This is a genomic window from Psychrobacter sp. Arc29, from assembly GCF_041431175.1.
GTDB lineage: Bacteria > Pseudomonadota > Gammaproteobacteria > Pseudomonadales > Moraxellaceae > Psychrobacter.
In genome coordinates, this window is the sequence record NZ_JASMRR010000005.1 from 1 (window position 1) to 57,671 (window position 57,671).

Below are 57,671 nucleotides of genomic sequence, written 5' to 3' on the forward strand. Positions count from 1 at the left end.
TCTAGTCACCACCAAAGACCATCAGCAAGTTGCCGTTTGGCGAATAATAGATGATGAAGTCTTTGATAAGAATCTGGGAGACCTTCCTAAATTTTGTGTAAGTATTTAATCTAAACGTCAGTTACACAGAATCTGGGATGGTCTCTTCAAGTCCTCACTAGCGCACCGATCATAGATAGAATATCTATGGTAAGTACACCAAGAAGTACACTGTGACTATTTAAGAAAGTCAAAATATTGATATCATTAGCTTATAGCCCAAGATTCAAGTCCTCACTAGGGTGCCGTCATTATTATCTTAATATCTTGTTAACTCATCGATTTTTATAGTTCATAAAATCCAAGCATCGTAGTATGAAGATAGTTAATATTTGGCCATCAATAACTCTACAGTAACCTCAAAATGATACTCATCTTTGATCGCAATATTTACTTTGCCTTTATGGGCATTGGCGATAGCCCGAACGATAGACAATCCTAGTCCTGTCCCTGAATGTTGACTGCTTGTCTTATCATGACGATAGAATCGCTCAAATAATTTATCGGCCGCGCTTTGATTTAGCGGTTTGTCTAAGCGGTTAGTCAAGGCGATTTTTAATAATGATTGTTTTGAGGATAGAGGATATTCTTTTGAGTTCTCAAGAGTCATATCTGAGGTAATGATGGTAGCTGATATTGTGATAGTACTGGCACTAGCGGCGTAATAGATGGCATTTGACAGCAGATTAGCAAATAACCGCTGCAGCAAACCTTCATCACCTAGTACTGTCGCAAATACACCCGATTTTACAAAAGTTATCTCACGATCCTCGGCAAGCATTTCATAGTAGTCGATCAGCTTTGTGATTAGACCCTCGGTATCTACGTTACTAACTTGCGAGTCGCTTAATCCTTTTTGAGTTTTTGCCAGTAACAACATATTATTAATCATAGCCGATAGCTGCTCTAACGTGTCATGTTGATGGTGTAGCTGCTCAATGTATTCATTACCATCTCTTGGCTTACTCAACATGACTTGCGTTTGCGTACTCAGCGTTGCAATTGGGGTACGGAGCTCATGGGCGATATTATCTGAAAACCGAGACAAGGATTCAAAATTACTATCAAGTTTGACCATCATTGAATTATAAGATTTTGCTAGTGGTCGTAGCTCTAAAGGCATATCACTGACGGTTATTCTTTCATCCAGTCTTTCAGGGTTAATCCTTTTCATTTTTTGTACGATAGTGGCCAAAGGCGCAAACCCCCAATACACACTTAATGCGGCTACTGATACCAGTAGTAAGGTGATCGCGAACAAAATCATACTGAGCTGACGATTGAAATGCATGAGATAGTGGTGATGGACATCAATGGGCAGTGCAATCAGCGCCAAAAACTCTTGGTTTTCGATGATGATTGCTCGGTAATTCCTACCCTTTATCTCAATCGTGAATTGCTGATCACGATAGACTTGCCACAATTGTGGCAGGCTAAAATCTGAAGGTAGGTCGTTGATGAAGCTGGTTGGATCGCTAGATAATAGTGCACCGCTCTTATTTGCAATGACAGTTTTTAAGTCATAGTCAAGCCGAGAAGGATGTAGATGGTTGGCGCTAGTTAATGACTGAGATTTTGAAGCTGCTGATGACTTTGTCTGAGCATCAACATCATTGATGCTTCTGCGCAGGTTAAAAGCTGCATGCGTGATAATCTCAGAGTCCATTTGTTCAAAATGTCCACTGACAGAACGCTGCACCCACGCGTAAATAATCACTTGAGAGATAATTACGAATACAGTTAGCAGAAAAACGGTGCGCCACAGTAATGGCAGGCGTCGACTATCTAACCGATATTTCATATTAGATATCGTCAGCTTCGTAAGATGGCTGGCTATCAGCGATTGTATTGACAGCATCTAATCGGTAGCCCATACCACGCACAGTATGAATCAGCTTTGCCTCATGTTCATCGTCTATTTTTATGCGAAGACGCCTGATTGCCACATCAATCACGTTCGTATCATTTTCAAAATTCATATCCCATACTTGAGAGGCGATGACTGAGCGTGGTAGAACTTCACCTCGGCGCTCTAATAAAAACTGTAATAACGAGAACTCTTTTGCGGTCAATTTAATAGGTTGGTCTCTTCTATGTACGGTACGCTTTGCAATATCCATTTTGAGATCTGCTATTTGCATGATCGTACTTTGATAATCGACTTGATTAGCACGTCGCAATAGACTTTTTATCCTGACTACCAATTCTGCAAACGCAAACGGCTTGGTTAAATAATCATCGCCACCAATCTCAATCCCTTTTATCTTGTCACTTAAGTCATCTTTTGCTGTTAAAAATAGCACGGGAGTATGTTTACCTGCAGCTCGGTAGTTACGCACCAGCTCAAAGCCACTAATATCCGGTAGCATGACATCCATCAGTATCACGCTAAATTCTTCAGTCATCAATGCGTGATAGCCATCTAGGCCTGTTAGATAATGATCCACAATAAACCCAGCTTCGGTTAAGCCCTTTTTTATATATTCGCCAAGTTTCAACTCATCTTCTACCAGCAGTACTTTCATAATAGCTTCCCATATACCTTTCACGCCTACCTAGCATAGTAAAGCATAACCCCGCTTTGAACATCAAAAATTCTCAAGATGACAATATTGTAATCTTGCGGTCATGTCTCTGTCAGAATCAATAAAGTATGCTTTAGAGTAACTTAATACTTTGAAGTCTTGTCGATTTCATACCAATCAAATAAGGATCTATCATGTCACTATTTAAATCAATCGTAGCAACCGCTATCGCCTTAGTTGTTTCAACGTCTGCTATGGCACATGACCCTAAGATGCATGCTGAAAAGGATCAGATGAACTGTGAAAAAATGGAAAAGCATATGCAGATGATGCAAAAGATGGATCACAGCAAGATGGACATGAATGATCCTGCCATGAAAGCCATGATGGCTAATATGGGTAAAATGAAACAGATGTACCAAAAACACTGTGTGAGCAGTGATAGCGACTCTTAAAAAATAATATTGTTAAATACCTATCATGATTTTATCTGTTTTATTAAATGATGATGCGGGCACACAAATTATTTGTTTTGGATGAGCTTATGAAGTTTTTACTAGGAATACTCTTTGCTGTTGTAACCGTTGTGATTGGCATTTTTGTTGTCGTCACGAGTGGTATTGTCAATGTGGGTGCAGACCAAGAGCATAGCCCAATGATGTACAGCTTTTTAGAAACTGCTCGTAATCGTTCAATTGAGCATGCTAGTAAAGACATTTCAGTTCCAAACTTAGAAAAGGCAGAAATGATCAGTTCAGGTGGGGCCGATTACAAAGACATGTGCGCAGGCTGTCATTTATCACCTGGTGTCACAAGTACAGATTTGAGTAATGGTCTATATCCAAAACCGCCGAATTTTACTAAAGCAAATATCGTTAAACATTACCAGAGTGAGGCTGGTGCCAGACAAAGCTTTTGGGCAATCAAACATGGCATCATGGCATCAGGAATGCCCGCATGGGGTGCCTCTCATGATGCTGATAGGATGTGGGCAATGGTCGCTTTTATTAGGTCGTTACCTGAATTAAATGAAGCTCAGTACACGATGCTGACCACGAGGATAGATACTGACATTATGGACATGAGCTTTGATGGAGATATGGATATGTCGGATGATGGCTCCGAAATGCAGCACTAACTATTTAATAAAAAGCGTAGCACTAAAATAGTGCTACCTTTTGCAATTTAAGTTTGGCCTGTTTTACTTTATTTAGTGATAGGTTGTAGAAATTTTAAAATGTCCAATAGACAAATACATGCTTAGGAGTGTTTTATGAGACGCTATACCAATATGTTTTCTAGTAAGCACAACCAGTTATCTGGTCGTACGCTTTTAGTGATGATGACATCTTCACTGTTACTAGCGGCTTGTAGCCAATCAAATACGGGCACTTCTGATTCAAAACCCGTACAACCTGAGCCAACTGTTGCCACATCAACCAATCAGGTGACAGAAACACAAGCTGAATCTACAGCGGTTACGACGCCTGTAGTCAACCAATCAGACCTACTTAAGAATGTTTCAGCGACGGTTTATAAAGATGCCAACTGTGGGTGTTGCAAAGAATGGGTAAGCTATGCAGAAGATAATGGATTAAGCGCAACCGCACACGATGTTGAAGATTTGTCTTTATTCAAAGAACGCTATAGCGTACCGCAGCAGATGCGTTCTTGTCATACCACCGTTACCACCGATGGCTTTGTTTTTGAAGGACATGTTCCTGCAAAATACATGGCACAGTTCTTAGCAAATACTCCTGCACAAGCCATTGGACTTGCTGTACCAAGTATGCCTGTTGGTAGCCCCGGTATGGAGTATGAAGGTAAGTTTATGCCTTACAAGGTAATGCAACTTAATAAAGATGGCACCACAGAAGTTTATGCCGATATTGAGTCTCCTCAGCAGCAACTGTGATTAAATTATTCGTTAAATATAAAAAATATAACAGCCAAAAGCTTAACCACCATCTCGCAAATTAAATTAGGTCATCATTATGAATAAACAGAACATATTGAACCGCCGACGTTTTTTGACTGGATCTTCTGCTGTCCTTGGTGCTTCCTTGATACCGACCATTGCCAGTAGCGCATTGGGACATTCGAATCGCTCGAGCAGTCAGGCGGCCACCATTAATAGTGATCAAAACACTCATAAAGTACCTGTATTGACAGGCAAAGAGTTTGATTTATACGTCAGTAAACAGTCTGCTATTGTGAACGGTAAAAAGAGCATGGCAACGCTCATCAATGATTCACTGCCAGCACCAACGCTAAAGATGCGTGAAGGTGATACGGTGGTGATACGTGTTCATAATCAGATGGATGAATCAACATCTATTCATTGGCATGGGTTGCTGGTGCCGTTTGAAATGGATGGTGTACCTGGAATTAGCTTTGAGGGCATTCCTGCGCATAGCACCTTTACTTATAAGTTTAAGCTTATGCAGTCAGGCACCTATTGGTATCACTCACACAGTGGGTTCCAAGAACAAACTGGCATGCTGGGTGCTATGGTGATTGAACCCAAAGGTCGCGAGCGTCATCCTATCGAAGAAGACCACGTGATCGTGCTCAGTGATTGGACCAGCCGTAATCCGCATAATCTACTGAAGCTGCTCAAACAGCGCGCAGACTTTGACAACTATCATCTGCCAGACTTCAAGAAGCTGTTGTCTGATATTGCCGAAACAGATATGAAAACCGCGTTTGATAAGCGCAAAATGTGGAATCAGATGCGCATGATGCCAACCGATTTTACTGACTTGTCGGGTGAGACTACCTTTACCTACCTTATTAATGGCAAAACAACGGCAGCTAATTGGGCACAAATCGTTAAAGCAGGACAGCGCGTTAAATTACGCTTCATCAATGCCTCAGCCCAAACCATTTTTGATGTGCGTATACCCGGTCTCAAAATGACTGTAGTGGCAACCGATGGTATCGATGTCGCACCAGTTGCGATTGATGATTTTCGTATTGGTGTGGCTGAGACTTATGATGTCATCGTTACCCCGACCAAAGATGCCCATACCATATTTGCCCAAAACATAGACCGTTCAGGCTATGTTGCAGCAACACTTGCAACTAAAGAAGGCGCTCGTGCTGCGATACCTGCTATGGACAAAGTTGAATGGCTCACAATGGCAGATATGATGGGCGCTATGGGTGCTGATGGTTATAAAGCCCGTCATGCCAAAACAGAATACGATTTTAAGAGTGATATGCGCGTGGACAGTCCACGTATGAATCTTGATGATCCTGGTATCAACCTGCGCAATATTAATAGAGAGGTATTGAATTATAGTCAGCTGCGCTCTGTCGATGAGGCCATATTTGCGGAGCAGCGCAAGCCTATCCGAGAGATCGAGCTACATTTAACCGGTAATATGGAGCGCTATATCTGGGCGTTTGATGGGGTCAAATTTAGTGACGCGACACCAGTGAATATTAAGCCGGGTGAGCGCGTACGTATTACCTTGGTTAATGACACAATGATGAATCATCCGATGCATCTACATGGGATGTGGAGTGATTTACGTATGCCTAACGGTGAGTTTCAGGTGCGCAAGCATACTATTATGGTGCAACCGGCACAAAAAATTAGCTTTGATGTGACAGGAGAAGCTGGACGATGGGCGTGGCATTGTCATCTGCTGTATCACATGGAAGCCGGTATGTTCAGAGAAGTGGCCGTCGTTTAATAAACCTTCGAATATGAGCCTTATTATGAAAATTTATAAAGTAAGTCTACCGTTTATTGGCATGTCATCTTTGATGTTATTAACGTTACCTTTAGCAAATGCTGCTGAGATGCCCATCATGGATCATAGCAGTATGGACATGTCAGGTATGGACCACAGCAGCATGGATATGTCTGGCATGGATCATAGCAGCATGGATATGTCTGACATGGATCATAGCAGTATGGATATGTCAGGTATGGACCACAGTGGCATGGACATGTCGGGTATGGATCACAGCAGTATGGACATGTCGGGTATGGATCATAGCAGTATGGACATGTCTGGCATGGATCACAGCAGTATGGACATGTCTGGCATGGATCATAGCAGCATGGATATGTCTGGCATGGATCACAGCAGTATGGACATGTCAGGTATGCAAGGTGGTAAGGCTCCAGCTGATGCTCGAAGTCCTGACTACTCAAACGGCGTTCCCTATGGACGTTATGGCAAGCCTATGATGATGGGTGATATGCCATTATGGGGCGTTTCTGTAGATGATTTAGGTTATCAGTTTGATGACGATCAGATTAATTATGAGGTTGGTGCTTGGTATGGCCTAGATGAGCGCCGCCTCTCTTTACGCAGCGAAGGTAGTGTTCAGACCAAGGGTGATAAAGAAATTGATAGTCTGACCTCGTTGTCTTATTGGAAGCCACTAAGTATCTTCTGGAATGGTTTGGCAGGGGTAGCCTACGATACCGAGAATGATAAGCCTGCCGTTATGGCGGGTATTGAGGGCACAGCACCTTATTTTATTGAAACCGATGCAATGGCTTATCTGTACTCTGATGGACAGGTCCGATTGGACCTTGGCGCAGAATACGAGTGGCGTTTGAATCAGCATTGGGTTGTGATACCAGAAGTAGAACTAACGGCATTTAGCAAAGAGGATAGCGACAACCATATTACTAAAGGCTTTAATGAATTTGAGGCTGAAGTGAGGCTGACTTATGAGACGCTAAGCCGTCAATTAGCGCCTTACGTTGGTGTGAGTTATGAGACGGCGCTTGGTAGTGCTCGTGGTCAACGACGTCAACATAATGAATCAGTTGATAGCAGTAGTTTGACAACGGGGGTCAAATTCTGGTTCTAATATCATTAAAATAATAGGAGATATACTATGAATGCTTCAGATCAGAAAAACATGAATCATCAACAGGGCATGAACCCGTATGTAAAGTTCACCCTGATGATTCTAACGTCTACGATTGTGATGTACATCATGATGTATTTCAATACTTATGAGTGGGATCATATTTATTTTAGTGAGACCAGAGCCTATATGGCACTGTATATGGGTGCAGGTATGGCAGTGGTCATGTTGGCCTTTATGACCAACATGTATAAGAAGACCAAAATTAACTTGATGATCTATGGTCTGAGCGTATTGATGTTTGCTGTTGGTATTTGGGGTGTTAGATCACAAGCAACAGTCGATCAAGTCGATTGGATGCAGGCCATGATACCGCATCACTCGATTGCTATTCTCACTAGTAGTCGTGCTGATATCGAAGACCCGCGTGTGCAGCAGCTTGCCGACGATATCATAGAAGCACAAAAGCGTGAAATTGATGAAATGCAGCAGCTGATTGAAGAGCTTGAATGAAGCGTAAAAGGTTTAGAAGATAGAATCTATAGGTTAGATAGGAGTGTGTATTATGAAAACAGCCGTGGTTTATCGTATGGTCAAACCTGATCATGTTTGTCCATTTGGTTTAAAAGCACTCGATCTTTTAGAGCGTAATGGTTATCAGGTCGAAGACAAACATTTGACGAATGATGCTGAAACTCAAGCACTTAAAGACAAGTTCAATGTTAAAACTACGCCGCAGATTTTTATCGATGGCGAGCGCATAGGCGGGTATGACGATCTGCAAGCGTTTTTTGGCAAAGAGGTTTCTGAAAGTACTGAGATGAGCTACACGCCAGTGATCGCAATATTCGCAACCACAGCACTCGCTAGTATTGCACTGACTTGGAGGTTTAGCAGCACATTGTTTTCGGTACAAACTATCATCTGGTTTGTTGCCTTATCCATGATCGTGCTTGCTATTCAAAAGTTGCAAGATTTAGAGAGTTTTACCAATCAATTTTTGGGATATGATTTGTTGGCACGTAAGGTAGTCCGTTACGCCTACGTTTATCCTTTCGCCGAGGCGTTTGTAGGTATTTCCATGTTAGCAGGTGTCGCATGGCTAAGTGTAGTAGCGGCTATGGTGGCTATATTTATAGGCGGTATCAATGGCCTCTCAGTATTTAAGGCCGTCTATATAGACAAGCGTGAGCTAAAATGTGCCTGCGTTGGTGGTAACTCAAATGTACCGCTTGGTTTTGTATCTTTGACTGAAAACATTATGATGGTTGGTATGGGCATATATATGCTCATGAAATTTTCAAGCACATTCTAGTTCTTATGATGATTGGCCTTAGGCTTGAATCTAAATAAATCCGTGAATAATTTAGAAAAATCAACTCACAATAGATAGTTTCTCATCTGTGATTAGCATCATATGCACAAAAAACCGTAGTAGTGGTGAGTACTGCCATTTATTCGTTTGTTCTCTATGGTCTTGACTAGCAATACCAATATGGAAAGCATTTTTCGACTCATTAGATTGTTGTTTAATATCTTGATAATCGGTAGGTGACATAGTTTTCGTCAACAAGGACTCGTTGCTACTTATTAGCCAATGCTTCAAAGGCAGCAGTTTCCCAGCAATATCAATGAACCGCTGTAACTCTTTTTTATCTTCTTTTCTAAATGGTAAGTATGCTCTGCTACTAGACAGCTTTTGACGACATATCTCAATAAACCAAGTCCAATCAGTCCCCGACTTTTCTCGTAGACGGTAGGCATTACCTAACAAAAGCGATAGCAGTCTTAAATCACTTTGGTATTGAATGTTCAGTGGGCTTAAGACAGTAGTTTCTGAGTCTATGAGCTTTACAAAGCGAGGTTTACCACGTTTGGTAGTGATAGCGACAACTTCGTTGGCACGTTTTATTAAAATGTTCGCATCGTGAATAGAAATATTTGCTAACTGGGCTGCTTTACTTAAAGGTATCTCTTTATCATAGGTCTGTAGTAGCAGCTGTACTCGGTTTAAAGCATAACGACCAAACAGCTCATTATTAGCTGGCGTATTAGTACTCAAGAGAACTTGCTTATCACGGCTTTCGATCGTAAATTTCGGTGACTTGCGTTTGCCCTCTATGATATTTTTAAATAGAAGTGTACGTATACTAGGTATGATGACGCTACTATTACTAACAGTTGCATTATTCTCCTTAAGCTTTTTGTTCGTAAAACCTGTTACGTTATACAGCGTACGCTCTGGCAATGTTATATCTGCTTTACTAAGTGCATAGGTCGCCATCAGCGTGGCAAAATGGTTGTAATATTCAAAGCTCCGCTCAGGCGATAAGTGGCCCATAATACCTGAGAGAGCATACCAGCGATCCTGTGCATTGATATGCTCTCCGAGTAGGCCTTGTTTAATACGAAATATGTCTTTTTCATCATAATCTGTGAGGGCTTCTACGAGATCTGAATGGCCTACTAGTGCTAAAGATAGGTTACTCACTGCCGTATGCCTAAACCCATGAAAGGTATGCTCTACCACGTTATCATCTATCGATATATCTTTTAAGACTCGTTTGAGTAACTGCAACGGAACATGGTCATCAATAGGGCGCTGATCCGATGATAAGGTAAAGATAAATTTGTTTGAATTGTCGCCAATATTGGTTTGCACAAAGTTAATAAAAAAATTCAGCTCATTAGGTTTGAGGAGAGCAAATAAGGGAACGCGGCGAATACTACTTTGAGTCTTAGTTGGACGGTAGCTATTGGGCCTGATCACCACTGAGGGTGTGGCTGTTTTTAAGCCTTCGATGTCATTATACTTAAGTCCCAACAGCTCTTTTTTGCGCATCCCAGTACGATAGACTAAGATAAATAAAAGCGCGAACATCTCCCGCTCCAATATATCTATAGAACCCAGTATCTGTATGATAATGGCTTGATACGCTTGCGGTGATATCAGCTCCGCACGTACACGTCGACCATTTTTGGATTGTTGGAAGTTCACGGAGGGTAGGTTGTATTTACTCTTGGCAAAGTTGTGCATATTCTTTAATAAATTGGCAGAATATACAATGTCAGTATTATTACGTACGACAGCTTTATACTCTAAAATATCTTCATAGAGCTCTTCAAACTCTTCCTCTGACCAAATGTCAAGCGGCTGCGCTGTTGTGAAATATAACCATTCATAGCCTATGGTTCTGATATATTTCAAAATAGTTACGTTGTTCGGTGGTCCTTCTCGGCTTAGCAAACTGAGTACCCAATCTAATAAAATTTTTTCACTTAAATCATCGTATTGCTTATAACGTTTTCGTACTCTTTCGATAAGGGTAGGCGGCTTTTTATTGGTTTTTTGCTTTTTCTGTTTTTCATCTATTTTGAAGTCTTTAGTCAGATTTACAATCAAATCAGACTTTCTAACCTCTATCTTTTTGGTAGAACTGCTAGGCGTCTCTTTTTGCATAATAGAGTTTTTGCTGATAGACAGCGTCAAGATATGTTCTAGATCATACGGCTCCTCTTTATACTGATATTTTTGGTTCAAAAACCAATCAAAGTCTTGCGTGCTCAGTCCAGTAGTGTTATGCATACCTCGCAGCACCCCAACTGAAGCGTGGTCAATGTCAGCGCCATCGAGCATCTCCCAGTGATAACTGGCGTAATATAAAAACCTTGAAAAGGGAAGTGGCTTAATACCTAAAGGCTTGATCACGTCAGACAAAGCTAAGGTCACATACTGTTTAATCTTAGCTGCTGATAGCTTAGCAAGTGTACGTTCGGTCTCTGCTGGGCTGCTGTTTTTATGGTAACGAAGCAGCCAACACTGACTGACCACATCTACAATGATTTGCTTAGTGTTATAAAGCTTGTCACTTCCTTCTTCGCGCTCGTTACCAAAGCGCTTTTGGACAAAACGCGGTGAGACTATTATCCTTTCTTTGATGAATGGCTGATACTCTTTGGCGAGCAATGAGGTAAGCCACCCTTGAAGCATTTGTACTTCATTGATACCGCCATATACAATCCCTGAGAATATCAGCCAGCCTATGATTTCCTCTTGGCTGTAATCGGCTGTTTGCTCCCAATCATGCTCTACTGCGCGAATAATTTTGACCAGTGATTTGCCGTTTTTGACCCAGTCGTCATTAATAGTCAACGGATTAAACTTTATGGGCTGCGGCGCGATTATCTTAGGATAATAGTGTTCTGCAAGCATGTAACGTTGATTTTGATAATCAATAAACTGACTGACAGTTTGCCATGCTTGTTTTAAGGTTTTGGTTGTTTTATAGGCTTGAGAGATTTTGTCCTGAACAATAGCTTGAAAATTATCGAACCCTTCGCCAGATAAAGGCTTTAGCTTATTAGTAAAATCACGCTGAAACTGACCTAGCATTTGACTTTCTGGCAACCATAACTCATCAGCAAAACTTACAGGGTTCGATATAGCCAAAAAGGTGCGATTATCTGGCCAAAGTACTTGTTCGTAGTGTCCGTAATATTTATTAATAGATTGGGTGAGCCTAATGTTGCCAGGATAGGATTTTTGCAAAGAGTCCCACTCCGTTTGTAAGTCAGCCAGTAGCTGCAAGTCATATTTTTTAGGGATATCATCTTTGAGTTCAGAAGGATAAGGCACGTAACGTTTTTTTCTGCCATCAAACTTTGCTAAGCCATCAATAATTTTTGGCAGATGGATATTATCTATGAGCATGGTCTACCTCTACATGTCTTCTCTCAATATGGCTGAGCTTAGAATAGTTGTTTATTTCTATAAGGTTTAACCCTAACTGCTCAGCGATCTGCTCAAATACAGGTGCAACACGTTTAATATCTGCTTTACTGCACGATGAAAAACGACCTAATACTTCTTGTCGAGATTTTTCATGACCAATAACGGTGTTGATTAGCGGAAGCTGAACGCCATGTTTCTCAAGCTGAGTACGTACGAAATGACGTGTCCAATAAGGGTTGGCATCAATGATGTCTTTAGTCATATGATAGGCATCGCCTCGCTTGATGTCTTTTAGATTATTTACACTTGCAGATAAGAGCTTCAATAGTGCTTCATCGTTACCTAAGCGGATACTATCGATAGTCTCCCTGATTTCTGGCTTTGATTGATGTTTAGTCTCATAGTCACTTAGATAGTCTCTATATTGTGTTAAAAGGCGTACAACAGTAGGGCATAATGGAATTAGCCGATCAGTTCGCACTTTTTTAACAGGCTTATCATTGATAACAAGCCAGCCCATAACAAGATCGATATTGCACATTTTTCCTAGGCCATTATTTGGCCTTACTCCGGTTAAGAGGCAGAATACAAACCATACTAAAATACTGGTTCTATTAAAGTGATCTTCATCATTTAAACTTTGATCGGTCCAGTACTTCATCTCATTTATAATTTTATGAACGGTTTCGATCGTGAGCGCAAACCTTGAACCCACCGTATATTTATGCCAAGGGGTAATATAAGTTAAATCGAAATTACCATTACTATTAAATACACTCAGTGCTGATTTATAGTGTGCAAGGAGTGTTTCACTGGTATGGCTGCTATAGTACATTGCTGGAGCATGAGGCGCTGATGTACGGCATATAATGTCGGCGATATGCATATGACAGTCTGGCGTATAACGAGAGAGCACAACGTGCAATGCTGTTTCTACTCGATTGACCGAAAGGTAAGGTAGGCCAAGGCTACTACGTAAGTCGGCGAGATAAGCAATAAAGTCCTCTTTTACAGGCAACTCGCAAGCAAGTAGGTTGTCAATTAACCATAGGGGCAGCGGTATTTTGATAGTATCAGAGTGGTTTTCGTAATTTTGCTTTGTTAATGTCTGACTGACAGAGGGTTTAGTAATGCCAAGGCTGTGTTGGATATAAGCTCTTTTATCATGAATACCAAAAATGCCAGGATGGCCGATATAGCCTGATATGAGTAATGATTTAACTGGAAGACCAGTGAGCATTGATAACAATAAAATACCCGCGCAGACTTTATTTGTTTCTGACTCTGATAAAGATTTGGCATCCTGATGTAAAGCAGCAAATAGTGATTGGTAACCAGCAAGGGATAGCAGTCGTGTATTAGAATTGAGCGCAAGATTACGCTGGGACATATATTTTTGCTGCAGCGACAAATCAATAGTTTGTAGCGGTATAGATTGCTGTATGAGAGGGTCTGGGTAGTTGTCGTAGCTGATATATGGCGCTTCATTGTGATCGAGATACTCTTCAAAACTTGTCGTTAACCCTTCATAAGTTTCGGTATGGGCATCCAAAAACCCCAAGTCTATAGCAGTAGTATTATGTTCGATATCATTAGGTGTGCTGCTCCAATTATTATCGCTGTGTGTACTACCCCAGTTATGAGTCGGCATATTAGAGTCAGCTTGATATATCGGATTGTTATCAGATAATTTTATAGGCTTGATACTATTATTTTTTGGTGGTTTTTTACGTTTAGGTTTTGCTGCCTGTAAGTTATATGCGTGCTGGTAGGCGATCGTTATTTTATCTATTTGGCCAAGCTTGGCCTTCAATATAGATTTTTCACTTTTTGCTTTGACTGAGTCACTAATAGGGTTGTTAGTTAATGCCTCAAACTCACTTTTTTTCTGCTCTAATAGATTATTGAGAAGGGTAGATATGTACTCCACACTTATGGTCATCTGAGGCAAGTCGGGTAGTTCACGCCAAATCCACGTTCGTCTTATAGAGCTTGAAAACTGAGCTTGTTTAAACTGCATTAATATATTATCAGTGTGCTTTTTTATACCATGCCGCATCAGCAGTACGCTGGTGTGCATTGCTATAGCCAGCCAAATCAACCGTTTTTTTAGAGGGTCATAGGCAACTTTATTCACAAGATTCTGCATAAGGATAAGTAGCTGCATCATCAGCGGCTTTTGTGCCAATGCTGATTTGCTAGTCTCCATATAGCGGCGAGCGACGGGTTCTGTTTGTAATATCTGTACGATACACTCGAACAAATTTTGAACAGAGTCATCCGGATATACATAGCTATCATTTACCGAAATCACTATGGTAGATATGGCAGCCAAAACTTCTTCTGGGTATGCAAATATCTCATCATCGCTAGGTGTATTAACAATGTCTATCAATGCTTGCGCACTAAGCCATTCTCGCTGTTCATGAATGCCTTCAGTATTTTTCGTCATAAAACACTCTCAGAAGATCGCTTATGGTAGGTTTGCTCATTGATATTTATGAGTTGACAAAATGTAGTAATAGGAAAGGTGTTTTTGTTAAATAACGCTTGGTTCATACTTATAGTTAAAATCTCATTTAAGCAGGTATAGATAAGCTTTATATCTAAGAGCTTTTTATACCGAGCGATGATGTCAACCAATTCATAAAAAGGTATGCCAGACACTAACTGCTCTTCACTTATGCTACTTATACTCACATCTTTTCTGACTAATTTTTGATCTATGCTGAACAGTTTTAAGGAGTAGTAGAGTTCGAAATTATTGACCATCGACCATACTGTCTTTTCTTTAATAAATAATGTAGGTCTGAAGAAGACTCGGTTCTGCTCCATTTCTATATCATGACTACCCATTGAAGGTCGAATATGATTAACGTAAATATCGAACAAACTAATGATATCTGGATGTATCGTCACTGTGTTTTTTTGAAGCTTAGCTATTGATATCCTATCCATTTCTTCCTCACTTAGTCCATACTCTCTAAATATTTAAGTCGGCATTTATCACTTGTTTACCTCCACTCTATAATAAATAAAACCGAAAATCAGATAATAGTTTGAAGACTAGAAACAAGACGTCAACTGTTGACGTGTGTGGATAGAATACAATTATTAATAGGTAATTAAACTTTTTATATCTCTCTATATCAGCTTAGTCTTTCTTATAGTAACGGGATGATAGTTAAAGTTAATGATTTTGAATAAAGAAGAAGGGAAACGACAAGAGAGTTCATGTCGATTGAAGCTTAGCTACTAATATAAATAGATAAGAATATTATCTAGTCGCTTATTTTATATCTAACTATAACCATCCTACCGCCACTCAAGTATCTGAGCCGCCAACGCATCATCAGCAAAAAAATAAGCTGGCGGTACATTTAGCGTCTTGGCTATTAATGTCAGTATTTGAAAATCCGGTTGATGAATGCCGCGCTCATAACGATTGATACGCGTACTGGCGACAAACTCATCTAATCCAATAGCAAGACCTAATTGCTCCTGCGTAAGTCCTTTTGCCTTTCGTGCCTCTTTAAACCTTTTAGTAAATATAGTCTGTAAATTCATAGGTCATCTCAAAATAAATAAACTACGAATTTCGTCTATTTCTTCTTGATTTTTACTACGAATAACGTAGTATTACCATTTATCTATGTAGGCCGGATTTTTGTCGTGTAGATGATATGGGAAATAAAACTGACTTTTAATTGACTAGAGAGTGATAAGAATGACTATCCAAACAGTATTGGCTCCTGACAACCGTGCACCTAAATTTAATTTAGGTAAGCCTAGCTGGTCGACACAGCTTCTTACTAATAAGAAATTTTGGATAGTGGTGGGTGGTTTATCAGTGCTCTTTTTAATTATGGGCGTACCTTTTGATACCGTATTTCTCATATACCTTATCGCTGCCATACTTGGATTTATAGCTTCAATGATAGGTTCGCAATTTAAGGCTTTTGCTAGATTCATCAGGAACGACAAGGTTCCCGCTTATTTCCAGCAGAATCATGATTACTTTAAGCAGCACCTCGTACAAAATTATAACTTTCAGGTGGATTATGAATCGGTGGGAATTTTGGTTGATGCACAAGCTGGACGCATTGCTTTTACGCTTGATCCTAAAGTCAGACCTCAGGTCATTGTCTGTGACTTTGTGGATGTGCAGCGTTGGCAGGCCTATTCGCAAGGAGTAGAAACGCAAAATCAGTATGGCGCCACACGAAGTTTAATCAGTAAGCACTATGTGAGTGTGTACATCAGAAACCCTGAGCAGCCGAGATACGATTTTTTTGCAGCCGATAGTGTTGATGCTGATCAATGGGTGGCTAGATTGAATGCCCTGTTAAATTAATAATGGCTATAATACAAAAGTAGACTAAAATTGATTAATTATTAACTTATAAAAGGACATGTACCATGAATAAACAATCTCTTTGCCTGAGCCTTATACTTGGCTTAACGTTGAGTACCACTGCCATGGCAGCTGACTACAATAGCTTTTTATCACCCAGCTCTTTAGGCAAAGACGTCAAGACAGTCAACAGTCAGTATAAGCTTGGCCTCAAAAAGCAGGAAGGTGGTGGTTATAGTAATAGCGACGCATACGATTGTAGTGTTAACGTTGAAGCAAACAACCGGAACCTCATAACCCGCATTCAAGTCTCACCCAATACTGAGAAGTGTAATTATCAAGCAACGTCGAGCGGAGCAAGTTTCAATGCTAAAAGTACTAGAACAGTAGACATTCTTAATCAAGTAAAACTTGAGGACATTAAGTTCATACCAGGCTGTTTTAATTGTCCTTCGCGTATTGAGTTACCTGATAGCTTAGTAGTTAATAGATATCAGGACAAATACTATACCGAGTTTGAGGTATCAGGCTATAACGGTAATTATCACGATTTTATGGCCAAAAAGCTGTTTGGTAGTTTTAGCCAAGATGACTACTATCCAACCATGGATAAGTTAGAAGAAAAATTGAGTAATAGCCCTGATAGTTATGATCGTAAAGATTTCAAACTCAAAGCCATTCAGACCTATGATCTTCAGCAGCAACCATGGAGCTATGCGATTGGTCTCAAGTAGCTCGTCAAAATGAGTGGGCTTAGCAACGGTAATGTTTTAGTGGAATACATGATAAAAAGACGGATAGGGACGATTATGAAAACTATTTTAAAGGTATCTATGAAGTCAGTGACACTGTTAGTAGTGCTGACCACGGGAGCTGCTTTGGCGGGCTGTAGTGAGATGAATGGCGTTATGAATGACTCACAAGCCAAGGCTACCTCAAATCTACCTAAACAAGGCATTGCGCAACCAACCAATAAAGCCGCTGCCTTATCTCAGACAGTTGCTTCATCAAAAACAGATTTGGTTGGGTTGGTCAGCTGGTTTGAGAACAGTTGTGGTTTTGATCCAGTCTCTTATACTGAGGGAACTAAAGAAAATCAAGTTCAGAAAAGATTTGACGCTTTTCAAGAGTCTTTTATGGCAAAGCAGTATAAAGCTGATGGCAGTTACACCGCTTATGTCAAACCTGATTACCGATCGAAACTTCCGGCTAACTATAGAGACGCTATTAAAAATATCTCTGTGGTAGAAGACAGCAAAGGTGTGCATTATTATGTGGACTTTAACAATGCCACCTACCGTGGGTATGACTTGTCGCGCCTGGAGCTGTTTTATCAGCCAGAAAGTGATTATGTATACAATACGCTGTATTTTAAAAATGCAAACTTCGTAGATCTGAAACCAGTTTTTAAGACGACAAGGGATGATTTGGATGAGCTTCGAGGTGGTGAGTTTGATGCTAAGAGTCGTTCGGTGATGTGTTATTTGGGATTGTAGATTAAAAATGTTCAGTAAGATTGTTAGAAGGAAAAGCACAAAGAGTTTTACTCTTTGTGCTTTTTTAATATGGCTCATAAGTCACCTATGCAGTGATGAATATTGCTGAGCAAGAGCATTTAGACAGAATGTGTTTCTAAGTCACCTATGCGGTGATGAAGGTAGATAGACAAGTTGTCTAATGGAGTAATCATTTCTAAGTCACCTATGCGGTGATGAAGAAAAGCCAGTACCCACAATACAATATTACTTATTTCTAAGTCACCTATGCGGTGATGAAGTCTCTGACCACACGCGCACGATTACACACAAATTTCTAAGTCACCTATGCGGTGATGAAGAGCTGGTGGAAGTGTTTGTGGGCTGGGCAGACTTTCTAAGTCACCTATGCGGTGATGAAGTCTAACGCTCTCAGTACCCGCTGGTACTGGATTTTCTAAGTCACCTATGCGGTGATGAAGGCCGTCGGGTAACTGACCTCGCACATGACAGCTTTCTAAGTCACCTATGCGGTGATGAAGTGATTTGCTGATGCTGTTTGTAATGAGTTATTTTTCTAAGTCACCTATGCGGTGATGAAGCTACCACGATTATTGATCGTGACTTCCTCGCGTTTCTAAGTCACCTATGCGGTGATGAAGTAAACATACGCCCTCATTTGAGGGCTTTTTTTTTCTAAGTCACCTATGCGGTGATGAAGCAGATTATCGCTTGCTGCTTGACTTTAACCTTTTTCTAAGTCACCTATGCGGTGATGAAGCATAACTTGCATAACGCTCTGTACTGCTCGTATTTCTAAGTCACCTATGCGGTGATGAAGAAATAACTTCTTATCCAATGAGGCTCTGAAATTTTCTAAGTCACCTATGCGGTGATGAAGAATATTGCTCAAGCCATGAATTTCTTAGCTGATTTCTAAGTCACCTATGCGGTGATGAAGATATTTAGCGGCAGTGACCGCTACTCACAAATTTTCTAAGTCACCTATGCGGTGATGAAGCACGAACAAATTATCGCCTGAACAAGCCGCATTTTCTAAGTCACCTATGCGGTGATGAAGTGCGAGTCCAGCAAAGGTATTTTCCTACCGTTTTTCTAAGTCACCTATGCGGTGATGAAGCCAACGCTGTGTCCATGGACTTATTGCCTGTGTTTCTAAGTCACCTATGCGGTGATGAAGGACAGAAGTAGATAAAGAGAATGCAGATTATTTTTCTAAGTCACCTATGCGGTGATGAAGAGTGTTCGGATCGGGTTCGGGTTCGGGTTCGGTTTCTAAGTCACCTATGCGGTGATGAAGACTGGCTAAATTTGCGCCATAGGGACGTACAATTTCTAAGTCACCTATGCGGTGATGAAGTTGGTGACACCTATACCGTCACTCCAAACAAATTTCTAAGTCACCTATGCGGTGATGAAGTATGCGTTCAGTCTCCGAAGCCGAGGGTCGTGTTTCTAAGTCACCTATGCGGTGATGAAGCATGGCTTTCGTGCGTCTGCTCGAACGCTGATTTTCTAAGTCACCTATGCGGTGATGAAGGATACAACCGCCGCCACTACTATTGAGACAAATTTCTAAGTCACCTATGCGGTGATGAAGTTGTTTATAACGATGATGATGTGGATTTAAACTTTCTAAGTCACCTATGCGGTGATGAAGATTGAATAGTATATTTATCACCACCTTCAATCTTTCTAAGTCACCTATGCGGTGATGAAGACAGTGAGACAGGCGAGACAGGGCGATTGATTTTTCTAAGTCACCTATGCGGTGATGAAGACGCAGAGCTTCAAGGTCAGATCAACGCCAATTTTCTAAGTCACCTATGCGGTGATGAAGACTAGCTGATACCAGTTACCTAAACGATTGATTTTCTAAGTCACCTATGCGGTGATGAAGAGGGCAATCGTTCAGGGCTTGCGCGTGGTACTTTTCTAAGTCACCTATGCGGTGATGAAGGCTGTGCGTCTGTACGCGGTGTTTTGCGCTTATTTCTAAGTCACCTATGCGGTGATGAAGGAAATAATGCTTCTGGATCACTGGGTTTCTCGTTTTCTAAGTCACCTATGCGGTGATGAAGTTACCAATCCCTTTGCTATGGCAGCACAACCATTTCTAAGTCACCTATGCGGTGATGAAGGCAAGCATGTCGCCTTTTAGCTCTTCAAGCTTTTTCTAAGTCACCTATGCGGTGATGAAGGTGAGAACGACACGCTAAAATCAATAGGTGGTTTTCTAAGTCACCTATGCGGTGATGAAGTTCTTTGCAAACTTCCATCGGTTGTATATCTCTTTCTAAGTCACCTATGCGGTGATGAAGGTAGCACTTCATGTCTGCCGGCACTATCTTTATTTCTAAGTCACCTATGCGGTGATGAAGTTTATGGTTAAACGTGCTAAGCGTGGCGGTAATTTCTAAGTCACCTATGCGGTGATGAAGAGTGAGGCTCTTACTACTTACTTATCTACTATTTTCTAAGTCACCTATGCGGTGATGAAGCAATCTTGACCGACCTAATGCGCTTTTGTAGCTTTCTAAGTCACCTATGCGGTGATGAAGACTCAAATTTTAGCGAACACGGCAAGGGTCGTTTTCTAAGTCACCTATGCGGTGATGAAGATTAACGAATATCGGTTTAAGGGGTAGGTTATTTTCTAAGTCACCTATGCGGTGATGAAGGGCAAACGTTTTGATGAATGGTGCTTTGATCATTTCTAAGTCACCTATGCGGTGATGAAGGCACCAGTGTGTTATTTGCTGTTGCAGACTGCTTTCTAAGTCACCTATGCGGTGATGAAGGCCTAACCGCATTTTTGCCCAAAGAGCCAAAATTTCTAAGTCACCTATGCGGTGATGAAGAAGTTTCAAGTAACGCTGCATATCGTGGACACTTTCTAAGTCACCTATGCGGTGATGAAGATGCTACGTGGTCGTTTAATCCACTCAAGACATTTCTAAGTCACCTATGCGGTGATGAAGCAAGCAAACACCGCATGATGTCGCATCTGATCTTTCTAAGTCACCTATGCGGTGATGAAGCGAATATCATGTCAGTCTCACCGTTGAATATTTTTCTAAGTCACCTATGCGGTGATGAAGTAACTGGTGGCGTTGCTTCATGGGTGGGCGAATTTCTAAGTCACCTATGCGGTGATGAAGTGATAAGATAGCCGCTCCGACACCTTCTTTGATTTCTAAGTCACCTATGCGGTGATGAAGTCATCTTGTATTGCCATGCTTAGCGTCTCCGTTTTCTAAGTCACCTATGCGGTGATGAAGGTACAAGCGTGTTGTTTGCTGTTGCTGTTTGTTTTCTAAGTCACCTATGCGGTGATGAAGACTAGGGTAGTGCCTAAAAAGGGCACTGGAGTATTTCTAAGTCACCTATGCGGTGATGAAGGTCATGGCTTGCAACACTATACAAAATACATTTTTCTAAGTCACCTATGCGGTGATGAAGTTAGTTAGTACGCGATAGCCGTCGATTAAAACTTTCTAAGTCACCTATGCGGTGATGAAGCGACAGATATTTCAGATTCTTTTTGTACTGATTTTCTAAGTCACCTATGCGGTGATGAAGAAAGCCTTGCGCCATGTAATCATTGAGCTGTTTTTCTAAGTCACCTATGCGGTGATGAAGTAAACTCGATTGAATATATGTGCTTCACGGATTTTCTAAGTCACCTATGCGGTGATGAAGTAATTTATTGTAACTGATAATTGCGCTCGGTATTTCTAAGTCACCTATGCGGTGATGAAGAAGTTATCAACGATATACTTTATCTGAGCAGTTTTCTAAGTCACCTATGCGGTGATGAAGACATAAACAGACGCATAAGGCTCACTAATAGATTTCTAAGTCACCTATGCGGTGATGAAGTCGGCTTTGGCAGCAGCATCGGCAGCAGCTTTTTTCTAAGTCACCTATGCGGTGATGAAGTCCAGCATCTAGGCGACTGGAAGCGTCCCACTTTTCTAAGTCACCTATGCGGTGATGAAGAAACAGATATCCAGTAATAAGGCAAAGAGGGGTTTCTAAGTCACCTATGCGGTGATGAAGATCAGAGTACGTGGTGATGACTATCGCGGCATTTTCTAAGTCACCTATGCGGTGATGAAGGCTCAGCAGAGCAGCGATGAGGTGCTAGAGGTTTTCTAAGTCACCTATGCGGTGATGAAGTGGCTGCTCACAGTCCTCATCAGTATCATCAATTTCTAAGTCACCTATGCGGTGATGAAGATGATGGATAAATGGTTGAGCCAACTTGCCACTTTCTAAGTCACCTATGCGGTGATGAAGGCGCTATCACGTCATAGCGATGATGGTGGTGATTTCTAAGTCACCTATGCGGTGATGAAGTCGCGGTTGCTTGGCTCACTGCGTCATCAATTTTTCTAAGTCACCTATGCGGTGATGAAGATTGTTCCGAGCTTTGCATCATTGCTTCCAATTTTCTAAGTCACCTATGCGGTGATGAAGAGCAGCTTGTGCAGTGTCAGCTTTGGTCTGAGTTTCTAAGTCACCTATGCGGTGATGAAGTATCTATGTTCTTACAACCACCTCTAGCAACTTTTCTAAGTCACCTATGCGGTGATGAAGGGTCAACCCGACAAGACAGGCGGTCATAGTGATTTCTAAGTCACCTATGCGGTGATGAAGGGAGTAGCTGACGATGCAGCTTCTGCGATGTCTTTCTAAGTCACCTATGCGGTGATGAAGTGCCAAAGTTGCTATGCGCTGCCTGACTCCGTTTTCTAAGTCACCTATGCGGTGATGAAGGTCAGTTTTATGTTAGCGTCAACAGTGTCAGTTTTCTAAGTCACCTATGCGGTGATGAAGATCAAAAGAGACGATTTTACAGTTGAGTCTATTTTCTAAGTCACCTATGCGGTGATGAAGTGGATAACTTATTTGCACCACGCAACGAAGATTTTCTAAGTCACCTATGCGGTGATGAAGCTACTGCATGACAGACAGCTAGGTTTTCGCTTTTTCTAAGTCACCTATGCGGTGATGAAGGATGACGCAATCAAGGCTATTAGTCTGCTAAATTTCTAAGTCACCTATGCGGTGATGAAGATGGTTGGCGCTATACCAGTGTTCAAGGACAATTTCTAAGTCACCTATGCGGTGATGAAGTTAGTTTCTCAAGTTTATCTACGTCGCACTCATTTCTAAGTCACCTATGCGGTGATGAAGTTACCAGTAGGCAGTGCATAACGCTCGCTGTCTTTCTAAGTCACCTATGCGGTGATGAAGTGTCGAACGAGTGGCAGCCAGTCAGCGAGAGTTTTCTAAGTCACCTATGCGGTGATGAAGATACCATCAGCAGCATGGGGCATTGGTTGGTCTTTCTAAGTCACCTATGCGGTGATGAAGCATGAAGCAAGCGTTTGAGGCTGCCTATACTATTTCTAAGTCACCTATGCGGTGATGAAGTTTGGGTGGTTATCGACGGCAATAGCATGATATTTCTAAGTCACCTATGCGGTGATGAAGGACAAGAGCGTAGAACGGCTATGGCGTTTGCATTTCTAAGTCACCTATGCGGTGATGAAGCCGTCAAAGTGCCTTGCGAACGGAATATCATCTTTCTAAGTCACCTATGCGGTGATGAAGCAGCAGCAGTATTTAGCTCGATGCTGCTCGCTTTTCTAAGTCACCTATGCGGTGATGAAGCTGAATTGGTATATCGACCTTCTGCGGCTCAATTTCTAAGTCACCTATGCGGTGATGAAGAATTAAGGCTAGAAACGTCATTCTTGATCAGATTTCTAAGTCACCTATGCGGTGATGAAGCGTGGCAAGTCTTACGACAAATCAGGCGGTGATTTCTAAGTCACCTATGCGGTGATGAAGGTGGTTATTGCTGATCTGGTCGCTGGCAAGATTTTCTAAGTCACCTATGCGGTGATGAAGGCTGCTTGCGCCACAAATTGCTTGCGGTTGTGTTTCTAAGTCACCTATGCGGTGATGAAGAGAGAGTTTATTGTTAATAACTGCTCTTTTAATTTCTAAGTCACCTATGCGGTGATGAAGTTGACTAAACTCGTATCGCTCATGGTCACTAATTTCTAAGTCACCTATGCGGTGATGAAGCCACTCATCGAGTATAACGCTGGTATCTATAATTTCTAAGTCACCTATGCGGTGATGAAGTCCTCGGAATATAGTATTGTCTTTAACAACAATTTCTAAGTCACCTATGCGGTGATGAAGCACTAAATAGACCTGCTAATAGTGCAAACAATTTTCTAAGTCACCTATGCGGTGATGAAGAATATCCACATTACGAGCTACAGACTGCCTACTTTCTAAGTCACCTATGCGGTGATGAAGTTAGAGCTGATGGTTTAAGTGGTTCACCCAGATTTCTAAGTCACCTATGCGGTGATGAAGTAAGATAATCATGCAGCCTCCTTCTCAAGTGATTTCTAAGTCACCTATGCGGTGATGAAGTAGGTAGAAGTTACGGCATCAGCTTGGGTACATTTCTAAGTCACCTATGCGGTGATGAAGTTTAACCGACGGCTATTGCGTACTAACTAAGATTTCTAAGTCACCTATGCGGTGATGAAGAAAGGCTATGGTGTATGGAAGGATAACTTTGATTTCTAAGTCACCTATGCGGTGATGAAGGTTACCTAGTGCTTTGTATCTCACACCGTTAGTTTCTAAGTCACCTATGCGGTGATGAAGCCCTCAGAGTAACTATTTTGATTACCTTGAATTTTCTAAGTCACCTATGCGGTGATGAAGTGGGCGCGTCTCAAGTCGCTGGTGTTGTCCACTTTCTAAGTCACCTATGCGGTGATGAAGCAGCTAACAATGGTTTTTATAAGAGAGTAAGTTTTCTAAGTCACCTATGCGGTGATGAAGATTCACAGGATTTCGTGCAGATGGATTATCTGTTTCTAAGTCACCTATGCGGTGATGAAGATTTCAGATAATAAAAAACCGCCCAAAAGGACTTTCTAAGTCACCTATGCGGTGATGAAGAGGAATTATACCTCAAAAAAGTAAGCTATATGAAAGCGTAGAGGGCAAAAACCCTTGTTTTACCCTCCGTTTTTCGCTTTGATATAACTGTTTGATTTTTATGTGTATTTTTAAATAGCGCAAAAAAAAGGGTTTTTATTCCCAATTTTTGGGTAATTCGTCATTACCATCAATTCAGATCACCAATGCGGAACGGTGACGCTATTTCTCATACCATTCATGCCATATACATTAAACAATCCTGATTTTGGCTCGCTACAAGATCGTTGTAAGACCTGTAAGCGGTAATCGCTATCATTGGTTTGACTGTGCATTTGAATAAAAGGCAATGGCATCTCAGGTTTGCGTTTTGCGACAGTGTCCATCGCTTCCTCATAGCCAATCGATAGCTTTTTCGCTAATGCTTGCGCCTGCACTTCTACAGGTTTAAAGCGATAACGATGTACGCTGACGTGGCTTTTTACATTTTTGTCGACCTCTTCTATAAATCCAATTTCCACGTAATCGGTTAATTTACTAAGCCACTTATTAATCTGTAACTTAACTAACTCATCGCTACTGGGAGCAAAAACTCGAAGCTTTAGTCCCAGCTTAGAGGATTTGCCTTTTTTATCATAATGATAATCAGGAAAGCTGACACCGATGGACTCGATGCCATGCTTGTTCTTCATCTCAGCTAATGCAATGTGTACCTGATTGAACAGCTTACGCCAAATAAAGTAAGGCGCGATATCAGGATCAGGTAAGATGGTCAGCACTTGGTAATGGGTCATCTGACTCATAACTTACTCCTTACCACTGGCACCGAACACACCACCACGGATCAGCACACCCATGACGTAGTGCTGCTGCTCAACATCAGGTGCATCACCTTTGAGTACCCAGTTATCGAACAAGGTATAAAAATCCATTTTAGCTTTGGGTTGGCGGAATGCTGTACCTAGTGTGGTCACCGCGCCATAAGGTTCGATAGCGATAGGAAACTGGGCATCTGGATACCAAGTATCGATAGTACGAATAGCATTACTGATCTTTTGAGAATGCATACCTGCATTGTCTTCCGCACCTTTTTTATCACTAACACGGTAGAGTACCTTGCTTTTTTTGCTACCTGTATCGAGGATCAGCTCTTGTGATGGGTATACCTCTTGACCATAGCCAATGATGGCATATGCTTCTACATATAGGATAGTAAATGCATTACCGTTTAATCCTGATTTGATCCACTCTGCTACTTGCTTAATAGTAGCATCATCATTCTCAAAACTTTTCAGATTATAAGTTTTTGCATCATCAATAGTCAGTGTTTGTTCATTGCATTTTACAGTCACTTTTATACTTTCAGTGCCCACGCGGTTGCGCCATAACCAACGGGCATTTAGCACATTAATCGCATAGCGACGCGCCAATTCATCCAGTCCTTGGTTATCAATATAGTCAGTAACGACTTGCTCTAGTGCTTGTTGATAGTCTTGGTTATTACAAACATTTGGCTTACCTGTAAAGGGCAACACTTTTAGGCTAAAACGCGCAATTAAGGTATCGTTGTTTTCATCTAGTGATGCTGAATCCACCTTTTGTAAGTTGGCTTTTTCTGTTTCGGCGTCCAGTTTTGCAGGGTCATTGGTTATGGCGTTTTTTAAGCGGTTACTAATCGTACCGCGTACGGACTTCTCTTTGATGACGACGGGAGATACTGCTATATTGTCACCACTTGCTTGGCTGTTGGTTTGCCATAGATAAGCATCTGATACGTCTAAATTACGTTCAAAAGCGAGGACAGAGGCAGTTTTTAAGGCTGATTTTGACATGTGGTTCTCCATGATAAAAGTTTAAGTAAATGTGTCGTAAAACTGTGGTACTGAAAAGTAAGAAGTGAATTTAAAGCGCTTGCTTTTGTGTGAGTAAGTACAAAGCATCAGATACATCATAACGGTAACGCCAAAAAGCATTAGCAATGTCGTTATCACCGCCAATACTACCCAAACGCTGCGGATAGACCCATTTACCAAGACTATAAATCGCCTCGACATATTGACTGGGGTATTCAGGATTTCGCACGTTTTGCATAGTGCCAGCTTCAAAAAGCTCAGAAATACCTTGATAGCCGATCGGTATTGGTACGAGCCAGCCATGACCACTCTTACGTGATGTAGTCAGCCATTTGGTATCGCCGTTTTTCTGGGTTTCAGGAATATGATGCAATGCGCAAACGTCTATCAAAACATCGAGTGGTGTAGTGTCTGGCTTTTCTTTTTTTACTGTATCTATGATCTGCGTAAACTCGTCTTGCGCGTCCATTAATACAAAGGCAGGCAAAAGCTGTGGTATGACCGAGCCAATATCATGGCTATCAAAAAACTGTACTGGTTCAAATCTGGCTAAACCCTGTACGCTACCACCAGCCATACGCTGTTGTTGCAACCATTGTATGGTTTTTTGCTTGGCATAATCTTGCTGCTCATCAGTTAAGTGATCTGAGCCTAAGATTTCTACCACAAACGTCATTACCAAACGGCATTTACCTTCTTCGATAATGGAGGCGGTTTTGCCGTCTTTTTTGATAGGGTTACGCGTTTGGTTAAAGGTATAATTGTTATAAGTGTTAGGGCGATACATGTGAGGCTGGCAGTCGTGGCAGGCCAGTAGTACGCCGCCCAAAGAGACCTCAGACAGTATCTCATCGTCCGCCATCTTACGTGACATCGCATGAAAGCTACCCAAAAAACCAGTAATAGCAGGGAAGCCATAAGTCAACGGGCTTGAAATGGTATTCGCGCCTTCAATGACCACCTTTTTAAACAGTAAATAACCAATTACACTGAGATCGTTATCATCATCTATACGGCTCATAAAAATACTCCTTTGCCTGCGCGCTCGTAGCGTTTTTTCATATCTTCAATCTCACGCTCCCAGTCCAAATGCTCAGCATCACCAAAATCGCTGGCTATGACTTTAAATTCAGCCTGCATTAAGGTATTGAGCCAACGCGCAAAGCCGTGGACAATCTTGCCATGCCAAGCGTCGTCTTGCTCACGCTCAGATTTAAAGTCCTCTTCCCCTTCAAGATCAGCACGTTTGGGGTCGAGCCAAAGCTTCTCATAACGATTAAGTTCATAGTCTTTTGACCAGCCAGCGGGCAGGTTCGTGCGGATATCTTCTGCTGCACTAAATATCTGGTATAGCACTTCATCAATGGCTCGTTTGCGAGCTTCTCTGACATCAACGACATTACGAGGGTCTTTGATAGATTTAAAAATACTTTGAATGGCCTCGCGAGCGTTGTATTCCATACCAGTGCCAAAAATACTATCGGCAAATTTGGACAGTTTAAAAGCACGATCTTGTTTGATAATAGGCGGGAGTGAGGGGAGTAGGTAGTTGCGACCGCCTTGTTTACTCATGAGCAAGCTGACGTTCTGCGGTTTGGTACCACCAAGTTGAAGCGTTGCCAAATCATTTAAACTGACATAGGGCTGCTGTTCAGCCGTCTTCTTAAAGCGATTATCACGGGCTGTTTTGTTTTCATCAGAAAACTTAAGACGATTGATGCGCTGATAGATTTCATGGGTGAGAACAGAGGGATACAGGGGAACGATATTGATATACTCAAGCGCGTCAAGATCTGAGACTTCATAGGCGTTCGTGACCCAAAGCGTCTGCTTATTGCGCTCATGGGTAATAGGCTCGTCGATGATATTTTGCAAAGCAGTTTTAAAGGCTTGATGGTATGTATTGGCTAGTATCTGGTCGCTGGCAAGAGAGGCAATAAAATTAGGATCGTCAGCCAAAATAAGATCACGAATTTTGGTTGTCTCGTCTACGGTAAAATCAAAAAACGCGGCGAGGGGTAGGGCAGCAGCATTACCATTAGCATCAATATAACTGCTGTCTATTGAGTGCGTGCCAATGATAGTCTCTGGGAAATCGTTCGTTGGTTTAAAACTGACATTATCTCCCTTAGCATCAGGATGCACACCTTTTGAGATATGTGTACCAAAATTTAATTGTTTTGCCATACGATTAGTAGCGTCAGTAACCCAGTTGGCTGGACTATATCGTTCCTTGGCAGCTGCCAATGTCTCTTTTAATTCTGTAATTTTTTCGTGGTCGCTACTTTCAATGGCTTTAGCGAGCTGCTTTTGTTCCGTGTCGGTTTTTTTATCGTATTGGCTAGTGAGAAATGCTTTGACCGCATTGCTGGCTAGTTCTTGAGGTATTTCATTCAAGATTGTCTCCTTCCCTATTATTTATAAGATATGGTTTTATCCATGCTATTACATAAGAAAACTTTTAAAATATATTGATTTAGTTTTACTATACAATTACTCAAACGAATAGTAAATAGATTTCTTAGTCAATTCTAAGAATATGATGTGAAGCTGTTATAATGCTAGCTCACCGTATAGGTGACTTAGAAAATGCTATTACAGTAGAAAACTTTTTTTCATCACCGCATAGGTGGTTTATACCCAAAGCACGGTTCACGCCGTGCTTTTTTATGTCTTTTAATTAGTCACGAATAAAGCCAAAAAATTCATGAAAAGCCCAGCCACGACTGTCTCTGGTGCTGATACTGTTAAGCGATACAGACGAGTAGGTGATCGCCAAGGATCGCAGGCTTTTGTCGGGCTCAGATTGTTGCAACTCTTGTAATACGCTATTTAATGACACGGTCAACCAAGGTTTTATTTGTGTATGTACAAAGTCAAAGGGTAGCGGCTGAATCGTTTTGTTGTGAATAGTGGATTTAGCCAAGCCTTTCTCAAATACATCCTCGCTATGGTATGCATCAAAGCCTTGTGTTGGCTCATCAGTATCCTCATCATCCTTAACTATTTTGGGAATTAGTAGCCAGTCGTCTTGTGGCGTACCTGCGCGAAAGGGGCTAATTTGTTGCAGATGCGTGTGGGCACGATTGGCAGTAGCGTTACTATCCCAGTACGCATTGACGTAGTTGAGCTTAGGATTATTTAATAGGTGCCGCATTACTTGATGTTCAAGGTCACTTAAGTTTTCAATCTTTTTATTGTGAGATGCCTCAATTCTTGGTCTGGCATCCACTTGTACCAATTGCTCTGTTGTCATTAGCTTGTTTAGATCGTAGCTTGGTGGCTTAAATAAAGTAGTCTCAAACCCTGGGTGCGTAAAGATGGGCTGCTTGCCGTTAGGATGTTTAAAATAGCGGATGTTATATTGCAGCAGAAAGATGTTTGGCTCGTTGGCGACTTTGTCAGGACGGTGTCGCCAAACACGCCCAGCTAACTGGATGATAGAGCGCATAGAGGAGGGTTCTACAATAGCCCAATCATAATCGTGGTCACGTCCGACTTCGGCAACAGGGGTAGCAAGCACTATAAAGACATGGTTTTTGTTAGGGTTATCAGCGACAGCTTGCTTAATTTCAGAATGGTCAAAAATGCTGATTTTACTATTGCTACGGTCTAAAATTCTATCGAGCTTATTTTCTAAAGCATTACGGAGTAGCAACAGCTGCTTGGCGTGATAGCAGGTCACATGTATGATTGTATCTGCGGGTACCGTTATGCCATTTGCTTGAAATAACTGTATGGCAATATGAGTAATGTTGCTGATATTGGCAATGCGTACCAGTCCAATGCTAACGCTCGTATTTTTGCTAGATTTATTGTCAGAATTAGACGATACTTCATGATGCTTTTCGTGCAGACCTATGGCTGCATCAACCAACGTTTGTGCCAAAGCATTATAAAATTGCGGTGCTTTATCCTTAGTATATTGAGCTGAGAAGGGTAGAATTTTGGCTTGACGTCTAATAGGTTGCTTGGCTAAATAGCGGGCACGCTTATCACAAAATTGCTGATGTCTGTTTTGAAAGTCACTAACCTCACTGCACTGCCCAGACATCATCGCTTTGGGTTGTTCATCAAACCATGCGCAAACGACTTTTGGTGTCGGCTTGTTTTGACTTTGGTTAAACAGTTTGCGTCCTTCCATATACGCTTCAAACAATCCTGTGACCAAATCAGGTGTTAAGGTTGCAGACGAAAGTAGCACTCGCGTACCAAAAAGCCCTGCAAGATGCACTAGACGCGCGAGCGCAGGCAAGTCGGCTTGATCAAAGTCATCAGGCTCATCCAGTATCAAGTCACTACTAAGCAATCTCAGCATAGGGGCAATGTATTTGCCGCCGCGTTTGCATTCACTGGCTTGGATAATATGATCGACCGTACAGGTGACGATAGGGGCAAAAATTAAATCGCGCGCTTTAGGGCTAGCAATGACAGTATCGAGATTGAGTGCTTCATAGTCCTGATAATCAATTTCGCTATCGACGATCTCATCTAACAAATCCTCGCTGGACTCACTACCAAAGGTTTCAGATTCGTTATCGGGCTCATTGTCTTTTTTATATTCGCCGATAATGTCGGTAAACGCTTCACTCTTGTTATCGTATGCCAGCTCAAACAGTTTTTTGTTGGCGCTACCACCGACTAGTATTGCCAGTTGATCGCCTTCTAACTTTAGGTTTTTGCGAAAGCTCAGGCCTGTCTGTAGCGTTAAAATGCGTAGGCCTAGAGCAATAGTAAAACGTGCGCCCTTTTTTGGATCAGATAGCGCATACATAATACGAGCATTACCAATGGTTTTGCCCGCACCCGTTGATGCCATGTTGACCCCAAAAAATCCGTGCTCGCGCGTGGCATCTTGTAAGCCGTAAGTCATTTTAAAAGCATGGTTTTGCCATTTGAAACGTTCCTCTCCTGTTGGTTTGGCTAGTGGGTCGTGATTACGTATGGCAGGCATTTCGCTGGCAATAATAGGCAACGCACGGCAGAAATGGGCGGTAAATGCGCCGACACCTAATAAGTGCTCTTCTAATGATTGTTTAACGGTTGGTACGTTAGCAGTTCGATCGGTATTAGCAGCTAGGTTTTTAAAGCGGCTATCCACTTTGAGACAGCGAACATCGTCTTCTTTGAGACTAGAGTAATTGTGATCACCTACCATCAAGCACAGGCGAGATAAATGTAATAAGAACGGGTCGCTGATGGCTTTTTTAGATTCCAGCGCTTGTTGGCCAAGCTGGACTAGAGTAGGGTCATTTAATGCTTTTTTAGACCAGCGCCTAATGATTTTTTGCCACGCTAGACTATTGATTACCAAGTGATCAAATTGCCAAAAGTTTTTTAATTGAGCGTCGGTCATTTCATCCAATGACTTGGGGTTTTTTACCCAATAGTCGATGGGGCTTAACTTGCTGTAGAACTGGTTCAATCCCGCTTTAATGTCTATGAGTCCGCCAGCGCTTTTTAAACGCTCAATTTGTCTTGGTGGGTAATAAACCTGTTTGATTGGCGGTAGACGGTGGTGCGTAACGATTAGCCAAGCGACCCACTGTGCCAGTGGCGGCATTGTATTTATATCAACGGTATTTTGATTCGTATTATCCAGCAGTTTCTCTATATCGTGGGTTTCTAACCACTTATCTAATTGCAGCAAACGGTTAAGCCATGCCTCATCAGTGGGGCAATCCACTATCATCAGTTCAAACAGCTTTAATGATATCCATTCATGCCGATAAGAATCACCCTGTTTACTACCAACCATGAGCTTTTTTTGAAAGCCAATGGTGGATTTACCAATATCATGGAGCAAAGCGGCAATTGTCGCGACAATTTGGATGCTACTGGCATAGACCCAATCATTTTCCCATTCACTATGTAGGATGTTTCGTTTGGTACGGTTTACAGGCACCACGCCAACCTCATTAAACTTACGCTTATTGCCCACCACCCATACCAGTTCGGTCAGCTGGCGTGTCTTATTGCGATGACAGCTTACCGCCGTCGACTTTGTTGCTGACTGACGTAATAATTGCTTAACCGTTTTGAGACCTTCCTCAGTAATCGCCGTTTGCCAAACATTGTCACCGATACGGTTGGCGAAAGCGTCCAAAATACGCCTAGTGCGCCCTAGAGCCTTTTTTTCACATTGGGAGACAAAGATGACAATCATTTATGCCTCCCAATTTTTAGTCATAGCAATCTGCTTGACGACTTCAAACTGATAATCCAGTGCCTTATGCTTAGTAAACATATTCAGGCATTCTTGACGAAACTCCTGTTCACTCATATTTTCGCTGGCACAGATAAAGGCGAGCGGTAACACTAAAGCGTCTTTGATAATATCGGCAATGTCGAACACCAATGCCCCGCGACGAGTCTTACCATGCATCACCGCAAAGCCGTGTGGAATACCGAGCGTCCAAGCCGTCGTTGCTCCAAGCCCATAAGCCAGGTAGTTGCCGTGATTGAGGAAACCATTGGCTTTATCGATACCATCGTGCTCACGAGTAAAGCCATCGTAGCCAGTATTTTTTGCAGCGAGTTTATATAGCTGTTTGGTCAAACGTGCTTCAAGCTGCAATAAGTGCATGACCTCTTGTTGTTTGTCAATTTGACGAATATTGGCGTCAATTAGCGCATGTACCGTATTAATACTGCTATCAAAGCCCCAGCGTTTTAAATCACCGTCTTTATTCCATACAGTTTTTAGATAGGCAAGGCGGGCATGTTGTAAGTGCTTGGCAGCGGCCAAGCGCTTGTCATCATCCCACCACCAACTCATCCAGCCTTGAATGTATTCAGTTGGGCGATACTCGCTCTGCGGCGTCATCCATTCGACATAGACTTCTCGTTCTGCACCCATAAATAGTGGTGAACCACCGCCACCGCAAAAACCAACCAAAACCCCAGCTTGTGAGAGTAGGCGCATCGCCGCTTGAGTGATCGATGTACCTGTACCGAGCAGTATTGAAGTGGTATTGGCGATAGGGATGTTGTAATAAAGATTGGCTTTGTCATCTTCAGTAAGGTACAAGACGCGGCCGTCTTTTTGCATAACGCGGCAGTGCGAGAGGTAATAGATATTGGCACGTTTGGAGTGCAAAATGGTTTTGAGATCAGAGGAGGCAAAACTATTGTCGGTATAAGCATTGGTAGGTTTTGCCATAATAGTTCCATTTGTTAAAAATATCGCCATAATTAAGTCATGGGTTTACAGTAACGGAACTATGTTGGTAAAACAACTTATAAAAAAATCTTTACGACAACTGATGTCGCTAAAGATTTAAAAAACAATAAAAAACCAGACAACCTAAGTCGTCTGGCAATAAATTACTTCCAAAAATCTATCTGTCTACAATAAGCTGTCCACCAGAAAAGCTAATACACCCCTCACAAACCCAAGAGTTCAATCTCCTTGCATGAGGAATATCTGCTGGGACATCTAATGGATAGGGACGACCACAGTACTCACAGTGTACGTCATCTAAATAAACCTGACATTTTGCAAGTGTAGCAAATAAAACATCAGTCTCCGTGTTGTGGTCATAACAAAGCAGTTCTAAATGCGCTATATAATCACTGGGCGACGCATAGGACCAATACTCATAGCACAGACGCTTTGCTGTATCATCCAGAGCTGAATCAAAGACAAAGTTCAAACTCATAACATTCTCCTTAGTATCCATAGCCAGTGTGTGGTAGTAGCTCGTAAAGCTCACTCTGTAGCTGACTACACATATCATCAACGACATAGTCAGGATTGGCCTCTAAGCGCGTCTGAACCCATATGCGCAGCGCCATATGATTATCAAAGCAACTATCAACACTCAGGAACCTAGCTAAACCAGTACCTGACTGAATACAGATCTCACAAATGAGGTAGTTAGCAATATTATCTGCGCCATTACTGACATAGCCACTAGGTTTAAACGTCGCATGCAGTTTATCGTAATCAATCATTTTCATCGTGACGTCTCCTTGTCAGTAGATACTTGAGCCATCTGACTCCGATTGACCAATGCTTCAAACGCACTACCATCCTGCCTAGTCATGTTCGGTACGTAGCGACTATAAGTATTAAACAGCATCTTAGTCGTAGCGTGTCCCATTTGACTAGCAATCCATTCAGGACTTTCCCCAGCAGCTAACCATAGCGTTGCTGCAGTATGACGAGTCTGATAAGCATTGCGCTTTTTCAGACCTAAAATCTTAAGAGTAGGGTGCCAAACACGTTTATTTACGTTGTTATAATCAAGTGGTTCACCTGTATGCGCGCAAAATACATAGTCAGATCGCTTATAAGTGATGGTCTGCTGTTCCTTCAGAGCATCGTAGACCCAAGGTGACATTTGAATCGCACGATAAGACTCCTGAGTCTTAGGAGGAACAATTTTGCCCTTAACATAAGCTTGTTTGATCACAATCTCACGTCGATCAAAGTCAATGTTCTCCCACGTCAATCCATCGATCTCACTCGTACGCATCCCTGTGAAAAAACGTACCAGATAATAATTGCGATAGTCTGCTCTCACCCCATTGATAAACGTCCAAACCTCACTTAGTGTGAATGGTTGAATATCCGTTTTGGGCTGTTTGAGCGCATTGATATCGTAGTAAGGATTATCAAATTTATAGCGTTTAGCTGCTTCTTTTAGTATCATACCTAAAGGTACCATTATCGAATTGATGCGTGCCGCTGACAGATGTTTGTTAGCTTTTCCGTAAGTCACTTTGGCGAGGGATGAACGGAAAGCTAATACATCTGTCTTTTTTATGAGATGAATGGGTTTAGTCCCAAACTTAGCAATCAAGTACATATCAATAATCTCCTTTATTTTGCGCTTGTAAGTATCACGCCATTCAATTTCTTTTTCAGAAAACCATAATTTTGCAAACTGTTCAAAAGAGGGCGTATCGGTACTAATGCATTCCTTGCGGTTGTTTAACGCTACCATCTGTGCCGCTTTATCACTTTTTGGAAAGTACTTAGCATAGTTGAACAGTCCTAAAACGATTTCTGCTTCCATTTTCTCAATCACTTTTTCAAGCTTCTTGCGATTCGCTGGTGTGTCTGTTAGGTTTGTCGTCTCCCGACAGCGTATACCCATATAGTAAAAATCGACAAATAGCATATTGCTCCCTCTACGGGTTCTAATACTAGCCATCCTATTCCTCCTTATTGTAGTGCCATGGCATTGACGCTACCGGCAATGCCAGTGCGCATATCTTTTTCAATCTCTTCCCAAATGTACAAAATTTTACGACCACCGAATGGGCGTATATAATGAATGCCTTCGATAAGCACGCTATCTTTGAGCTCATTACGGATAGTACGAGGGTTATATTTGATGAGCTCAGAAAGCTCTTGGGTAGTTAGGTAGGTATGTGACATAATAAATTCCTTGTAAGCCAATTAAATAACTAGGTTGTTTTATCGAGATAACAAATAGTTTTATAAAAGTAATTTGTTGTTCGATAGAAGTAATTTACTAGCTATTGTTAGTTGATGCAAGTACTTTTTTAGTCTATTAAGGAATTATTAATGATTTTATGTAATTTACCAGTGCTACTAGCTGAACGACGTATGAAGGTGGCAGATCTAATAAGGATGACAGGAATTAGTAAGTCGACAGTGCACAAGATCTATAACGAACAGACTTCAAGAATAGATTTTGACACTATGGATAAAATTTGTGAGGCACTAGATATTGAAGTAGGTGATTTATTTACTTATGTACCTAACGAGTCGCTAGATAAAGAGAAGTAAATCAATTTTGAGATTGCTTTAGATAGTTTAGGGTAGAGGTCAAAAGTGCTACTCTGAAAGAAAGGCGAAATAGATAGCAGGCGCAACTTAGGCACAATTTGGGCACACACGTTTTTTGATGATGTTTGCTGAAAGTGAGAAAAGAGGTAATTTGAATCGACGTATAGTTTCCTTTTCCGCTACAGCCCATATTTCACGGACAAAAAAAACCCCAATCGTGAGATCGGGGCTTTCTAAATTTGGTAGGCATAAGCAGATTCGAACTGCTGACCTCTACCATGTCAAGGTAGCGCTCTAACCAACTGAGCTATACGCCTATTTAGGTTGAGCATTTTAGCAAGTTTCTCAGACTTTGCAAGCCTTTTTTATAATAATTCTATTTTATTATCATAATATTTGATGTTGCGCACCATTATCAAACATTGCAGTATGTTTTTTATGTATGTTTTCTAAATATTTAATTTAACACGTTTAGTTTTTATTGTTAATAAAAGGGTGAAACCTAATGGATAAGCGCCTATAACTGGTATTATATCTCTCTAACGAATGTGATGGTCATAATAGCAATGATGTAAAGTCATTCGTGTTAAACAAGCATTCAATGAAATTAGAATTAGTCGGAGGATAACATGGGCTTATTGGTAGATGGTAAGTGGCAAGATAAATGGTACAACACGGAAGAAAACGGCGGGCGTTTTAAGCGTGAAGATGCCGGGTTTAGGAACTGGGTAACTGCAGATGGCAGTGCAGGTCCTACAGGTGTTGGCGGATTTAAAGCTGAATCCGATCGCTATCACTTATACGTGTCGCTAGCCTGTCCTTGGGCACACCGCACTTTGGTTTATCGTAAGCTCAAAGGTCTAGAGGATATCATTCCGATATCTGTGGTTCATCCTTTTATGGGAGAGCACGGCTGGACGTTTGCAGAGGGCGAGAGCGTGATTGCTGATCCGCTTATCCATGCAGATTATGCTTATGAGCTTTATATTAAAGCAAAACCCAATTATACGGGACGAGTTACCGTTCCGATTTTATGGGACAAAAAGACCAATACGATTGTGAGTAATGAATCATCAGAGATCATTCGTATGTTTAATTCAGCTTTTGATGAGGTTGGCGCACTAGCAGGTGATTTTTCGCCAGCATCGTTATTGCCAGAAATCGATGACATTAATGCGTTTGTCTATACGACGATTAATAATGGTGTGTACAAGGCTGGATTTTCGACCACACAAGAAGCTTATGAAGAGGCGGTGATTGAGCTGTTTGCCGCATTAGATACACTTGAAGCCCGTCTAGCAGATAAGCGTTACCTCACAGGGAGCACTATCACCGAAGCGGATTGGCGATTATTTACCACCTTAGTTCGTTTTGACGCGGTCTATGTTGGGCATTTTAAATGCAACCTACGCCGCATTATCGACTATCCAAACCTGTGGGGCTATCTGCGTGATTTGTATCAAGTACCAGGTATCGCTGAGACAGTGAATATGGAGCACATCAAGCAACATTATTACACGAGCCACGCCAATATCAATCCCACTCGTATCATCCCTATTGGCCCTGCTATTGATTTTACGACAGCACATAATCGTGATCAGCTATAGACATGTTTGCTTTATACGTGTGAGCGAGAAAGGCTCAGCATAAATAGAATATCACTAAAAAAAACACCCCAGCGACTATAAAGCAGCTGGGGTGTTTTACGATGTAAAAGGTATTTTAATTGATATTAAGCATTGTTTAGCTGACGGGCTGCCTCTAATGCAAAGTAAGTCAAGATACCATCGGCACCAGCACGGCGGAAACCAATCAGAGATTCTAAAATTACAGCATCACTGAGCCAACCATTCTGGATAGCAGCCATATGCATGGCATATTCACCAGAGACTTGATAGGCAAAGGTTGGTACACCAAAGGTGTTTTTGACTTCACGGATGAGGTCTAAGTATGGCTGGCCTGGTTTGATCATGACCATGTCAGCGCCTTCATTGATGTCCATAGCGACTTCATGCAAGGCTTCTGCACGATTGCCAAAGTCCATTTGATACTGCTTCTTGTGCCCGCCTTTTAAGTTACCAGCGCTACCAACAGCATCGCGGAACGGACCATAGTAAGCAGAAGCATATTTGGCTGAGTAGGCCATGATCGCGGTATTAACAAAGCCTTCTGCTTCAAAGGCATCACGCATGGCTTTGATACGCCCATCCATCATGTCACTAGGAGAGATGATATCAGCACCAGCACGAGCATGCACAAGGGCTTGCTTGACCAATACTTCGGTGGTTGCATCGTTGATCACATAACCGCTATCGTCGAGCAAACCATCTTGACCGTGCGATGTATAAGGGTCTAGTGCGACATCAGTCATGACGACCATCTCTGGTACGGCATCTTTGACCGCTTTTACTGCGCGTGCGGTAAGACCATCTTCGTCGTAAGCGGCTTTGCCATCAGGGGTTTTTAATGCATTGTCAATGACAGGGAAGATGTCGATGGTAGTGACACCCTCTGCCAAAAGCTCTTTGGCATAATTAACAAGCAAATCGATTGATAAACGCTCAACGCCCGGCATGCTAGAGATCGTTTCACGCTGGTTGTCGCCTTCTAATACAAAGACAGGCGCGATAAAGTGCTTGGGATGTAGTTCGACTTCACGAATCATTGCTCGCACGTTATCGTTATAGCGTAGACGACGCAAACGAGTGGCAGGGTATTGGCGGTTAAACGTATAGCTCATAATAATTCCTTACTATCATTTTAATAGTTATGGTGTTGCTCGAGTGAAAATTATTTTATAAGTCGTTTTTTATGGCGTCATGCTTTATGGCATTGACTTCTCAAAAAAGCGACTTATAAAACGATTTTACTATAACTAAAAGGCTCAAAATAAAGCAAAAAGCCCTACCAAGTTAAGTCGGTAGGGCTGATGATACTTATCGACTATCAACGTGAAGATACGATTACGTCACGAGATTATGAACCCATGATTTAAGGCTCAACAATCTGTGTGACAGGCACCTGTTCAACGCTCGCATCATTGAAGCGAGTCTCTTCAGTCACCACACCGACGGCCGCATCTTTTCTACCATCATCATTCACATCGACGATGGCAGTGGGTTCAAAAGTGGTGGTTTTTGTCGTTTGAGATTGCTTGATTGCTAAAGCCTCTTGTGGAGACACAACAGGTGCTGAGCCAGCTGCTTGAATAGCATTTGTTGCTTTGGCTTTTGCACTCTCGGCAGATCCAGTAACGATTTGGGCTAAGTTGGTGTGCTGCGGTACAGGAATCACTGCGGGCACATCAAGGTTGGCACCGCCACCGAGGGCTTGATACAGCTCAACTTGACTGGTGATTTTCTGTAGCTCTAGATCCAATATACCTTGCTGAGTAGAGAACAGTGAACGCTGAGCATCAAGCACGTCTAGATAGTTATCAAGACCGGCTTTGAAGCGCGCATCAGCAATTTGATAAGTCTGCTCAAAGTTATCTTGCAAGCGATACTGTGACTGTAGCTGCTCACCCAAAGTAGCACGCGTAGCCAGTACGTCTGACACTTCACGGAAGGCGGTCTGAATAGCACCCTCATAATTTGCCAATGTTTGCTTGCGTTCGATTTGCGCGACATCGTAATTGGCATCCAAGCGACCAGCATCAAAAATAGGCACGCTAATGTTAGGACCAAACGACCAACCAACCGCGCTGTTTTTGAACAAATCACTCAAGCTGCTACTACTCACACCAACACTACTGGCAAGGCTGATCGAAGGATAATAAGCAGCACGCGCCACTTCGATATTGGCACCAGCCGCTTTTAGGTTATATTCTGCTTGTAGCACATCAGGACGGTAGCGTAACAACTCGCTTGGCAGTCCTGCGCTAAATATCTTTTGAGTAGTGATATTGCTGACCGCAGGCGTTGGGATCAGCTCATTTGGTATAGCGCCGCCCACCAAGTACTGCAAGGCATTGCGTGACTGCAGAATACTGCTTTGCGCACGCAGTACCGCTAGCTTAGCATTCTCAAGTGAGGCGCTGGCTTGTAGTGATGGTAGCTTGGGATCAATACCTGCCTCAAAGCGCTTATTAGCAATAAACAGGGACTGCTCACGGCTCTGTACGGTGGCTTCTGCCAACTTCAACTGTGCCAGACTGTAGCTGAGATTGGCATAGCTTTGGGCAATATTACTAATCAGGCTGATCTGAGTGGCATCTTTGGCAGCAGTGGTTGCCAAGAAGCTTTGCAGTGCTTGATCTTTTAGGCTGGCTATTCGACCCCAAAAGTCTAGCTCATAGCTGGCAAGACCAAGCTGTACGTTATAGCTGCTGTTTGGGCTAGTGCTGACACGGTTCTGTGCCTGACGAGTATAGCCTGCGCTGCCGTTGATGGATGGGGCGTCATTGATATCGGTGATTTGATATTGTGCGCGTGCTTTTTCAATTGCCAAACGCGCACTTTCAAAATCTTTGTTCTTCTCAAGACCCAGCGCAATCAGTCCTTTTAAGCGCTCATCGCTATAAAAGTTCTGCCAACGCTGGGCAGCAATACTTGGCTGCTCAGGAGTACTGATGGTTTCCTCATCGAACGCACCGTAGGTCTGTTCCATGGGGATATTTGGCTCTGCTAGGACAGGACTCATATCAGCTTTTGGGATGGTGTTACAAGCTGCCATGCTCATTGCTAAGGCAGTCAAACCTAATAGGCGACTACCATTTTTGCGCAAGCGTGAGATAGCTGGCTGTGCAGCAGATACTGGTACTGCTGCTGAGTTGGTGATAAACATATTTTGAGCACTCATTATCTATTGTCTCCAAGGCTTGCAGGCTGATAGTTATCAGAAGGCATTGGGTTGTGCGAGTCAGGCGTACCGTTGCCATCATCTCTATCGTTTGGCTTGTTGTTCTCATATTTGTGCGGGAACGCGCTACGCACCCAGATATAGAACATAGGAATAAAGAAGATGCCTAATAATGTGGCAGTGATAACACCGCCGACAACACTGGTACCGATAGCGTTCTGACTGCCTGAACCTGGACCATTTGCCAAGAATAATGGCACAACACCCAGTCCAAAGGCAAGTGAGGTCATAATAATCGGACGCAGACGTTGACGCGCGGCTGTCATAACAGCCTCTCTGAGACTATAACCTTCCTCTTGGTGTTCTTTGGCAAACTCGATAATCAAAATGGCGTTTTTGGCGGACAAACCAACGACGGTGAGTAGACCCACTTGTAAATAAATATCGTTGGCAAAACCACGTAGCCACGTAAATATCACCGCACCCAATACCCCAAGTGGAATGACCAATAGGACAGAGAAGGGGATAGACCAGCTTTCATATAGTGCTGCCAAGCACAAGAACACGACTAGGATTGAAAGCGCATAAAGCATCGGCGCCTGGGCACCTGATTTTTGCTCTTCCAATGACATACCTGTCCACTCATAGCTGATGCCTTCAGGTAATTTTTCTATCATGGCTTCCATTGAGTTCATGGCTTCACCAGTACTCAAACCTGGAGCTGCGCTACCTTGGATGTTCATTGATGGCAAGCTGTTATAACGAGTAAGACGCGGCGAACCTGACTGCCATTCACTGCTAGAGAATGCATCAAATGAAATCATATCATTTGTCTCGTTTCGTACATACCACTTACCGATATCATCAGGGTTGGTACGGCTGCTGGCTTCACCTTGTACATAGACACGTTTGATACGGCCGCGATCGATAAAGTCATTGACATAGCTTGAGCCCCACGCGGTCGAGATGACGCTATTGATGTTACTCAATGATAGGCCATAAGCGGCCGCTTGCTCTTGGTTGATGTTGACCTTGAGCTGTGGTGAATCTTCTTGACCGTTAGGACGAACACCGGATACTTGATCGTTCTGTGCTGCCATCCCTAAGAGCATATTACGGGCTTCAAGTAACCCGTCGTGCCCAAGGTTACCACTGTCCTGAAGCATCAAATCAAAACCACTGGCATTACCAAGCTCAGTAATTGCTGGCGGTACAATGGCGAATACTTGTGCTTCATTTATCTGAGTAAAGAAATAACCCATCGCGCGACCAGCGACAGCTTGCGCTGTGTTTTCATCACCAGAACGCTCCTCCCAATCTGACAATCGAACGAATGCCAGACCCATGTTTTGACCTTGACCGGCAAAACTAAAGCCTGCAATGGTAAAGACAGACGCAATGTTGTCAGTCTCTTGAGTATCGTAATAGTTTCTAACTTTATCCAGTACGTCTTGCGTCTCATCTAATGTAGAGCCCGCAGGAAGCTGAACCAAGGTAAACATAATGCCCTGATCTTCTTCTGGTAAAAATGAGCCTGGAATACGTAAGAATACGACCGCCATGATACCGATGATCGCTGCATAGCCAATCATGTATAACCATTTAAAACGAATACTTTTGCCTACAAAGTTTTCATAAGAGCGGCTAAGTTTAAAGAAGCCACGGTTAAACCAACCAAAGAAACCCTTTTGCTTTTCGGTACTGCCTTTTTCGTGACTCTTACCGCGTTTTAGCAAGGTCACACATAGCGCAGGAGTAAAAATAAGCGCGACCATGGCTGATAGCACCATGCTGGTAATCAGCGTGATGGAGAACTGGCGATAAATCACCCCTGTTGAGCCACCAAAGAACGCCATTGGTATGAATACGGCAGACAAAATAAGCGCGATACCAATAACAATCTTACTAATTTCACCCATCGACTGGGTAGTCGCGTCTTTGATAGAGATATGAGGATCTTCTTCCAAGATACGCTCGACGTTCTCTACCACAACGATCGCATCATCGACCAGCAGACCGATGGAGAGTACCATAGCAAACATGGTCAACACGTTGATACTAAAGCCCGCAACGTATAGCACCGCAAACGTACCTAATAGGACAACAGGTACGGCAAGCGTTGGAATGATGGTTGCACGCCAGTTCTGTAAGAAAATGAACATGACGATGAATACTAAGACAATAGCCTCAATAAGCGTATGCACGACTTGCTCGATAGAAAGCTTCACGAATGGCGTTGTGTCATAGGGAACAACCGATGCTAAACCTGCTGGGAAGTTTTGCTCCAGCTCTGCCATACGTGCACCAACAGCCTCACGAGTTTCAAGCGCGTTGGCACCACCAGCAAGCGAGATACCTAGGCCAGCTGCTTCTTGTCCATTATACAAGGATACAACGCTATAGTTTTCACTACCGATTTCGACGTCTGCTACATCACCTAGGCGTACTTGCGCACCAGAGACATCTGTTTTCAGCAGAATGTTTTTAAACTCTTCGGGCGTTTGTAGATAGCTTTGAACAGTAACGGTTGCGTTAATGACTTGTTGATCGGTATCGGCAGGTGCTTGTCCTAATTGACCAGCAGATACCTGAGCATTTTGCGCTCGTATCGCATTGACGATATCAGATGGCACCATGTTATAACTGCGTAGGCGTGCAGGATCAAGCCAAACGCGCATGGCATAAGTAGAACCAAAGACCTGAACTTCACCTACACCTTCGACACGACTGATCGAATCGAGGACATTTGAGTTGATATAATCGGCAATATCGGCCCGATCCATACTGCCGTCTTCAGAAATGAACGCCTGTACCATCATAAAACTGCTGGATGATTTGTTGACGTTGACGCCTTGACGCTGTACCGATTCCGGTAGCGCGCTCATCGCAGCTTGCAGTTTGTTCTGTACTTGTACTTGTGCGGTATCAGAGTCCGTACCATTTTCAAAAGTCAGCGTGACTGATGCACCACCATTCGAAGAGCTCGATGATGACATGTACATTAGGCCATCTAGACCTTTCATACGTTGTTCAATGACCTGTACAACGGAGTTTTCAACGGTTTGAGCATTAGCACCAGGGTAGCTTGCACTGACCGAAATCGTCGGTGGCGCAATACGTGGATACTGTTCAATCGGTAGATTAAGAACCGATAACACCCCGATGAGCATGACCAAAACAGCCAGCACCCAAGCAAAAATAGGGCGATTAATAAAAAAAAGTGACATAGTATATCCCTAAGTCTTCCTGTCTTTGAATGGAATTAGTTAGCAGCGGCTTCTGTTGATTTTTCACTAGAAGTGGCATTGCTAGCTGGCTTTTTATCCATTGTTTTTGCAGCTTGCTGCGGCGTCTTAGCATTCGGTGCACTTTGTGCAGATGGCGCTGGATTTGCGCTCTCTAGTGGCTTGGCAACCACCTCTTGCTCAGGCTTAACCTTGGCACCGCCTATCACAACTACTTTGTCACCTGCTTTTAAGCCATCAGTGACAACCCACTGGCCATCATAAGTACCGTTGATAGTGACTGGACGTACTTGAATCTTGTTGTTTTCATCAACGATATAAACTTGCGTCTCGCTCTTAGGCGTACGCGTGACAGCGCTTTGAGGAACTAGTGCTGCGTTGGTAATGACGCTTTGAGTTAAGCGAGCCGTCACGTACATACCCGGTAGCAAAATATTGTTGCTGTTTGGGAAAATCGCACGCAAGGTAACCGCACCTGTTGACTCATCCACTTTTGCTTCAGACAAAGCAAGCTTGCCTCGCACGGGATAGACTGAACCATCCTCTAGCACCAACTCAACTGAATTCATGCCTGGCTGAGCTGAGCCGTCTGCTATTTGCTGACGTAGCTTGAGCAGCTCAGAAGAAGACTGACTGATATCAACGTAGATAGGGTCTAAGCGCGAAATGGTAACCAAAGGATCCGCTTGACCGGCGCTAACCAGCGTACCAGCAGTCACGCTTGAGCGATCAGTGCGGCCACTAAGAGGGGCGCGTACGATAGTACGGTTCAGATCCAATGTGCTAGCATCAAGACCAGCTTGCGCGGTTTGAATACCTGCTTTTGCGCTTTCGATACCCGCTTGTGTCTGACCGACAGCAGCTGCGGCGCTCTGTACAGCTGCCTGCGCGGTACGTACGGCAGTTTGAGCTTGCTCATACTGCTGCTGTGAGATGGCATTGATACTCACCAAGCCTTGCAGACGTTGTAAGTCATTTTGCGCCTGAGCCAATGACGCTTGGCGGCTGACTAGCTCAGCTTTTGCATTGGCATTATTCGCCAATGCTGTTTGATAGTTCGCCTGTGATTGCTGTACAGCTGCCTGACCACTGCTTACCGAAGAGGCATAGTTATCAGTATTAATACGATAAAGTGGCTGACCTTTTTTGACATTGCTTCCCTCACGGAATAACACTTCGTCAATGACGCCATTTACTTGTGGGCGGACGTCGGCAGTTTGATAAGCTGCAGTACGTCCAGAAAAAGTCTGTACTTGGGGGACGGTGTCGAGAGTGACAGTCTGAACGTTGACAACTGCAGGCGGCATTTGTTGCTGTGCGGCTTGCTCACCAGCGGCGTCATCGTTTTTGTCACAGCCAACCAGTACAGCTCCAGATAGTACAGATGCTATTACAAGCGCAAGAGTAGAGTGCTTCATCAATGTCCTCGGCAATATGTAAATAAAAATAATGACAGTATAAAAAGTTAAACAATAAATTTTGGTATATAAATTATAAAATTTTACTAATTTTGCAGGTTCACACTACCGTTGCTAATATAGCCTTTGAATAAACTGACTCGGCAAAAACCTCGCCAATAGGACATTCAATAGCGAGATAAATGAAGTAGTGCTGTCAGCTGATTGGGTATCAAAAGTGTAGGTAGACCACAAAATGGATTAGTAAATTTAATGAGTTATTATAAACTATTGGGGTAACCCCACAGTCAAGCGATTCATAATAGGACGGAGAGTAAAAAGCGGAAATATCATGTTTTATGAATAAACAAAATGTCGCTATAGTAAGCGTTAGGCCAACTAACAGCTAATTAAGACACATACAACCTACTATCGAAATTTATTGTAATTTTTTGTTATAATCGTAAAGCCCTAGTAGCATTAAGGTCTTAAAACGGCAAAAAACCTGCTTTGTAAACAATTCAACAAATTTAGCAACCCTTAATTACGACCTTAAAGAAATCGTTATCAGCACCTCTCTATTAGGCGTGAATAAATATCATCCAACCTTCAAAAATCCTTACATGATTATAGTACTGCAAAGATTTATGAAACTTAAAGAAAGGTAACTATTTAGCTGGTACGTTAGTTTTGAAGAGAATAGGTTTTTGAAGAGTGTCGCTTTCAAGTTACGGGGCTGCTGTTCATTGATTGCTAAAAGCGCTGCTGAACAATGAGTCGTCTTAATCAGCTCGTTGTTCTAACTAGCTGGTTGTCTTAATTAGTCGATAACACAGACGACTCATATTTAATTATACCAATCGTGCGCTAGCAAGCTCAGTCAATTGATACAAACCTTGACGATATCGATTGTCAGGCAGTGTGCTGAGGGCTTGTTGTGCGAGCCTAGTCTCTTCCAAAGCGCGCTGCTTGCAATAATCTAATGAGCCTGAGCTACGTACTAACTCAATCAGTTGCTCAGCATTTGGTGTTTTACCCGTTTGCACAGCGATTCGTAGCTGCTCATAGCCTTCGTTGTCACTGTCTTTGAGTAACTCAAGGGCTTTGATAGTCGGCAGGGTAGGCTTGCCTTCTGCAAGGTCGTCACCTAGGTTTTTGCCCATCACGTCGCTATCACCACTATAATCGAGCACATCATCGATAATTTGAAACGCATTACCAAAGTGCTGTCCAAAGTCGCCTAATGCGGCCATATATTCTGTTTTGTCTTGCAAAATAGCAGCGCCTTGAGTCGCCATCATAAACAGGCGAGAGGTTTTGCCATCGATAATGCGTAAGTAGTCTTCTTCTGTTGCGGCAGGGTTGTGCTGATGTTGTAGCTGCAATACTTCGCCTTCAGCAATATCACAAGTCCCGTCTGAGAATACTTGCAGCAATGGCAAGCTTTGAAAACCAACCAAGAGATTAAAGGCACGGGCAATTAAGTAGTCACCGACCAATACGGCGGTGGCATTGTCCCATGTAGCGTTTGCCGTCGGCTTACCACGGCGCTGTCCTGACTCGTCGATCACATCGTCATGAACTAAGGTTGCGGTATGTAGCATCTCAGTAATGGCTGCTAGATGCATCGCTTTTTCTGATGGATTGTCGTCAAACATACGGGCACACAATAGCGTAATCAGCGGGCGCATACGCTTACCACCGGCATTGATTACATGCTGAGAGACGCTCATGACGAGCTGTACTTTTGAGTTGAGACTACCAAATACTTGCTTGTCCATCACCTCAAAATCATTGGCCACGATACTTTGAATATCAGCATAGCTAGGCGTTGATTGCGGAATGGAATCGGTGTTACTTAAAGAGGTAATAGTCATAATAAATAGTCATATTAATAAGAGTAAAGAGAGTTTTTATAACCTTGACTTCATTTATCTATGGGTAAGGTATGGTTTCGCTTATCATAGCATAGCTATCTCTGAAAATTGTTGGTTAAAGTACATCCCAAGGGTAGCTCAGAGTTAGCTTGTGCGCCTATTATCATGCATAGAAGGTAGTGCAAATTGATGAAAGCATTCAATAGTTTGATGATAAGACTGTTAACTTATCACGAGGTTTTATCGTCACATAAATGACAGATAAAAGGCTGTAAGTAACTGATTATATAAGTTATAATAGCCCCCGTTAGGCGCAAGCTATCATTTATAACCATCGTTATGCTGCTTTTATCAGTATCGTCGTCTACGACGGGTTGGTAATCTGTAGCGTATATAACAATGCAGATGATGGTGATTTAGTGTAACCACCTTGCAAAAACAAGACGCGCGGCTTGCTTTTATAAGCAAAAAGCCGTAAAATCTTGCCTTTAATTTTTCCCTGTCGTGTTCGTCGTAAAAGCGTTGGTATAACATCAGCCACGGCACACGGGTTAAACGGAGTCATACAATGTACGCAGTAATTAAAACTGGTGGTAAACAGCACCGTGTAGTCGTCGATGAATTGCTTAAAGTTGAATTGCTAAAAGCAGAAAAAGGCGAAACAATCAAATTTGAAGACGTGTTGATGGTTGTTGACGGCGATGACGTCAAAATCGGTCAGCCTGTTGTTGATGGCGCTAGCGTAGAAGTTGAAGTTGTTGAGCATGGTCGCGGCGAAAAAATCCGTATCATCAAGCACAACCGTCGTAAGCATTATCACAAAGAGCAAGGTCACCGCCAATGGTACACCTTGTTAAAAATCAAAGCCATTAATGCCTAATTACCCGTTTAGCAATGTTTGCTAAATAGCGCACTAAATGCTTAAGAGTTGTCGCATAAGCGATAAGTCACATTAACAAGGAGATTTTCTCATGGCACATAAAAAAGCTGCCGGTTCGAGCCGTAACGGTCGTGATTCAAACCCAAAAATGCTAGGCGTAAAAATCTTTGGTGGCCAAGCTATCACAGCTGGTAACATCATCGTTCGTCAACGTGGTACAGAATTCCACGCAGGCGAAGGCGTTGGCATGGGTCGTGACCATACTTTATTTGCACTAAATGATGGTGTTGTAAAGTTTGAGACCAAAGGTAAATTTAACCGTCGTTATGTAACGGTTGAAAACGCATAATTATCCGTTTAGGTCATTTTATTTTTTGAATAAAATGGTCGGATAACTAAAAAGCCCTTACTGCCTGATGGTAGTAGGGGCTTTTTGCGTTTATAAGACCTTCTCAATCAATACCTAATTTTTGTTAGAGGTTTGGTCAGCAATTTTATATAGCATAAATACTCGTAACACTTGGCTCACTGGCTTTTTATGAGCACAGTGTTAATAATTTATCATGATAAATGCAAACTTTTACCGTGTAACTGTCTTGGTTACAAGTGTGTATGGCAGGCGTAGTAATGATTGCAAATCATGACTAGGCGCGTAATAAAAAAACTGGCACACTGTTGCCATTGCTGATTGATACCTGTTTTATAACGGTGAGATCGGCATCAATAGGAAAAATTTTAATAAGTTATTTTATTTTTAAGCGACTATTTTTAAAGCGATGATGCTTTTTTAGAGAGGATTACTGATGACTTTATCTACCAAAAAATCGACCAAACAAAAAATGATGACTGGTGCTTTAGCTGGTGTTTTGATGACGTCACTCGGCGTAGCAGCGCCTATGATGGCATTGACTCAGTCTGCCACCGCAGCGCCTGCTGATAATATGACAGCGGCCAAACGCCTGAACAAATTACTGACCAATACCAAAAGCATGACAGCTAATTTTAGCCAAACCACCAAAGGCGCTAGCAGTGGTACGTTTACAGGCTCTATGAGTGTCCAACGTCCGAATAACTTTCGCTGGGAAACCAAGTCACCATCAGATCAGCTGATCGTGGCCAATGGCAACTCTATGTGGATCTATGACAAAGATCTAGAGCAAGCGACTAAACAAAATGTGGATAGCCAAGTAGGTAATACGCCAGCACTGTTGTTATCAGGCGATCCAAGCAAGATTGACCAAAACTTTAAAATCACTCAGCCATATAGCAATAAGAACTACTATGTGTTGTACCCAAAATCTGATAATGCCAGCTTTAAGAGCCTATCAATGAGCTTTAGTGGCGGTAAACCTGTGATGATGGTATTGAATGATACGCTTGGTCAAACGACCTCTATTAAGTTTAGTGGTATCAAAATGAACCCAAGTATCGGTAGCAGTCAGTTTAAGTTTACTCCACCAAAAGGTGTTGATGTCATCAATCAATAAGGACCAGCTAATTAGTTATATTTTGCTATTTACCTAAGGTTGAAAGTATCTAAGATTGAAGGCAACTAAGAGTGATAGCTAAATAAAAAGGACAGATCTTATGTGATCTGTCCTTTTTTATGAACGTAATGATATTTTGGTCAGCAGAAAAATTAAGACATAGCTCGTATGGATTCCATATCTGGCATCGGTGGTAGCTCATTTAAATGACTCAACCCAAACGCATCTAAGAATTGCGTAGTGGTATGAAGTAATGCTGGGCGGCCTAAGGTCTCTTTGTAGCCTTTTTCAATGATCCATCCTTTATCAAATAGCTGGCGCAGTATATTACTTGATAACGTCACACCGCGCACTTGCTCGATATCACTACGTGTCACAGGTTGCTTATAAGCAATAACGCTCAAAGTTTCAAGTAAGGCTTGGCTCAGACGCTCTTGACGCTGTGGAAAAATCTGCTGAATTAAGCTGCTATAGGCATCGGAAATTTGTAAGCGGTAGCCGCTGGCTGTCTCATGTAGGTTCAGCACACCAGTCTCTAATCGTCGCTCTAGCACTTCTAAGGCTTGCTTTAATGCCTTGCTAGATAATGACAAATGCTTCTTTAATGCCTGTGCTGTCAGCGGCGCCTCTGAAGCGTGTAAGAGCACCTCGATGCGCTTGCTCACATCTTCAAGAGAGGTATGATTATCCTCAATAGAGGCAGTAGCAGCGGCACGTGTAGGTTCTGCTTTATCATGCTGCTTCGGGTCGTCAGTATCTACCATCTAAAGTATGCTCTTATCTTAATATTATGTGTTCAATAACGGTCAAGCTAGAAAATTAATCTAATGCTTGTTATGCCAACCACTGTAGGGTTAGCTCTTGGGATTGATTGTCTATATCGGATGGATCGGTATCATATTTCATTAACGTGCTTGCATCATTGTTGGGTTCTGTATGTACCACACCAACCAATTGCCGCTTGATCAATTCAAGTACGGCGACAAAGCTCACGACCACGCCTATCTTACCCTGTGCTTTGTCTAGTAGCTCATAAAAGGAGCGGGCACCATCAGTGCTCAGTTGCCGGCTAATACTAGCGATACGATCAGAAAGTGGTACGGCATCAATTTTGATGGTATGCATTTGATAGTCTGGCTGTAGCTGCATTTTGAACAAGCTATCGATCAGCAGAGTAGGCGAGTAGCTAGGCAACTCAGCATTCATAACGTCTTGACTGGGCATACTTACCATGGCCAAAAATACATCGCGCTCTAAACGTACCAAATTATCTAAGCGCTGACTGGCGACTTTGATTTGGGCATATTCTTCCAAACGCTCAATCAGTTCTGCTTTTGGGTCACGCTCATCGGTAGGCGTGTCAGGGGCAGGTAATAGCAGCTCGGTTTTAATGGCAATGAGTGTAGAGGCCATCAGGAGATAATCTCCTGCTAACTCAAAATGATCGGTATCCAATTCGCTGATATAGGCAAGATACTGCTCAGTAATTGGCAGTATGGGCATTTGCGTTAGATCGACGTTGTTCTTTTTGACCAAATACAATAAAAAGTCTAACGGACCTGCAAATTGTTCTAACCAAATCGCAAACGCTTGCGGCGGAACATAAAGATCGTCTGGTAGATGCTGTACTGGCGTCTGATAGATTCGCAGAGCAGTCGTGTTGGATGTATCCATAATACTTAATGTTCCTGGCGTACTGCCATAAATAATCCAGCACCAACATCTAACGTATGACAAATATAACGAGAATCATTGGTGAATTCTGCTAAGAACGCACAAACCTCATTGTGATGAGAGATGACATTATCGACGATTAGTACACTACCTACGTCCAATACCTTGTGCAGACCTTCGATATAATCGAGATAAAATTGCCGCTCTGCATCCAAAAATATTAGGTCAAAGACATCTTCATTGCTATTTAAAAAAATAAAGGCATCTTGCACGATTAATCTAACAGTGTCAGATAGCCCCGTATTTTGCAGATGCTGGCGAGCGGTATCACTGCGGCTTTCGTCGATATCTAGCGATATAAAGTCACACTCAGCCTGATGACGTAGACCATAAGCCAGCCATAGGGTCGAAAAACCCGTTGAAGTACCAATCTCTAACACTTTATTTGGCTTGGTTATCGTAGCAATATTGGCCAAAAATTCAGCAGACTCTGGCTCTACATGACGGTGACGATTGAGTCTGTCTACTTGCTTAGAATCATACGTACTGTCAGTCTTATATAAAGACTGGCAGTACGACAAAAAATGAGTACGCTCAAAAGACTTATGTACCGACATAAATTATATCCACCGATAACTTATGTGTTACTTAAGTTTGGCAAGTGGGCGGATACCAATAGCGCGGCGAGTCTTGTCTAATTGCTTACGACTATGACGACGGGCTTTTTCCGCACCCATTTGTAGGATTTCTTCTAGCTCTTTTGGATTGGCCATGAGCTCTTCGTAACGCGCGCGGAACGGGGCAATCTCATCATTGATCTTGTCAAATAGTGCTTGCTTAGCGTCACCCCAGCCAATACCTGCTGCGTATTGCGCACGCATGTTAGCGATTTCTTCAGGAGTGGCAAATGCTTTATATATCTCAAACAGAGCAGAGTCATCAGGATCTTTTGGCTCATTAGGCAGCTGTGAGTTGGTGACGATTTTCATGATGGCTTTGTGCATTTGTTTTTCAGAGCTAACTTGCGGATTCGGCTCACCAAACAATGGAATGGTGTTGCTATAGCTCTTACTCATTTTGCGGCCGTCTAGGCCAGTAAGTAGTGGTATATCATTGTCTACCACCGCTGACGGTAGGGTAAAGAGCGTTTTATAACGATGGTTAAACGTACCAGCCATGTCACGCGCCATTTCAATGTGCTGGATTTGGTCGCGGCCAACAGGCACATGCGTGGCATTAAACATCAAAATATCAGCGGCCATCAATACAGGGTAGCCAAACAAACCCATGTTAATCCCTTGATCAGCATCAACGTCTTCTTTTTCCATATTGGCATCGACCGCTGCTTTGTAGGCATGAGCGCGGTTCATGAGGCCTTTGGCACATGAGGAGCTCAAAATCCATGACAATTCTAGAATCTCAGGCACATCTGACTGGCGATAAAAGGTCACGCGCTCAGGATCGAGACCACAGGCGAGCCATGTCGCGGCAATGGCTTTGGTTGACTCGTGGATGATCGCAGGATCATGGCAACCAATAATGCTGTGATAGTCTGCCAAGAAGAAAAAAGCATCGTCATTGCTGTTTTGAATAGATTGGATGGCAGGACGAATCGCACCAACGTAGTTGCCAAGGTGCGGGATACCTGTGGGTTTGATACCAGTGAGAATGCGTTTGGCTTCGGTTGAGTTGTCAGAGGTTTGGCTGTCAGAAGTACTGTTGTTACTCATGAGAAATCCGTTATTTTGTTTATCAAATTATTATAAATGTACGATCAAAGGGGCAAAATACTAATCGCAAAGTATAGCAAATTTTTCAAGCCGTTTTCTTAGCAATCATCGTCTGCTTATTTGTAAATATCGGTACGACCATTCGGCCCATGCTTAAAGCGACGATGAAACCACATCCACTGAGTAGGGTCAATACGAATGAGGCCTTCTAAGACTTCATTGACCCGAGTAGCATCAGCGACTTCATCACGACTTGGATAGTTCTCAAGCTCCGGGGTAATGGTCAGATGATAATGAGGCCGCTTACCACGTGGCAGATTATCTGGTGTCTGCCGATAAGTATGTAGCGCCATCACGGCGGGCGGATGCGTTTTGCTACCTAATTTTGCCATACGGCGTGATGCGGTAATTGTTGCAGCGGGTACCCCAAAAAATGGCGCCATGACGCCTTGTTTAAGACCGTAGTCCTGATCGGGAGAATACCAGATTACATGACCTGCTTTGATAGAGGTGACTAAGCTACGCATATCGCGGCTGGAGATTTGCTTACCGAATATATTGGTACGACCATTATAAATAAACCAGTCTAATAAAGGGTTGTTTTGCGTACGATACATACAATCGACAGGGAAGAATTGAGAACACAGTAAGCCGCCCAAATCGAGCATCGTATAATGCGCACCCAATAGAATAACCGGACGCTGCTCGTTTTGCGCATTAACAAGATGCTGTAACCCCGAAATAGATACCGTTCTAGTAAATATATTTGGACGGAACCAAGCACATAAGGTTTCAAACACCCCAATACCTTGATTGACAAAGACTTGCTTGGCCATCAATTCACGCTCAGCTTCTGGCTTTTCTGGAAATGCCAGCTTTAGATTAATCAGAGTGTCACGCCTGCGTGAGCCTGCAGCTTTATAAATCAATATGCCAAGCTTACGACCTAGCCAAAATTGCCAACGCAGTGGCAAATATATCATGGGTAACATCACCAAAAACAGCAACCAAATACCCCAATACTTTGGCAATAAAAACTGCCATTGAAAGGGCTTGTTTTCTGCTTGCGCGGTACGCTTTTGATTTTGTGTAATCGTTGGGGTGCCAGCAGGTATAGCAGGCGACTTAGCCGACTGTTTCATGCTAGGCGGCACGCTGCTATTGGCAGATGGTTTACTGGGATCGTATTGTTCTGGCGCTTTCATAATATCCTTCTGCCGCACTGTGTATCACATTGCAGCTAATGATGAAAAGTTATTGATATGATGGGGTAGGCTCAAACGCTTTGCAAGTGAGAATGTTTATAAGGTTCTTACTTTGCAGTGTTAATATAAAGTACGTATATCGATAGCTATTGCAATGAGAGTTAGTTACACAATCTATGGGCCAATCAGCAGGCATAAAAAAACCTTATAAGCTGTGACCAGCTTATAAGGTTTTGCAAAACGCTTCTCTCACTTGAGTTTGCTACCATCGCTCCGAGAAAAAGACAACAGTAGCAAAAAGATAAGAAAGTGCTTTGATTAACGTTTTGAGAACTGTGGACGTTTACGTGCTTTACGTAGACCCAGTTTCTTACGTTCAACTTGACGTGAATCACGAGTAACAAAACCAGCTGCTTTTAGGGCAGGCTTCAAAGTTTCGTCAGCTTCGATCAATGCACGTGTGATGCCGTGGCGGATTGCGCCAGCTTGACCACTGATACCACCACCTGCAACAGTGACATATAAGTCATATTGGTTAGCAGAGTCTAGTAGTTCTAATGGCTGACGAACAACCATGCGTGAAGTTTCACGGCTGAAGTATTCGTCTAATGGCTTACCGTTAACAACGATACTACCAGTACCTTTTGATAAAAAGACACGAGCAGTAGACGTCTTGCGGCGACCAGTTCCGTAATTGCGTTCCATAAGTATATCCTTAGATGTCTAGTTCTTTAGGTTGCTGTGCAGTATGTGGATGTTCAGTACCCGCATATAGTTTCAGCTTCTTGATCATCGCATAGCCAAGAGGGCCCTTTGGAAGCATACCCTTAACTGCTTTGTGTAGAACATCTTCAGGCTTATGTGCAATCAGCTTTGTGAAGTTGGTTTCTTTAATACCACCTGGGTAGCCGCTGTGACGATAGTACTTTTTGTCTTGCGCTTTCTTACCCGTTACCGCGATTTTTTCTGCGTTGATGACAACAATGAAGTCACCAGTATCTACGTGCGGAGTATAAGAAGGCTTGTGCTTGCCACGTAAGCGACTAGCGATTTGAGTGGCTAAGCGACCAAGGGTTTTGCCGTCAGCATCTACGACATACCAGTCATGGGTCACTTCAGCTGGTTTTGCACTAAGTGTTTTCATGATAAAACCTTAAAATTAGAATTCGTTGAGAGTTTAGCTGGGAACGGGGCTCTCAAAAAACAGACTGCACATTATAAGCAGTAGCGCCTACGCTTGCAAGCTGCATTGGGGTTTATTTTCGCCTTTATACATTAAACTGCAGCGTTTGGCCAGTTTTTAAGCGGTTTTAAACATTTTTACAGGTATTGAATGGTTTTACTAAATATTGCTTATTACACAATAACTAACGATGCTTTTAGATATTGCTGTGCAATTATGACGGTGACAGCCGATAAAGTCCAGCGACAACTTGCCCGACTTTGGTTTGTTTCAAGCATTCAAAGCGGATTGTCTGCTGAGTTGTCTCTAGTTGGGTGTCTCGATTTTCATTAAGCCTCTCTTCTAGTTGCTTCAGCTGTTCTACCAAGTCTTTATCGGCTTCTAGATAAATCAGCGTATTTGTATCTATTAAATTACGAGTAATCAATGCGGTCAAAATAGGCTGCCATAGATCTTGAGCATAAGGGGGATCAATGAATACGATATCAAACGGGCGCTCGATCAATTGATTTTGACTCAGTACTTGCTCAGCCGTGCCAGTGATGACCGTGTAAGCTGCGGTATCAAGGCGTAATTGCTCAGCACTTTGACGTAGCATGTTGCTCTGTGCCGTATTAACTTCAATAAAAGTGGTGTGAGCTGCGCCGCGAGACAACGCCTCAAACCCTAACACGCCGCTGCCTGCACAGCTATCGAGTACGCGTGCACCATGAATATCAGCCAATAGCCAGTTAAATAGCGTCTCTCGCAAGCGGTCGGGCGTTGGACGTAATCCATCTGCCTCGATGAAGCTGACAATACGGCGCTTGAACTGCCCACCAATGATACGCACATCACCGGCTGCGGCACTTTTTGCTTTAGGGTTCTTTTTTGCTGCCCGCCCGCTTGTAGGTTTTTTCATGCTAGAGTCTCTTTTATTGTCTTTTTTCTGAGGCGTCTCTACTTATTAGACATGACAGTTAATGATTAGAAATGTCTATTAAAATGTCGCTATTCAGAGGTGGCTGCTGCCGTTTGTGCCTCTGCTTCTGCTGCTTCCTGTTCTGCTAACGCCTTTGCCTCTTTTTCACGCAATGCGTCTTTCATGGCTTTTTCAAAAGCCTTTTGGCGCTTGATGACTTTGAGCTCATCGGCTGAAGGGGGCAATATGGGATCAGTTTTGCGTTGTAGCATCCAGTAATCAAATAGGGCACGGCCAATAGGAGCGGCAGTCGTACTACCACCACCACCGTTTTCGACCAATACGGCAAGTGCAATCTGTGGATCTTCTACGGGCGCAAAGCCATTGAACCACGCATGATCCCAATGACGCTTATCGATTGCCGATTTATCATAGCGTTTGCCTTGAGCGATAGACTTCACCTGTGCGGTACCGGTTTTGCCAGCGATACGATAGCGCGGGGTATAGATGCCGCGACCTGTGCCGTTTTCTACCACGCTTTCCATCGCAGCATGCATACGTAGCCAGTCAGAAGGCTGACCGTTGTATTCAATTTTGCCATCTGGTTTGGTGATCACTTTTACCTCTGCCGCGCCGTCGCTGCTTTTTAGCAAATGCGGGGTAATATGATACCCCTTGTTGGCGGTCATGGCTGTGGCGTTGGCAATCTG

General features: G+C 42.7%; 45 protein-coding genes, 1 tRNA gene and 1 CRISPR repeat array (1 of these 47 running past the window's edge). Of the genes, 15 read left to right on the forward strand and 31 right to left on the reverse strand.

The window, feature by feature from the left end; all coding sequences use genetic code 11:
- Nucleotides 1–364: 364 nt before the first annotated feature.
- Both QO189_RS08055 and QO189_RS08060 read right to left on the reverse strand, forming a co-directional pair.
- Nucleotides 365–1,840: an ATP-binding protein gene (locus QO189_RS08055; RefSeq protein WP_371532330.1), complete on the reverse strand. Its 1,476-nt coding sequence runs from the start codon at nt 1,838–1,840 to the stop codon at nt 365–367.
- Between the two features lies 1 nt (nt 1,841).
- On the reverse strand, nt 1,842–2,564 hold the full coding sequence (locus QO189_RS08060) for a heavy metal response regulator transcription factor (protein WP_371532331.1): 723 nt from the start codon (nt 2,562–2,564) through the stop codon (nt 1,842–1,844).
- A 194-nt stretch (nt 2,565–2,758) separates the two neighbouring features.
- On the opposite strand from QO189_RS08060, the gene QO189_RS08065 reads away from it, so the two are divergent.
- The 7 genes from QO189_RS08065 (at nt 2,759) to QO189_RS08095 (ending at nt 8,718) form a co-directional block, all read left to right on the forward strand.
- Complete coding sequence (locus QO189_RS08065; RefSeq protein WP_238036683.1) at nt 2,759–3,019, forward strand: hypothetical protein; 261 nt, start codon at nt 2,759–2,761, stop codon at nt 3,017–3,019.
- 89 nt (nt 3,020–3,108) lie between these two features.
- The gene (locus tag QO189_RS08070) at nt 3,109–3,702 is read left to right on the forward strand and encodes a cytochrome c (RefSeq protein WP_371532332.1); all 594 of its coding nucleotides are present in this window, start codon (nt 3,109–3,111) and stop codon (nt 3,700–3,702) included.
- A gap of 135 nt (nt 3,703–3,837) precedes the next feature.
- Complete coding sequence (locus QO189_RS08075) at nt 3,838–4,479, forward strand: DUF411 domain-containing protein (RefSeq protein WP_238036689.1); 642 nt, start codon at nt 3,838–3,840, stop codon at nt 4,477–4,479.
- Between the two features lie 79 nt (nt 4,480–4,558).
- The gene (locus tag QO189_RS08080; RefSeq protein WP_371532333.1) at nt 4,559–6,265 is read left to right on the forward strand and encodes a copper resistance system multicopper oxidase; all 1,707 of its coding nucleotides are present in this window, start codon (nt 4,559–4,561) and stop codon (nt 6,263–6,265) included.
- Nucleotides 6,266–6,290: 25 nt separating this feature from the next.
- On the forward strand, nt 6,291–7,403 hold the full coding sequence (locus QO189_RS08085; RefSeq protein ID WP_371532334.1) for a copper resistance protein B: 1,113 nt from the start codon (nt 6,291–6,293) through the stop codon (nt 7,401–7,403).
- 27 nt (nt 7,404–7,430) lie between these two features.
- Nucleotides 7,431–7,916, forward strand: a complete 486-nt coding sequence (locus tag QO189_RS08090) for a DUF305 domain-containing protein (RefSeq protein ID WP_238036698.1) — start codon at nt 7,431–7,433, stop codon at nt 7,914–7,916.
- A gap of 52 nt (nt 7,917–7,968) precedes the next feature.
- A complete protein-coding gene (locus tag QO189_RS08095) occupies nt 7,969–8,718 on the forward strand; it encodes a MauE/DoxX family redox-associated membrane protein (RefSeq protein ID WP_371532335.1) in 750 nt (249 codons plus the stop codon).
- Nucleotides 8,719–8,778: 60 nt separating this feature from the next.
- On the opposite strand, the gene QO189_RS08100 is transcribed toward QO189_RS08095, so the two are convergent.
- The 4 genes from QO189_RS08100 to QO189_RS08115 form a co-directional block, all read right to left on the reverse strand.
- Nucleotides 8,779–12,114 (reverse strand): tyrosine-type recombinase/integrase, encoded by a 3,336-nt coding sequence (locus QO189_RS08100; RefSeq protein WP_371532336.1) that lies wholly within the window; start codon nt 12,112–12,114, stop codon nt 8,779–8,781.
- Nucleotides 12,101–14,587: a hypothetical protein gene (locus tag QO189_RS08105; protein WP_371532337.1), complete on the reverse strand. Its 2,487-nt coding sequence runs from the start codon at nt 14,585–14,587 to the stop codon at nt 12,101–12,103. The genes QO189_RS08100 and QO189_RS08105 overlap by 14 nt, the downstream gene beginning before the upstream one ends.
- Nucleotides 14,584–15,093 (reverse strand): hypothetical protein, encoded by a 510-nt coding sequence (locus QO189_RS08110; RefSeq protein WP_371532338.1) that lies wholly within the window; start codon nt 15,091–15,093, stop codon nt 14,584–14,586. The genes QO189_RS08105 and QO189_RS08110 overlap by 4 nt, the downstream gene beginning before the upstream one ends.
- Before the next feature lie 357 nt (nt 15,094–15,450).
- Entirely contained in the window at nt 15,451–15,702 is a 252-nt protein-coding gene (locus QO189_RS08115; RefSeq protein ID WP_238036712.1) for a helix-turn-helix domain-containing protein, read from the reverse strand.
- A 160-nt stretch (nt 15,703–15,862) separates the two neighbouring features.
- Between QO189_RS08115 and QO189_RS08120 the strand changes: the two genes are divergently transcribed.
- The 3 genes from QO189_RS08120 to QO189_RS08130 all read left to right on the forward strand — a co-directional run bounded on the left by QO189_RS08120 (nt 15,863) and on the right by QO189_RS08130 (nt 17,985).
- Nucleotides 15,863–16,489 carry a hypothetical protein gene (locus QO189_RS08120; protein WP_371532339.1) on the forward strand — a complete coding sequence of 209 codons (627 nt, stop codon included), beginning with the start codon at nt 15,863–15,865 and terminating at the stop codon, nt 16,487–16,489.
- 65 nt (nt 16,490–16,554) lie between these two features.
- Nucleotides 16,555–17,223 (forward strand): hypothetical protein, encoded by a 669-nt coding sequence (locus QO189_RS08125; RefSeq protein ID WP_371532340.1) that lies wholly within the window; start codon nt 16,555–16,557, stop codon nt 17,221–17,223.
- 75 nt (nt 17,224–17,298) lie between these two features.
- Nucleotides 17,299–17,985 carry a hypothetical protein gene (locus QO189_RS08130; RefSeq protein ID WP_371532341.1) on the forward strand — a complete coding sequence of 229 codons (687 nt, stop codon included), beginning with the start codon at nt 17,299–17,301 and terminating at the stop codon, nt 17,983–17,985.
- Between the two features lie 73 nt (nt 17,986–18,058).
- A CRISPR array of direct repeats spans nt 18,059–24,987; the repeat unit is 28 nt; unit sequence TTTCTAAGTCACCTATGCGGTGATGAAG.
- Between the two features lie 179 nt (nt 24,988–25,166).
- Here the strand turns inward: QO189_RS08130 and cas6f are convergent.
- The 10 genes from cas6f to QO189_RS08180 form a co-directional block, all read right to left on the reverse strand.
- Complete coding sequence (gene cas6f / locus QO189_RS08135; RefSeq protein ID WP_371532342.1) at nt 25,167–25,769, reverse strand: type I-F CRISPR-associated endoribonuclease Cas6/Csy4; 603 nt, start codon at nt 25,767–25,769, stop codon at nt 25,167–25,169.
- A gap of 3 nt (nt 25,770–25,772) precedes the next feature.
- Complete coding sequence (gene csy3 / locus QO189_RS08140) at nt 25,773–26,798, reverse strand: type I-F CRISPR-associated protein Csy3 (protein ID WP_371532343.1); 1,026 nt, start codon at nt 26,796–26,798, stop codon at nt 25,773–25,775.
- A gap of 70 nt (nt 26,799–26,868) precedes the next feature.
- Nucleotides 26,869–27,840, reverse strand: coding sequence for a type I-F CRISPR-associated protein Csy2 (gene csy2 / locus QO189_RS08145; RefSeq protein WP_371532344.1), 972 nt, complete (start codon nt 27,838–27,840; stop codon nt 26,869–26,871).
- The gene (gene csy1, locus QO189_RS08150; RefSeq protein ID WP_371532345.1) at nt 27,837–29,216 is read right to left on the reverse strand and encodes a type I-F CRISPR-associated protein Csy1; all 1,380 of its coding nucleotides are present in this window, start codon (nt 29,214–29,216) and stop codon (nt 27,837–27,839) included. The genes csy2 and csy1 overlap by 4 nt, the downstream gene beginning before the upstream one ends.
- Before the next feature lie 283 nt (nt 29,217–29,499).
- Entirely contained in the window at nt 29,500–32,985 is a 3,486-nt protein-coding gene (gene cas3f / locus QO189_RS08155; RefSeq protein ID WP_371532346.1) for a type I-F CRISPR-associated helicase Cas3f, read from the reverse strand.
- Entirely contained in the window at nt 32,986–33,981 is a 996-nt protein-coding gene (gene cas1f, locus QO189_RS08160; protein ID WP_371532347.1) for a type I-F CRISPR-associated endonuclease Cas1f, read from the reverse strand.
- 178 nt (nt 33,982–34,159) lie between these two features.
- Nucleotides 34,160–34,480 (reverse strand): hypothetical protein, encoded by a 321-nt coding sequence (locus QO189_RS08165; protein ID WP_371532348.1) that lies wholly within the window; start codon nt 34,478–34,480, stop codon nt 34,160–34,162.
- 10 nt (nt 34,481–34,490) lie between these two features.
- Nucleotides 34,491–34,781, reverse strand: a complete 291-nt coding sequence (locus tag QO189_RS08170) for a hypothetical protein (RefSeq protein WP_238036741.1) — start codon at nt 34,779–34,781, stop codon at nt 34,491–34,493.
- Complete coding sequence (locus QO189_RS08175; protein WP_238036744.1) at nt 34,778–35,980, reverse strand: Arm DNA-binding domain-containing protein; 1,203 nt, start codon at nt 35,978–35,980, stop codon at nt 34,778–34,780. Before QO189_RS08175 ends, QO189_RS08170 begins: the two co-directional genes overlap by 4 nt.
- An 11-nt stretch (nt 35,981–35,991) precedes the next feature.
- Nucleotides 35,992–36,207 (reverse strand): hypothetical protein, encoded by a 216-nt coding sequence (locus QO189_RS08180; protein ID WP_075107543.1) that lies wholly within the window; start codon nt 36,205–36,207, stop codon nt 35,992–35,994.
- Between the two features lie 150 nt (nt 36,208–36,357).
- Between QO189_RS08180 and QO189_RS08185 the strand changes: the two genes are divergently transcribed.
- Nucleotides 36,358–36,582 carry a helix-turn-helix transcriptional regulator gene (locus tag QO189_RS08185; protein WP_095570171.1) on the forward strand — a complete coding sequence of 75 codons (225 nt, stop codon included), beginning with the start codon at nt 36,358–36,360 and terminating at the stop codon, nt 36,580–36,582.
- Between the two features lie 240 nt (nt 36,583–36,822).
- Here the strand turns inward: QO189_RS08185 and QO189_RS08190 are convergent.
- Nucleotides 36,823–36,899 (reverse strand) — tRNA-Val (locus QO189_RS08190).
- 312 nt (nt 36,900–37,211) lie between these two features.
- Here QO189_RS08190 and QO189_RS08195 point away from each other — a divergent pair.
- Nucleotides 37,212–38,189 (forward strand): glutathione S-transferase family protein, encoded by a 978-nt coding sequence (locus QO189_RS08195; protein WP_371532349.1) that lies wholly within the window; start codon nt 37,212–37,214, stop codon nt 38,187–38,189.
- Between the two features lie 125 nt (nt 38,190–38,314).
- Here QO189_RS08195 and hemB read toward each other — a convergent pair whose 3' ends face one another.
- The 5 genes from hemB to QO189_RS08220 all read right to left on the reverse strand — a co-directional run bounded on the left by hemB (nt 38,315) and on the right by QO189_RS08220 (nt 47,901).
- Nucleotides 38,315–39,322, reverse strand: coding sequence for a porphobilinogen synthase (hemB, locus tag QO189_RS08200; protein WP_201602855.1), 1,008 nt, complete (start codon nt 39,320–39,322; stop codon nt 38,315–38,317).
- 251 nt (nt 39,323–39,573) lie between these two features.
- Nucleotides 39,574–41,382: an efflux transporter outer membrane subunit gene (locus QO189_RS08205; RefSeq protein WP_371532350.1), complete on the reverse strand. Its 1,809-nt coding sequence runs from the start codon at nt 41,380–41,382 to the stop codon at nt 39,574–39,576.
- Entirely contained in the window at nt 41,382–44,609 is a 3,228-nt protein-coding gene (locus QO189_RS08210) for an efflux RND transporter permease subunit (RefSeq protein WP_371532351.1), read from the reverse strand. Before QO189_RS08210 ends, QO189_RS08205 begins: the two co-directional genes overlap by 1 nt.
- A 35-nt stretch (nt 44,610–44,644) precedes the next feature.
- Nucleotides 44,645–46,045, reverse strand: coding sequence for an efflux RND transporter periplasmic adaptor subunit (locus tag QO189_RS08215; protein ID WP_371532352.1), 1,401 nt, complete (start codon nt 46,043–46,045; stop codon nt 44,645–44,647).
- Between the two features lie 830 nt (nt 46,046–46,875).
- Complete coding sequence (locus QO189_RS08220) at nt 46,876–47,901, reverse strand: polyprenyl synthetase family protein (protein WP_371532353.1); 1,026 nt, start codon at nt 47,899–47,901, stop codon at nt 46,876–46,878.
- 568 nt (nt 47,902–48,469) lie between these two features.
- Between QO189_RS08220 and rplU the strand changes: the two genes are divergently transcribed.
- The 3 genes from rplU (at nt 48,470) to lolA (ending at nt 50,268) form a co-directional block, all read left to right on the forward strand.
- Nucleotides 48,470–48,781: a 50S ribosomal protein L21 gene (rplU, locus tag QO189_RS08225; protein WP_058025937.1), complete on the forward strand. Its 312-nt coding sequence runs from the start codon at nt 48,470–48,472 to the stop codon at nt 48,779–48,781.
- A gap of 91 nt (nt 48,782–48,872) precedes the next feature.
- Complete coding sequence (gene rpmA / locus QO189_RS08230; RefSeq protein WP_058025936.1) at nt 48,873–49,130, forward strand: 50S ribosomal protein L27; 258 nt, start codon at nt 48,873–48,875, stop codon at nt 49,128–49,130.
- A gap of 454 nt (nt 49,131–49,584) precedes the next feature.
- Nucleotides 49,585–50,268 carry an outer membrane lipoprotein chaperone LolA gene (lolA, locus tag QO189_RS08235; RefSeq protein ID WP_371532354.1) on the forward strand — a complete coding sequence of 228 codons (684 nt, stop codon included), beginning with the start codon at nt 49,585–49,587 and terminating at the stop codon, nt 50,266–50,268.
- A 152-nt stretch (nt 50,269–50,420) separates the two neighbouring features.
- Here the strand turns inward: lolA and scpB are convergent, their stop codons facing one another.
- The 9 genes from scpB to mrdA all read right to left on the reverse strand — a co-directional run.
- Nucleotides 50,421–51,032, reverse strand: a complete 612-nt coding sequence (gene scpB, locus QO189_RS08240; RefSeq protein ID WP_371532355.1) for an SMC-Scp complex subunit ScpB — start codon at nt 51,030–51,032, stop codon at nt 50,421–50,423.
- A 70-nt stretch (nt 51,033–51,102) separates the two neighbouring features.
- Nucleotides 51,103–51,942 (reverse strand): ScpA family protein, encoded by an 840-nt coding sequence (locus QO189_RS08245; protein WP_371532356.1) that lies wholly within the window; start codon nt 51,940–51,942, stop codon nt 51,103–51,105.
- Nucleotides 51,943–51,947: 5 nt separating this feature from the next.
- Nucleotides 51,948–52,559, reverse strand: coding sequence for an O-methyltransferase (locus QO189_RS08250; RefSeq protein ID WP_371532357.1), 612 nt, complete (start codon nt 52,557–52,559; stop codon nt 51,948–51,950).
- A gap of 27 nt (nt 52,560–52,586) precedes the next feature.
- A complete protein-coding gene (locus QO189_RS08255) occupies nt 52,587–53,672 on the reverse strand; it encodes a tryptophan--tRNA ligase (protein ID WP_371532358.1) in 1,086 nt (361 codons plus the stop codon).
- Nucleotides 53,673–53,788: 116 nt separating this feature from the next.
- Complete coding sequence (locus QO189_RS08260; protein ID WP_371532359.1) at nt 53,789–54,877, reverse strand: lipid A biosynthesis acyltransferase; 1,089 nt, start codon at nt 54,875–54,877, stop codon at nt 53,789–53,791.
- Between the two features lie 318 nt (nt 54,878–55,195).
- Nucleotides 55,196–55,582, reverse strand: coding sequence for a 30S ribosomal protein S9 (rpsI, locus tag QO189_RS08265; protein WP_058025929.1), 387 nt, complete (start codon nt 55,580–55,582; stop codon nt 55,196–55,198).
- A 10-nt stretch (nt 55,583–55,592) separates the two neighbouring features.
- Nucleotides 55,593–56,021 carry a 50S ribosomal protein L13 gene (rplM, locus tag QO189_RS08270; RefSeq protein WP_201598506.1) on the reverse strand — a complete coding sequence of 143 codons (429 nt, stop codon included), beginning with the start codon at nt 56,019–56,021 and terminating at the stop codon, nt 55,593–55,595.
- A 253-nt stretch (nt 56,022–56,274) separates the two neighbouring features.
- Nucleotides 56,275–56,961 (reverse strand): 16S rRNA (guanine(966)-N(2))-methyltransferase RsmD, encoded by a 687-nt coding sequence (gene rsmD, locus QO189_RS08275; RefSeq protein ID WP_371532360.1) that lies wholly within the window; start codon nt 56,959–56,961, stop codon nt 56,275–56,277.
- An 89-nt stretch (nt 56,962–57,050) separates the two neighbouring features.
- Nucleotides 57,051–57,671, reverse strand: the 3' end of a protein-coding gene (gene mrdA, locus QO189_RS08280) for a penicillin-binding protein 2 (protein WP_371532361.1). The gene runs 1,371 nt beyond the window's last position; the window shows 621 of its 1,992 coding nt (coding positions 1,372–1,992); its start codon lies beyond the right edge, outside the window; it ends in the stop codon at nt 57,051–57,053.

What these genes read in the sequence shown, in the direction of transcription:
- QO189_RS08130 (WP_371532341.1), top strand. Translation starts at nt 17,299, where the DNA reads ATGAAAACTATTTTAAAGGTATCTATGAAGTCAGTGACACTGTTAGTA.
- QO189_RS08215 (WP_371532352.1), bottom strand. Translation starts at nt 46,045, where the DNA reads ATGAAGCACTCTACTCTTGCGCTTGTAATAGCATCTGTACTATCTGGA.
- QO189_RS08260 (WP_371532359.1), bottom strand. Translation starts at nt 54,877, where the DNA reads ATGAAAGCGCCAGAACAATACGATCCCAGTAAACCATCTGCCAATAGC.
- QO189_RS08080 (WP_371532333.1), top strand. Translation starts at nt 4,559, where the DNA reads ATGAATAAACAGAACATATTGAACCGCCGACGTTTTTTGACTGGATCT.
- rpmA (WP_058025936.1), top strand. Translation starts at nt 48,873, where the DNA reads ATGGCACATAAAAAAGCTGCCGGTTCGAGCCGTAACGGTCGTGATTCA.
- QO189_RS08210 (WP_371532351.1), bottom strand. Translation starts at nt 44,609, where the DNA reads ATGTCACTTTTTTTTATTAATCGCCCTATTTTTGCTTGGGTGCTGGCT.
- QO189_RS08075 (WP_238036689.1), top strand. Translation starts at nt 3,838, where the DNA reads ATGAGACGCTATACCAATATGTTTTCTAGTAAGCACAACCAGTTATCT.
- QO189_RS08185 (WP_095570171.1), top strand. Translation starts at nt 36,358, where the DNA reads ATGATTTTATGTAATTTACCAGTGCTACTAGCTGAACGACGTATGAAG.
- cas6f (WP_371532342.1), bottom strand. Translation starts at nt 25,769, where the DNA reads ATGAGTCAGATGACCCATTACCAAGTGCTGACCATCTTACCTGATCCT.
- QO189_RS08055 (WP_371532330.1), bottom strand. Translation starts at nt 1,840, where the DNA reads ATGAAATATCGGTTAGATAGTCGACGCCTGCCATTACTGTGGCGCACC.
- rsmD (WP_371532360.1), bottom strand. Translation starts at nt 56,961, where the DNA reads ATGAAAAAACCTACAAGCGGGCGGGCAGCAAAAAAGAACCCTAAAGCA.
- QO189_RS08110 (WP_371532338.1), bottom strand. Translation starts at nt 15,093, where the DNA reads ATGGATAGGATATCAATAGCTAAGCTTCAAAAAAACACAGTGACGATA.
- rplM (WP_201598506.1), bottom strand. Translation starts at nt 56,021, where the DNA reads ATGAAAACACTTAGTGCAAAACCAGCTGAAGTGACCCATGACTGGTAT.
- QO189_RS08100 (WP_371532336.1), bottom strand. Translation starts at nt 12,114, where the DNA reads ATGCTCATAGATAATATCCATCTGCCAAAAATTATTGATGGCTTAGCA.
- rpsI (WP_058025929.1), bottom strand. Translation starts at nt 55,582, where the DNA reads ATGGAACGCAATTACGGAACTGGTCGCCGCAAGACGTCTACTGCTCGT.
- QO189_RS08060 (WP_371532331.1), bottom strand. Translation starts at nt 2,564, where the DNA reads ATGAAAGTACTGCTGGTAGAAGATGAGTTGAAACTTGGCGAATATATA.
- QO189_RS08195 (WP_371532349.1), top strand. Translation starts at nt 37,212, where the DNA reads ATGGGCTTATTGGTAGATGGTAAGTGGCAAGATAAATGGTACAACACG.
- QO189_RS08220 (WP_371532353.1), bottom strand. Translation starts at nt 47,901, where the DNA reads ATGACTATTACCTCTTTAAGTAACACCGATTCCATTCCGCAATCAACG.
- QO189_RS08255 (WP_371532358.1), bottom strand. Translation starts at nt 53,672, where the DNA reads ATGAGTAACAACAGTACTTCTGACAGCCAAACCTCTGACAACTCAACC.
- cas1f (WP_371532347.1), bottom strand. Translation starts at nt 33,981, where the DNA reads ATGGCAAAACCTACCAATGCTTATACCGACAATAGTTTTGCCTCCTCT.
- QO189_RS08070 (WP_371532332.1), top strand. Translation starts at nt 3,109, where the DNA reads ATGAAGTTTTTACTAGGAATACTCTTTGCTGTTGTAACCGTTGTGATT.
- csy3 (WP_371532343.1), bottom strand. Translation starts at nt 26,798, where the DNA reads ATGTCAAAATCAGCCTTAAAAACTGCCTCTGTCCTCGCTTTTGAACGT.
- QO189_RS08090 (WP_238036698.1), top strand. Translation starts at nt 7,431, where the DNA reads ATGAATGCTTCAGATCAGAAAAACATGAATCATCAACAGGGCATGAAC.
- QO189_RS08120 (WP_371532339.1), top strand. Translation starts at nt 15,863, where the DNA reads ATGACTATCCAAACAGTATTGGCTCCTGACAACCGTGCACCTAAATTT.
- scpB (WP_371532355.1), bottom strand. Translation starts at nt 51,032, where the DNA reads ATGGTAGATACTGACGACCCGAAGCAGCATGATAAAGCAGAACCTACA.
- csy2 (WP_371532344.1), bottom strand. Translation starts at nt 27,840, where the DNA reads ATGAGCCGTATAGATGATGATAACGATCTCAGTGTAATTGGTTATTTA.
- QO189_RS08170 (WP_238036741.1), bottom strand. Translation starts at nt 34,781, where the DNA reads ATGAAAATGATTGATTACGATAAACTGCATGCGACGTTTAAACCTAGT.
- rplU (WP_058025937.1), top strand. Translation starts at nt 48,470, where the DNA reads ATGTACGCAGTAATTAAAACTGGTGGTAAACAGCACCGTGTAGTCGTC.
- QO189_RS08245 (WP_371532356.1), bottom strand. Translation starts at nt 51,942, where the DNA reads ATGGATACATCCAACACGACTGCTCTGCGAATCTATCAGACGCCAGTA.
- cas3f (WP_371532346.1), bottom strand. Translation starts at nt 32,985, where the DNA reads ATGATTGTCATCTTTGTCTCCCAATGTGAAAAAAAGGCTCTAGGGCGC.
- QO189_RS08085 (WP_371532334.1), top strand. Translation starts at nt 6,291, where the DNA reads ATGAAAATTTATAAAGTAAGTCTACCGTTTATTGGCATGTCATCTTTG.
- lolA (WP_371532354.1), top strand. Translation starts at nt 49,585, where the DNA reads ATGACTTTATCTACCAAAAAATCGACCAAACAAAAAATGATGACTGGT.
- QO189_RS08175 (WP_238036744.1), bottom strand. Translation starts at nt 35,980, where the DNA reads ATGGCTAGTATTAGAACCCGTAGAGGGAGCAATATGCTATTTGTCGAT.
- hemB (WP_201602855.1), bottom strand. Translation starts at nt 39,322, where the DNA reads ATGAGCTATACGTTTAACCGCCAATACCCTGCCACTCGTTTGCGTCGT.
- QO189_RS08180 (WP_075107543.1), bottom strand. Translation starts at nt 36,207, where the DNA reads ATGTCACATACCTACCTAACTACCCAAGAGCTTTCTGAGCTCATCAAA.
- QO189_RS08065 (WP_238036683.1), top strand. Translation starts at nt 2,759, where the DNA reads ATGTCACTATTTAAATCAATCGTAGCAACCGCTATCGCCTTAGTTGTT.
- QO189_RS08205 (WP_371532350.1), bottom strand. Translation starts at nt 41,382, where the DNA reads ATGAGTGCTCAAAATATGTTTATCACCAACTCAGCAGCAGTACCAGTA.
- QO189_RS08115 (WP_238036712.1), bottom strand. Translation starts at nt 15,702, where the DNA reads ATGAATTTACAGACTATATTTACTAAAAGGTTTAAAGAGGCACGAAAG.
- QO189_RS08165 (WP_371532348.1), bottom strand. Translation starts at nt 34,480, where the DNA reads ATGAGTTTGAACTTTGTCTTTGATTCAGCTCTGGATGATACAGCAAAG.
- QO189_RS08250 (WP_371532357.1), bottom strand. Translation starts at nt 52,559, where the DNA reads ATGTCGGTACATAAGTCTTTTGAGCGTACTCATTTTTTGTCGTACTGC.
- QO189_RS08105 (WP_371532337.1), bottom strand. Translation starts at nt 14,587, where the DNA reads ATGACGAAAAATACTGAAGGCATTCATGAACAGCGAGAATGGCTTAGT.
- QO189_RS08125 (WP_371532340.1), top strand. Translation starts at nt 16,555, where the DNA reads ATGAATAAACAATCTCTTTGCCTGAGCCTTATACTTGGCTTAACGTTG.
- QO189_RS08095 (WP_371532335.1), top strand. Translation starts at nt 7,969, where the DNA reads ATGAAAACAGCCGTGGTTTATCGTATGGTCAAACCTGATCATGTTTGT.